Origin of the sequence: Halomonas sp. CnH100-B, from assembly GCF_024124605.1 — a bacterium.
Taxonomy (GTDB): Bacteria; Pseudomonadota; Gammaproteobacteria; order Pseudomonadales; family Halomonadaceae; genus Vreelandella.
The window spans coordinates 228,888-286,283 of the sequence record NZ_JAMXRX010000005.1 but is presented as its reverse complement, the minus strand read 5'-3'; the positions used below and the strand labels follow the sequence as shown (position 1 = coordinate 286,283).

At 59.5% G+C, this 57,396-nt stretch carries 48 protein-coding genes (1 of these 48 cut by a window edge); 21 read left to right on the top strand and 27 right to left on the bottom strand.

Translation table 11 applies throughout. From position 1 onward, the window contains the following. Window positions 1-139: 139 nt before the first annotated feature. From NH398_RS13575 to NH398_RS13560, 4 genes are all read left to right on the top strand, one after another. The gene (locus NH398_RS13575) at window positions 140-991 is read left to right on the top strand and encodes a rhomboid family intramembrane serine protease (protein ID WP_253018966.1); all 852 of its coding nucleotides are present in this window, start codon (window positions 140-142) and stop codon (window positions 989-991) included. Between the two features lie 41 nt (window positions 992-1,032). Next, entirely contained in the window at window positions 1,033-1,317 is a 285-nt protein-coding gene (locus NH398_RS13570) for a DUF1315 family protein (protein WP_159341799.1), read from the top strand. A 46-nt stretch (window positions 1,318-1,363) separates the two neighbouring features. Further along, window positions 1,364-2,164: a DUF2797 domain-containing protein gene (locus NH398_RS13565; RefSeq protein WP_253019001.1), complete on the top strand. Its 801-nt coding sequence runs from the start codon at window positions 1,364-1,366 to the stop codon at window positions 2,162-2,164. A 92-nt stretch (window positions 2,165-2,256) separates the two neighbouring features. Next, complete coding sequence (locus NH398_RS13560; RefSeq protein ID WP_159341800.1) at window positions 2,257-2,682, top strand: CopD family protein; 426 nt, start codon at window positions 2,257-2,259, stop codon at window positions 2,680-2,682. A 46-nt stretch (window positions 2,683-2,728) separates the two neighbouring features. On the opposite strand, the gene NH398_RS13555 is transcribed toward NH398_RS13560, so the two are convergent. After that, window positions 2,729-3,190: a DUF2231 domain-containing protein gene (locus NH398_RS13555; RefSeq protein ID WP_159341801.1), complete on the bottom strand. Its 462-nt coding sequence runs from the start codon at window positions 3,188-3,190 to the stop codon at window positions 2,729-2,731. A 50-nt stretch (window positions 3,191-3,240) separates the two neighbouring features. Here NH398_RS13555 and coxB point away from each other — a divergent pair, with 50 nt between their 5' ends. From coxB to NH398_RS13535, 4 genes are read left to right on the top strand one after another with little or no spacing between them, the layout of a single operon-like run. Next, window positions 3,241-4,320 (top strand): cytochrome c oxidase subunit II, encoded by a 1,080-nt coding sequence (coxB, locus tag NH398_RS13550; protein ID WP_366070599.1) that lies wholly within the window; start codon window positions 3,241-3,243, stop codon window positions 4,318-4,320. Continuing rightward, on the top strand, window positions 4,317-6,842 hold the full coding sequence (ctaD, locus tag NH398_RS13545; RefSeq protein ID WP_253018964.1) for a cytochrome c oxidase subunit I: 2,526 nt from the start codon (window positions 4,317-4,319) through the stop codon (window positions 6,840-6,842). The genes coxB and ctaD overlap by 4 nt, the downstream gene beginning before the upstream one ends. 4 nt (window positions 6,843-6,846) lie before the next feature. After that, window positions 6,847-7,191, top strand: coding sequence for a hypothetical protein (locus NH398_RS13540; RefSeq protein ID WP_253018963.1), 345 nt, complete (start codon window positions 6,847-6,849; stop codon window positions 7,189-7,191). Further along, window positions 7,182-9,488, top strand: a complete 2,307-nt coding sequence (locus tag NH398_RS13535) for a cation-translocating P-type ATPase (protein ID WP_366070597.1) — start codon at window positions 7,182-7,184, stop codon at window positions 9,486-9,488. Before NH398_RS13540 ends, NH398_RS13535 begins: the two co-directional genes overlap by 10 nt. Here NH398_RS13535 and NH398_RS13530 read toward each other — a convergent pair. From NH398_RS13530 to ptsP, 7 genes are all read right to left on the bottom strand, one after another. Continuing rightward, entirely contained in the window at window positions 9,409-9,702 is a 294-nt protein-coding gene (locus NH398_RS13530) for a winged helix-turn-helix domain-containing protein (RefSeq protein WP_083026029.1), read from the bottom strand. The genes NH398_RS13535 and NH398_RS13530 overlap by 80 nt on opposite strands. A 38-nt stretch (window positions 9,703-9,740) precedes the next feature. Continuing rightward, window positions 9,741-10,820, bottom strand: a complete 1,080-nt coding sequence (locus NH398_RS13525) for a PA0069 family radical SAM protein (RefSeq protein ID WP_253018962.1) — start codon at window positions 10,818-10,820, stop codon at window positions 9,741-9,743. A gap of 307 nt (window positions 10,821-11,127) precedes the next feature. Beyond that, window positions 11,128-11,508, bottom strand: coding sequence for a gamma-glutamylcyclotransferase family protein (locus NH398_RS13520; RefSeq protein ID WP_253018961.1), 381 nt, complete (start codon window positions 11,506-11,508; stop codon window positions 11,128-11,130). Window positions 11,509-11,642: 134 nt separating this feature from the next. Continuing rightward, window positions 11,643-13,310, bottom strand: coding sequence for a glucose-6-phosphate isomerase (pgi, locus tag NH398_RS13515; protein ID WP_062374568.1), 1,668 nt, complete (start codon window positions 13,308-13,310; stop codon window positions 11,643-11,645). Window positions 13,311-13,545: 235 nt separating this feature from the next. Next, the gene (locus NH398_RS13510) at window positions 13,546-15,282 is read right to left on the bottom strand and encodes a PTS fructose-like transporter subunit IIB (RefSeq protein ID WP_253018960.1); all 1,737 of its coding nucleotides are present in this window, start codon (window positions 15,280-15,282) and stop codon (window positions 13,546-13,548) included. Continuing rightward, entirely contained in the window at window positions 15,279-16,250 is a 972-nt protein-coding gene (gene pfkB, locus NH398_RS13505) for a 1-phosphofructokinase (protein WP_253018959.1), read from the bottom strand. The genes NH398_RS13510 and pfkB overlap by 4 nt, the downstream gene beginning before the upstream one ends. Next, window positions 16,250-19,120, bottom strand: coding sequence for a phosphoenolpyruvate--protein phosphotransferase (gene ptsP / locus NH398_RS13500; RefSeq protein WP_253018958.1), 2,871 nt, complete (start codon window positions 19,118-19,120; stop codon window positions 16,250-16,252). Before ptsP ends, pfkB begins: the two co-directional genes overlap by 1 nt. A gap of 237 nt (window positions 19,121-19,357) precedes the next feature. Here ptsP and cra point away from each other — a divergent pair, with 237 nt between their 5' ends. Next, entirely contained in the window at window positions 19,358-20,332 is a 975-nt protein-coding gene (gene cra, locus NH398_RS13495) for a catabolite repressor/activator (RefSeq protein ID WP_253018957.1), read from the top strand. 18 nt (window positions 20,333-20,350) lie between these two features. Here the strand turns inward: cra and NH398_RS13490 are convergent, their stop codons facing one another. Together NH398_RS13490 and pyk are read right to left on the bottom strand one after the other, a co-directional pair. Beyond that, window positions 20,351-20,827, bottom strand: a complete 477-nt coding sequence (locus NH398_RS13490; protein ID WP_044629387.1) for a methylglyoxal synthase — start codon at window positions 20,825-20,827, stop codon at window positions 20,351-20,353. 54 nt (window positions 20,828-20,881) lie between these two features. Next, window positions 20,882-22,348 (bottom strand): pyruvate kinase, encoded by a 1,467-nt coding sequence (pyk, locus tag NH398_RS13485; RefSeq protein ID WP_159341811.1) that lies wholly within the window; start codon window positions 22,346-22,348, stop codon window positions 20,882-20,884. Window positions 22,349-22,590: 242 nt separating this feature from the next. On the opposite strand from pyk, the gene gap reads away from it, so the two are divergent. Next, window positions 22,591-23,595 carry a type I glyceraldehyde-3-phosphate dehydrogenase gene (gene gap, locus NH398_RS13480; protein WP_159341812.1) on the top strand — a complete coding sequence of 335 codons (1,005 nt, stop codon included), beginning with the start codon at window positions 22,591-22,593 and terminating at the stop codon, window positions 23,593-23,595. A 24-nt stretch (window positions 23,596-23,619) separates the two neighbouring features. On the opposite strand, the gene NH398_RS13475 is transcribed toward gap, so the two are convergent. From NH398_RS13475 to NH398_RS13450, 6 genes are all read right to left on the bottom strand, one after another. Beyond that, a complete protein-coding gene (locus NH398_RS13475; RefSeq protein WP_253018956.1) occupies window positions 23,620-24,669 on the bottom strand; it encodes a LacI family DNA-binding transcriptional regulator in 1,050 nt (349 codons plus the stop codon). 178 nt (window positions 24,670-24,847) lie between these two features. Next, the gene (ugpC, locus tag NH398_RS13470) at window positions 24,848-25,954 is read right to left on the bottom strand and encodes a sn-glycerol-3-phosphate ABC transporter ATP-binding protein UgpC (RefSeq protein WP_253018955.1); all 1,107 of its coding nucleotides are present in this window, start codon (window positions 25,952-25,954) and stop codon (window positions 24,848-24,850) included. A gap of 65 nt (window positions 25,955-26,019) precedes the next feature. Then, window positions 26,020-27,636, bottom strand: a complete 1,617-nt coding sequence (locus NH398_RS13465) for an alpha-glucosidase family protein (protein ID WP_159341813.1) — start codon at window positions 27,634-27,636, stop codon at window positions 26,020-26,022. 66 nt (window positions 27,637-27,702) lie between these two features. After that, window positions 27,703-28,545, bottom strand: a complete 843-nt coding sequence (locus NH398_RS13460; RefSeq protein ID WP_159341814.1) for a carbohydrate ABC transporter permease — start codon at window positions 28,543-28,545, stop codon at window positions 27,703-27,705. Beyond that, a complete protein-coding gene (locus NH398_RS13455) occupies window positions 28,545-29,537 on the bottom strand; it encodes a sugar ABC transporter permease (RefSeq protein WP_159341815.1) in 993 nt (330 codons plus the stop codon). Before NH398_RS13455 ends, NH398_RS13460 begins: the two co-directional genes overlap by 1 nt. 14 nt (window positions 29,538-29,551) lie before the next feature. Beyond that, the gene (locus NH398_RS13450) at window positions 29,552-30,823 is read right to left on the bottom strand and encodes an ABC transporter substrate-binding protein (protein WP_159341816.1); all 1,272 of its coding nucleotides are present in this window, start codon (window positions 30,821-30,823) and stop codon (window positions 29,552-29,554) included. A gap of 469 nt (window positions 30,824-31,292) precedes the next feature. On the opposite strand from NH398_RS13450, the gene NH398_RS13445 reads away from it, so the two are divergent. The 7 genes from NH398_RS13445 (at window position 31,293) to NH398_RS13415 (ending at window position 40,745) form a co-directional block, all read left to right on the top strand. Beyond that, window positions 31,293-32,828 (top strand): carbohydrate porin, encoded by a 1,536-nt coding sequence (locus NH398_RS13445; protein WP_159341817.1) that lies wholly within the window; start codon window positions 31,293-31,295, stop codon window positions 32,826-32,828. Window positions 32,829-32,986: 158 nt separating this feature from the next. After that, a complete protein-coding gene (malT, locus tag NH398_RS13440; RefSeq protein ID WP_253018954.1) occupies window positions 32,987-35,692 on the top strand; it encodes an HTH-type transcriptional regulator MalT in 2,706 nt (901 codons plus the stop codon). Window positions 35,693-35,839: 147 nt separating this feature from the next. After that, window positions 35,840-37,519, top strand: coding sequence for an alpha-amylase family glycosyl hydrolase (locus NH398_RS13435; RefSeq protein ID WP_253018953.1), 1,680 nt, complete (start codon window positions 35,840-35,842; stop codon window positions 37,517-37,519). Further along, window positions 37,507-38,622: a sn-glycerol-3-phosphate ABC transporter ATP-binding protein UgpC gene (gene ugpC / locus NH398_RS13430; protein WP_253018952.1), complete on the top strand. Its 1,116-nt coding sequence runs from the start codon at window positions 37,507-37,509 to the stop codon at window positions 38,620-38,622. The genes NH398_RS13435 and ugpC (NH398_RS13430) overlap by 13 nt, the downstream gene beginning before the upstream one ends. Window positions 38,623-38,737: 115 nt before the next feature. After that, window positions 38,738-39,262 carry a DUF3455 domain-containing protein gene (locus NH398_RS13425; protein ID WP_253018951.1) on the top strand — a complete coding sequence of 175 codons (525 nt, stop codon included), beginning with the start codon at window positions 38,738-38,740 and terminating at the stop codon, window positions 39,260-39,262. 125 nt (window positions 39,263-39,387) lie between these two features. Beyond that, the gene (locus NH398_RS13420) at window positions 39,388-40,011 is read left to right on the top strand and encodes a sigma-70 family RNA polymerase sigma factor (protein WP_253018950.1); all 624 of its coding nucleotides are present in this window, start codon (window positions 39,388-39,390) and stop codon (window positions 40,009-40,011) included. Beyond that, window positions 40,008-40,745 (top strand): anti-sigma factor, encoded by a 738-nt coding sequence (locus tag NH398_RS13415; protein WP_253018949.1) that lies wholly within the window; start codon window positions 40,008-40,010, stop codon window positions 40,743-40,745. The genes NH398_RS13420 and NH398_RS13415 overlap by 4 nt, the downstream gene beginning before the upstream one ends. Before the next feature lie 40 nt (window positions 40,746-40,785). Here the strand turns inward: NH398_RS13415 and trkA are convergent, their stop codons facing one another. The 7 genes from trkA to malE form a co-directional block, all read right to left on the bottom strand. Beyond that, a complete protein-coding gene (gene trkA, locus NH398_RS13410) occupies window positions 40,786-42,159 on the bottom strand; it encodes a Trk system potassium transporter TrkA (RefSeq protein ID WP_159341823.1) in 1,374 nt (457 codons plus the stop codon). Then, window positions 42,156-42,881 carry a response regulator transcription factor gene (locus NH398_RS13405; protein WP_253018948.1) on the bottom strand — a complete coding sequence of 242 codons (726 nt, stop codon included), beginning with the start codon at window positions 42,879-42,881 and terminating at the stop codon, window positions 42,156-42,158. Before NH398_RS13405 ends, trkA begins: the two co-directional genes overlap by 4 nt. Further along, complete coding sequence (locus tag NH398_RS13400) at window positions 42,871-43,962, bottom strand: ATP-binding protein (protein WP_253018947.1); 1,092 nt, start codon at window positions 43,960-43,962, stop codon at window positions 42,871-42,873. Before NH398_RS13400 ends, NH398_RS13405 begins: the two co-directional genes overlap by 11 nt. An 11-nt stretch (window positions 43,963-43,973) precedes the next feature. After that, window positions 43,974-45,461: a TrkH family potassium uptake protein gene (locus NH398_RS13395; RefSeq protein ID WP_253018946.1), complete on the bottom strand. Its 1,488-nt coding sequence runs from the start codon at window positions 45,459-45,461 to the stop codon at window positions 43,974-43,976. A gap of 183 nt (window positions 45,462-45,644) precedes the next feature. After that, a complete protein-coding gene (gene malG / locus NH398_RS13390) occupies window positions 45,645-46,535 on the bottom strand; it encodes a maltose ABC transporter permease MalG (protein WP_253018945.1) in 891 nt (296 codons plus the stop codon). A 10-nt stretch (window positions 46,536-46,545) separates the two neighbouring features. Next, window positions 46,546-48,105, bottom strand: a complete 1,560-nt coding sequence (malF, locus tag NH398_RS13385; protein ID WP_253018944.1) for a maltose ABC transporter permease MalF — start codon at window positions 48,103-48,105, stop codon at window positions 46,546-46,548. A 62-nt stretch (window positions 48,106-48,167) separates the two neighbouring features. Further along, on the bottom strand, window positions 48,168-49,355 hold the full coding sequence (gene malE, locus NH398_RS13380; RefSeq protein ID WP_159341829.1) for a maltose/maltodextrin ABC transporter substrate-binding protein MalE: 1,188 nt from the start codon (window positions 49,353-49,355) through the stop codon (window positions 48,168-48,170). Between the two features lie 324 nt (window positions 49,356-49,679). Here malE and zwf point away from each other — a divergent pair, with 324 nt between their 5' ends. The 4 genes from zwf to NH398_RS13360 all read left to right on the top strand — a co-directional run bounded on the left by zwf (window position 49,680) and on the right by NH398_RS13360 (window position 54,374). Beyond that, complete coding sequence (gene zwf, locus NH398_RS13375) at window positions 49,680-51,173, top strand: glucose-6-phosphate dehydrogenase (RefSeq protein WP_253018943.1); 1,494 nt, start codon at window positions 49,680-49,682, stop codon at window positions 51,171-51,173. Window position 51,174: 1 nt separating this feature from the next. Further along, complete coding sequence (gene pgl, locus NH398_RS13370; protein ID WP_159341831.1) at window positions 51,175-51,840, top strand: 6-phosphogluconolactonase; 666 nt, start codon at window positions 51,175-51,177, stop codon at window positions 51,838-51,840. A gap of 42 nt (window positions 51,841-51,882) precedes the next feature. Beyond that, a complete protein-coding gene (locus NH398_RS13365) occupies window positions 51,883-52,545 on the top strand; it encodes a bifunctional 4-hydroxy-2-oxoglutarate aldolase/2-dehydro-3-deoxy-phosphogluconate aldolase (protein ID WP_159341832.1) in 663 nt (220 codons plus the stop codon). Between the two features lie 233 nt (window positions 52,546-52,778). Continuing rightward, window positions 52,779-54,374: a solute:sodium symporter family transporter gene (locus tag NH398_RS13360; RefSeq protein WP_253018942.1), complete on the top strand. Its 1,596-nt coding sequence runs from the start codon at window positions 52,779-52,781 to the stop codon at window positions 54,372-54,374. Window positions 54,375-54,458: 84 nt separating this feature from the next. On the opposite strand, the gene NH398_RS13355 is transcribed toward NH398_RS13360, so the two are convergent. The 4 genes in view from NH398_RS13355 to NH398_RS13340 are tightly spaced (at most 27 nt apart) and all read right to left on the bottom strand, a layout consistent with a single transcriptional unit that may run on beyond the window. After that, entirely contained in the window at window positions 54,459-55,355 is an 897-nt protein-coding gene (locus NH398_RS13355) for an SMP-30/gluconolactonase/LRE family protein (RefSeq protein WP_253018941.1), read from the bottom strand. Next, a complete protein-coding gene (locus tag NH398_RS13350) occupies window positions 55,355-55,975 on the bottom strand; it encodes a 2-dehydro-3-deoxy-6-phosphogalactonate aldolase (RefSeq protein ID WP_290441503.1) in 621 nt (206 codons plus the stop codon). Before NH398_RS13350 ends, NH398_RS13355 begins: the two co-directional genes overlap by 1 nt. A 27-nt stretch (window positions 55,976-56,002) precedes the next feature. Next, complete coding sequence (locus NH398_RS13345; RefSeq protein WP_253018940.1) at window positions 56,003-56,974, bottom strand: 2-dehydro-3-deoxygalactonokinase; 972 nt, start codon at window positions 56,972-56,974, stop codon at window positions 56,003-56,005. Then, window positions 56,971-57,396 carry the 3' portion of an SDR family oxidoreductase gene (locus tag NH398_RS13340; RefSeq protein WP_253018939.1) on the bottom strand. It continues 345 nt past the right edge of the window, so the window shows 426 of its 771 coding nt (coding positions 346-771); its start codon lies beyond the right edge, outside the window; it ends in the stop codon at window positions 56,971-56,973. Before NH398_RS13340 ends, NH398_RS13345 begins: the two co-directional genes overlap by 4 nt.

Sequence of the window (57,396 nt, the reverse complement as noted above, 5' to 3'; positions counted from 1 at the left end):
CGTTGCCGGATATCAGAGTAAGTGTTCCCTTGAATGATCCCTTGCTTTTATCCGGCGGCCCCCTCCGCCGGATTTTTTTGTTTATCCGTTGGCCCTCTGGCGCTCAGGCGCACGACCACTTGGATAGTAGGGAGATGCCATGCATCCCGTCATGCTCTTACCCACGGGCGCAGACACACAGGCACTGCGCAAAGCGTTATGGCACTACCGTATTGGCCATCGCATTACGGACGAAGCCGAGGGCCAGCTGCTTTGGGTGGCCGACCCTCGTCAACGTGACGAGCTCCAGGCCGTCGTCGGGCGGTGGGAGCGGGGTGAACCGCTGATTCTCGACGGGGCTCAACCGCGGCGAGCCGCCAACGTCCAGCATCTCACCACGACGCTGCGCCATGTCCCGGTGACGGCTCTCATGATCGGTGTCAGCCTGCTGGTATTCGCCTTGAGCGGAGTGTTTGGCGATTTGCTGGTCGTGGCCCTGACCATCGTGCCGGTGGGTATTTCCGGCGGTCAGCTGGTGTACGGCTCGTTAGCGGACACCGTGATGGGAGGGCAGGTGTGGCGTTTGCTATCCCCCGCGTTTTTGCACTTCGGTTGGATGCACCTGATTTTCAACCTGATGTGGGTATGGTATTTCGGCCGACAGATCGAACAGCGCCAGGGCAGTAAAATGATGCTATTACTGCTTCTCGTCGCCGGTATTGGTGCCAACTTGGCGCAATACGTGACTGGGACGGTGCTGTTTGGTGGCATGTCTGGTGTGGTGTATGCGTTGCTGGCCCATGTGTGGCTTATGTCCCGCCGTGCCCCGCAAAGCGGTTTCTTCGTGCCGCAAATGCTGGTGGTCTTCATGCTCGGCTGGATGGTGTTCACCATGACCGACATCGCCAGTACCGTCGGCTTTGGCAACGTGGCCAATGAAGCTCACTTGGGCGGGCTGCTCGTGGGGCTCGCCTCGGGCTGGTATTATTCCTCCCAACGTAGAAAAGCCTAACGCCGCCAATTTGAACGCAGCCAACACGTGAGGTGCTGACCGTGAGCGATATGACCTTCGATAAAATGATTAACCAAATGACACCTGCGATTTATGAAAGCCTGAAGCAGGCGGTCTCGCTACGTAAATGGCCCGATGGCCGCCGGTTGACGCCTGAGCAAACCGAGCTGTGCTTGGAAGCGGTCATGCGCTATGAAGCCGAAAATAACGTACCGGAAGAGAACCGCGTAGGATACCTAGAACGTCGCACCTGTGGGGCAGGTGCAACGGGCGCCGGTGTGAGTCCCGAAATGGCGGGCCTGGGCCGGGATGCCACGCGTGACTGATTTGTTAATCCCAGAGGTCTCTCCCGTTAAAGGGTGTTTGCAAAAAATGGCGGCGGCGCTGCCTCGTCGCCAAGACGAACAGGTGGTTTACCACCTGCGCGCAGGTGAGCATCGGGTGGCATTGAATGAGCGTATTGGTTCCCCCATGCGTCTTTCATGGAGCGGGGCCATTGCCTGTACCCACTGCGGTCGGGCAACCAAAAAAAGTTTTGCACAAGGCTACTGCTACCCGTGTTTCAAACGGTTGGCACAGTGCGACACCTGCATCATGAAGCCGGAGACCTGCCACTACTACCAAGGCACCTGCCGCGAGCCGGAGTGGGGTGAGGCGCACTGCTTTCAGCCCCACATCGTCTATCTGGCTAACTCTTCCGGCTTGAAGGTGGGCATTACCCGCAAAACCCAAATGCCCACCCGCTGGTTGGATCAAGGCGCTATTCAGGCACTGCCGATTCTCGAAGTGAATACCCGCCAGCAGTCCGGGTTCGTCGAGATGCTCTTCAAAGAGCAGGTAGCCGACCGCACCAACTGGCGTGCCATGCTCAAAGGTGAGGTAGAACTACTCGATTTGCGCGCTGAACGTGACCGATTGTTGAACACTCTGGCAGACGGCTTAAGCCAGCTACGCAGTGTTCACGGCGAAGACGCCATTCGCACGCTGGATGAAGCGCCTCTGCAGTTCGACTATCCGGTTGCAGCGTTTCCGCGCAAAGTGGTCTCTCACAATTTCGACAAGCAGCCGCTGGTTGAAGGCACCCTTCAGGGTGTTAAAGGGCAATACCTCATGTTCGATACGGGGGTGATTAATCTACGTAAATTCACGGGTTACGAAATTTCGGTAGCGTGAAAAATAGGCATTTTGCCTAGCCAGAGTGGCATCGGTTGACTAGGGTTATTAGGGTCATCACAGACACTGCCTAGTTACGCAAGGAAGCCTCGATGCCATGGCTAAAACTGCTGCACATCGCCGCGCTGGTCATTTGGTGCGGTGCACTTCTTTATCTTCCAGCACTGTTACTGCAATCGCTGCAGCTGCGTAAAGACGCGGGATTTGCCCAAGGCACACCTCCAATGCCGCGTTTTTTTTACAACTCTATCGCCACGCCGGCCGCTCTCGCTGCGATTGCTTCGGGCACGTTGCTGTTTCTTCTGCATGGCCTGTTGGGCGGTTGGTTGATCCTCAAATTAGGCGCCGTGGTGCTGATGGTGGCGGCCCACGGCTGCTTTGGCTGGCTCATATTGCGTCTGGAGATGGGAATTTTTAAAGGGGTGAAGGCAGCCAGCCTGTGTGCGTTGCTGCTGGCGCTGGTCGGCATTGTTGGCGTGCTTGGGTTTGTGCTTTCCAAGCCGCTGGAGTGGAGCTAGCGCCATGGCCAACGTTCTGTCATGGGGGGCCATTGTGCCGTCCGGGTCACTGCTCCACTTCAACGCCCACCGCGTGCTCGTACACCAGCTGGCCACCGAGCCACCCGGCCAGCGCAATCAAACCGGCCGTTACCAGCGAGATGGCCAACCCCCACGGCAGCACCGCATCGGGCTCAGTGAAACGCAGCAGCCAGTTCAGCGACGCCAGAGAGAGCATGACGACAGCGACTATCGCGTGACTCCAGCCCGTGATCAAACGGCGGATGCGGGCCACCGATACCAGGTCGATAATGCCGGCCACCGACGCAATCCAGCCGCCAAACGCGCCAACCCCCGCCAGCCAGAGCCCGCCGCGCAGCCAGAACATATCCTGGGTATACCAGTAGGCCAAGTCGCAGGCGACCAACGCCATCAGGGCCGCCACCGGGAAGTGAATCATCACTGGGTGAAGCGGGTGCCCTGCCAGCGATGCGCGGCTTTTGATCGAGCGTTGGGGAGTCTGTGTCATGGTCACTTCCTGTGGTTAGACAAATCAAAACAGTTAGATAGATCAACTGTATGTCAGGGAAAACGCTAATGAGGGAACGCCATAGCGCCACATGCATCTTGTCGTATCGAACAGCGCTCCGAGCCCGTCGACTGGCCTATTGGCTAGGGGGTGGCTTGCTGTTAGGTGTCGCGGGTTGCAGCGGCGACAGCTCTATCTTAGACCCTGCTGGGCCCGCCGCAAGAGACGTGCGGTTAATTTGGTGGGTGATGCTGGGGTTTGCCACCATCGTGCTGATCGGTGTCACCGTGGTTTGGCTCTACGCCTTCAAGCCGCGCAACGTGGAGCGCACGCCTACCCAAGAACGACGTATTGCCCGGCGTTGGATCATTGGCGGTGGCCTCATTTTGCCCATTGCCAGTATTACGGCGCTGCTAATGTTTGGGGTGCCCGCCGGGCAGCGCATGCTGCCGCTCCCGCTAGGCGAGCCGCCTGAAGTGATTGAAGTGATCGGCCACCAATGGTGGTGGGAGGTGCGCTACCCAGGCGCCGAAGGCGGCGAAGTCGTCACCGCTAACCAGCTCGTCATGCCCGCCGGGGAGCCGGTGGATTTTCACGTGAGCGGCGCGGATGTCATTCACGCGTTTTGGGTGCCGCGCCTGGGCGGCAAAATCGACATGCTGCCAGGAAGGGTGAATAAAATCCGTTTGGAAGCCGATGAGCCCGCCGTGTTTGGCGCCCAGTGTGCCGAGCTGTGCGGGGTGGGGCATGCCCATATGCATTTGTATGTCGAAGCCGTGCCTCGTGAAGCATTCGATACATGGCTGGCGGCTCGGCAAGACGCAGAACTAAGCGAATTAGCGACGCAAGATACCACTCATGATGTTGCAAGAGAGGCCTTTGCGACCCACTGCGCGAGCTGCCATCAAGTGGCTGGCGTCAGCCAGGGCGGTGTAGGGCCTAACCTCTCGGATGTCGGTAGCCGCACGATGCTGGGTGCCGGTGTGATGGCCATGGAAGAGGGCGCGGTGAGCCAGTGGCTGCAGCAGCACCAAACGCTGAAGCCGGGTAATAAAATGCCCGCCCACGACGATATTGATATGGACACCTTGGATGCCCTGGGTGCTTGGCTGGAGACCTTGACCCCATGAAGAGCGTGAATCAAGAGGCGGTAGAGCAAGACCCGCAGCAGTTACACGAAGACCTACATGACATTTGGGGTAACCCGAAAGGGCTAAAGGCCCTCACCATCGTGAACCATACAACGCTAGGTCTGCGTTTTATGATCACCGGGATGGTGTTTTTCCTGATTGGCGGCATTCTTGCCATGCTGGTGCGTACCCAGCTAGCGATGCCCGACCAGGACTTTATGTCGCCGGAGATCTATAACCAAGTCACCACCATGCACGGCACGGTGATGATGTTTCTGTTCGCCATTCCCATGCTGGAGGGGCTGGCGATTTACCTGATCCCTAAAATGATTGGTGCCCGTGACTTGGTGTGTCCACGGCTAACGTCGCTGGGTTATTTCTGCTACCTGTTTGGCGGGATTATTCTCACCTCCAGCCTAATTATTGAGATGGCGCCTTCAAGCGGTTGGTTTATGTACACGCCGCTGAGCAGTAAAGAGTTTGCTCCGGATTTGGGCTCCGATTTTTGGCTGCTGGGCATCACCTTTGTGGAGATATCAGCGCTTTCGGCGGGGGTGGAGCTGGTGGTGTCTATCTTACGCACCCGCACCCAGGGCATGGCGCTGCATAAGATGCCGCTGTTTGCGTGGTATATCCTCGCCATGGCGCTAATGATCGTGGTGGGCTTCCCGCCGCTGATACTCGGCAGCGTGCTGCTGGAGCTTGAGCGAGCAGTCGGCATGCCGTTTTTCCAAATTGCGGGCGGCGGCGACCCGGTACTCTGGCAGCACCTGTTCTGGCTGTTTGGGCACCCCGAGGTGTACATCATCTTCCTGCCTGCCGCTGGTATTGTCTCCACCTTGATTCCGGTGTTTGCCGGGCGGCCCATTGTGGGGTACGGCTGGGTAGTGGCAGCGATCACCATCATGGGCTTTATCAGCTTTGGGCTATGGGTTCACCACATGTTCACCATTGGCATTCCGCAGCTGGCCCAGGCGTTTTTCTCGGCGGCCAGTATGCTAGTGGCCGTGCCCACGGCGATTCAGGTGTTTGTCTGGATAGCCACGCTCTGGCTTGGCAAACCCAAAATGAAGCTGCCCATGCTGTGGGTGATGGGCTTTTTAATTATCTTTGTGTGTGGTGGGTTAACCGGCGTCATGCTGGCGCTGGTGCCGTTTAACTGGCAGGTGCACGACACCCACTTTGTGGTGGCGCACATGCACTACGTGCTGGTGGGGGGCATGTTCTTCCCGCTAATCGCTGGGCTTTACTACTGGCTGCCGCTCTTTTCTGGGCGAATGCCCTCCGAAAACCTGGGGCGCTGGGGGTTTTGGCTTACCTTCCTGGGCTTTAACGGCACCTTCTTAATCATGCACTGGACCGGGCTGCTTGGCATGCCCCGGCGGATTTACACCTATGAAGCAGGGTCGGGCTGGGAGATTTTCAACCTGCTCTCATCCATCAGTAGCTTTGTGCTCTCGGCAGGGATTGCCATGGTGCTGCTGGATATCGCGCTGCACTTCCGGTTTGGCAAGCCCGCCAAGCATAACCCCTGGAATGCCGATACGCTGGAGTGGGCCAACACCATGCCGCCCAGCGCCTATAACTTTGTCAGCCTTCCCAATGTGGAAACCCGCCACCCGCTGTGGGATGACCCGAACCTGCCGCATACCATGGCCGAGGGTAAGCACTCGTTGGCGGTGGCTTCCCACGGCAGAAGGGAGATGTGGGGCACCGACCCGATTACGGGCAAGGTGCGCGAGATTATCCACCTGCCCGGTAACTCCTGGTGGCCGCTGTTTGCCGCTGCCGCGCTGGCGGTGGTGTGCCTGAGCCTGCTGACCAAGGTGTACGTGTTGGCAGGCGTGTTCGTGATGATTGCCGGTATCTTCCTGCTGCGCTGGTCCTGGGAGAATGGCGCGCATCCTAAAGCGGCACCGGATGCGGGCGTAAAACCGGGCGACCCACCGCTCCATTCGCGCACGATGGATGGTCCTGGTCTTTGGGCGATGGGTGTTTTTCTGATCGCTAACGGATCGTTTTATCTCTCTTATCTGTTTGGCTGGTTCTACCTCTGGACCGTTTCACCGCAATGGCAGATGCCAGAGACGCCGCCGCTATCACTCATATTAATGGGTGCAGCTGGCGTAGCGGTTTTAGCCGGTTGTGGTGTGATGGAAAAGCTGGTGCGTGGGCTGCGCCAGCAGCGTGACGCCGGGCTAGGTGCAGGCTTCTATTTAGCCGCTGCGTTAGGTGCACTGCAAGTGGGGCTAACGGGCTGGGCGCTGTGGCAAGCCGAACTTGCTCCCACACAAACCTCCCACGATGCGGTGATGCTGGTCGGCCTTGTCTACGCCCTGTTCCACGGCGGTTTAGCGGTCATCTTGACCGTGCTTCAAGGCCTGCGTGTGGGCTATGGCTATGTGGGCGCTCATGCTCCCTTCGAGCCGGGCGTAGTAGCCCTACTATGGCGCTATAACGTGGTCACCTTTGGACTATTAATTGCGGCGCTAGCGGTGCTGCCCCGCGTGTTAGGAGGGTAGGGCGATGGAACGAATGAACTTTACCCACCCTATCCATTTGATAGTGGGGCTAACGCTTTGGAGCGTTTGGTTTGTGGCCGTGTATAGCGGCCTATCGGTGGCCTGTGCGGTGGCTCCGCCGCCGCCAGAGGCAAGATCACTCACGCTGCTCAACGCAGGTCTGGGCGGTTTTACTCTTCTCTGTGCTGCTGGGCTTGTGCTGTTGGCGTGGGGGTGCTGCCGCACAGCCAAGCAGCATCAGGGGCGTCAGCGCTTTCATGCCGTGGTATCCGGTTGGCTCTACTTGTTTTCTGCCTTTGGCGTGGCGTTTGCGGGGCTACCCATCATTGGCGTGCCGCCTTGTCTGTAACCGTGAACAGTGACTCGCCTGCTAATGACGACGCACCGCTCTATACGCTTCATGGCATGTGGTGCACCAGCTGTGCGCTGGCGGTAGAGGGCGCGCTAGCCCGCGTGCCGGGAGTCGCTGAGGCCAGCGTTCATTACCCTACTGCAACGGTATGGGTAAACGGCTCTCCCTCAGCAACCCAGTTGGCGGCGTTAGCCCCCGTGGTGAAACGGCTGGGCTATCGGCTGAGCGAGTTAGAGCCAGTGCAAGATGCCCAGCAGCGCTTAGCCCAAGAGAGCCGCTACCTCACGCTGCGCCTAATTGTAGGCGCAGTGTTGGGTATGTGGACCATGCTGGCGTCGCTGCTGATCTACGTGGGCGCGCTGCCCAATGCCACCATAGAGCTGGTCGTTGCGTGGGTGGCCGGTGCCTTTTCACTGCCCGTCGTACTCTATTCCGGCCTTCCGTTTTACCGAGCGGGGTGGCGCACACTACTGGCCCGACGCCCCGGCATGGATGTATTGGTAAGCCTGGGTGTGCTTGGCGCCATGGCGGTATCGGTAGGACTGCTGCTGTGCGGCTCTTCTGAGGTCTATTTCGATACTGCGGTGATGCTGATTGTGCTGCTTCTGGTGGGCCGGCTGGTCGAAACCCTGTGCAGGCAACGGGGGCTTAAAGCCTTTGATGCACTAAGGCTGCCGGAAGCTGATGTGGTGGTTTGCCAAGGCGGGCAGCGCGACACGCAGCCCGTCGAGGAAGTCTCCATGAGAGCCGTGATTGAAGTGCCTCCTGGTGAGCAGGTGCCCTTGGATGGCCTGCTGGAAACGCCCGGCTGGCTGGATACCGCCACGCTAACCGGGGAGAGCGTGCCGCGCTACCTGCATGCTGGGCAGCGTGTATACGCTGGCTGCCGCTATGCGGCGGGGCTAAACGCAGCGTCTTTGAAGGTGACTGTGACTGCCACCGTCGGCCAGCGGCGGGTGGATAAGCTGTGCGAGCAAATGCGCCGCGCCCAGGTAAAAAAGGGCGAATTGCACAAGCTGGCCGACCGCTTTGCCTCATGGCTAAGCCCCGTAGCGCTGCTGCTGGCTGCGCTGACACTTCCACTCGGGCTGCTATTGGGCCTTGGTCTAGAAGACGCTGCTGTGCGTGCGCTGTCTGTTTTGGTGGTGGCTTGCCCCTGCGCGGTGGGGCTGGCGGTGCCGCTGGCAAGCCTTGCCGGTAGCAGTCAAACATTACAACAGGGCATTGCGCTTCGCGACCCTGCTGCTTTTGAAACCCTGGCGAACGTACGCGGTATTGCCTTCGATAAAACCGGTACGCTCACCCGGGGGCAGCATCAGGTAGTGCACGCCGCGCTGCGCCAAGGCGAAGACCTCGCGATTTTTCAGGCGATGCTACGCAGCGCCGTCAGCCAAAGCGAACACCCGCTAGCCAGCGGTTTGTTGGATTGGGTGAACCAGGCTGAAACAGCAACGCCGCCCAAGGCACTTCATAAAGTACTTCATCTTGAGGAGCATCCCGGCAAAGGCCAGCAAGCAACGTTTCAAAACGGAGAGCAGTGGTGGTTAGGTAGCGCCGTATGGATAGAGCAGCAGCTTGGCGCGCCTTTGCCAGATAACGCCCAACACCCTGACTACGCCTTTGCTTCACAGGTGGTAGTGGCCAACAGCCGCGGTTGGCTCGCCACGCTCTACTGTGCCGACCAGCCGGTGAGCGATGCGAAAGCGAGCCTTGCCGAACTACAGCGCTCAGGGTACATCGTGGCGCTGATCAGCGGCGACCGCCAGGGGCCGGTGGGCTGGCTTGGCCTGCAGGTGGGGCTAGCAAAAAACGCGTGCTACGCCCAGCGTTCGCCAGAAGCTAAAGCGGCGCTGCTCAAAGGGCTGCCATCGCCCACGCTCTATGTGGGCGACGGGGTGAACGATACCTTAAGCCTTGCCGAAGCCGGGGTAGGCGTCGCCCCCATGCAAGCCAGCGAAGCCGCCCGCGAAGGAGCCGCCGCACAGCTGCTTTGGCCTGGGGTGAGCGGTATCGTAAGGCTATTGGCACTGGCTAAGCGCACCCGCCGAGTCATGGTGCAAAATCTAGTGTTTTCGGCACTCTATAACACGCTGGCGCTTGGGCTGGTGATCATGATGGCGGTACCGCCCTTGGCCGCCGTACTGGCGATGGCAGCAAGCTCGCTCAGCGTGACGTTAAATACAGCGCGCCTTGCGTGGGCAGAGCCTGACGAGGCTAGCGATAGCCCAGTACCTGCCCTAAGCGCTCAGCGTTCGATGCCACCCACTGAGGGTCAATCGCGCCCCACTGCTTAATGGTGTAGTGGCCAATGTTGTGGCGCTCGCCGTCGCCTTTTTCAAATACGCACTCAATATCCAATTCCCCCAAGGACGTAATGGTGTCTTGGGCGGTGCGCCTCGGCATGCCGGTGGCTTCCATCAGCGCGGGTACGCTGGCCACGCCTTGCTCAATCAAGTGGGCCACGTAAAGGCGGCGGTAAAAGCTGGATTTTGTTTTGCTGAGCGACATGGAGAGGGCGTCTTCTTAGTGATGGGTATTCCTGCAGTCTAATCAAATAAATCCCCCTGTGCCCGGGGCGGGCGAAAATCACGGGTATTCAGCCCCTGCTCGGTGCGTGGCTGCATGTTCCATTGGCGGCTAGCACGCTGAAACCGCTGGGCGATTAAGTCAGCAAATACCCCTTCTCCGCGAAAGCGCTTACCAAAGGCCGCATCGTAGGTTTTACCGCCCCGACACTGACGCATCAAGCTCATCACTTTGGCAGCGCGCTCGGGGTAGTGAGCCTCTAGCCACGCGTCAAACAGTGGCGCGACCTCGTGGGGCAGCCGCAGCAGCATCCAGGTGGCGGTGCGCGCCCCGGCGCGGCTGGCGGCTTCCAGAATGCGCTCAATTTCGTGGTCGGTCAGGCCGGGAATAATCGGTGATACTAGCGTGCCCACCGGTATTCCCGCCGTGTTTAGCTCGCGGATCACTTTCAGGCGTGCCTGCGGCGATGCCGCACGGGGTTCCAGCGTGCGCTTTAGGTTAGCGTCTAGGCTGGTCAAGCTCACGAACACCCGCACCAAGCGATGCTCCGCCATTTCTGCTAGTAGATCGATATCCCGCAAAATCAGCGTGCTTTTCGTCACTAGCGTCACCGGGTGGCGGCAAGCCAACAGCAATTCCAGTAAGCGGCGAGTGGTTTGGTAGGTGGCCTCTAGCGGCTGGTAACAGTCGGTATTACCGGAGAGGTTAATGGGGCGGCAAACATAGTGGGGGTGGCAAAGCTCCTCTTTTAAATGCTCCACCAGCCCGTGGCGGGCGATCAATTTGGTTTCAAAATCCAGCCCCGGTGATAAATCCCAATAGGCGTGGGAGGGACGCGCATAGCAGTAGACACAGCCATGCTCACAGCCGCGATACGGGTTAAGCGAACGATCAAAAGGTAAATCTGGCGATTTGTTCCAAGAGAGTGCGCTTTTACTGGCTTCCTCGCGCACTTCTGTTGCCAGCGAAATAGAGGCTTCTTCCTGCCACCAGCCGTCATCCTCTGCCACGCTGCGGGTAGGGGCAAAGCGGTTATGTGGGTCGTAGGTTGCACCGCGCCCTTTATGCACGGTAGCTCGAGAGGGATCCAGTGATGTCATCTGCCACCTCATACGTAGTATCAATATATGTTTATAAATACAGTATATGGGGTTTGCGCAGCACCGCAACCAAGCGGGCAGTACAGCCACGACAGCGCTAATGGTATTTTGGGAAAAGAGGGACGACTTACTTGGATGATGTCAGGGGAGGGCAGGCATTTCTGCGAGGACTAAACGTCGAGCATATCGTCGATAAAAACGTGCCCGATGCGTTCACACACTCTGGGTTAGAGCACTGGCGAATTTAGCAGGGGAGTATGCGGAGATTGTGAGTACGGAAGAGGCGTTGGCCTTTCTGTAAATCGTTTTACCACTCTCCGCTCCTGATCTGCGACGTTGTCTCAACCGGTGGATTGTAGATATAGCACCAGGCATCGCCATACTGTGTTGCCAGCACCGTCCGGTCGTACATCCCTTCTGCGGGAGAGTGATGCAAGTAATCTTCTAGCTCATCCAGTCGTGCTAGCTGTTCGGCGTTAATGGCATACACTTCCACCTTAACGCCTGTGGATGGCGTGAGCTTAGCGCCTGGGTAGGGGCCAAGGTCGTAAAGTGTGATTCCCGTTAAACGGTCTTGGCCCAGCATGTCAGCGCCGTTTAAACAATGATGATTGCGATGGCCGTGCTTTAACGTGCCGTATACCGCTACTCGCGGGCAGCGCTGAATAGACCGGTGAAGATGCTGCATGGGTTCACCTTTTCACAATGTTCAATAAGCCACGGCTACACGCCGATTGTCGACGGTTGAGAGCCACTCAATAGGCGTTGACCCAAAAGCGCCCTGGCAGTCTGCCAAGGCGCTGTGCTTACCTACCTTTTAACCTAACGCTTCTTCCGCACCGGTTTTTTATCACTGCTTGCTGGCTCAGCGCTATCGGCTTTGCGTGCACTGCTGGGAAAGTGCGCTCGTACTAACTCCAAAAGGCCCTGCGTAGAAGCGTCGAAGTCGGCGGCGTTGGCGTCGATGCGCTCGCTGATCTCTCCGGCGATGCGCTTGCCTAGCTGTACACCCCACTGGTCGAACGAGTTGATGTTCCAAATCACGCCCTGCACGAACACTTTGTGTTCGTAGAGCGCAATCAGCGCGCCCAGGTTTTTCGGCGTTAGCTCGTCGAGCAGCAGGGTGCTGGAGGGGCGGTTGCCGGGGCAGCTATAGGGGTCGAGCTGGCTAAGCTCTTTGCTGTCGCCTTGGCTGCCTTCCATAAAGGCGTTGGCTTGGGCCAGCATGTTGGTCAGCAGGGCGAAGTGGTGGTCTTCCACGCCCGGTTCCGGCTTGAGCGAGGCGATAAAATCGATGGGCACATAGCGCGTGCCCTGGTGCAGCAGCTGGAAGAAGGCGTGCTGGCCGTTGGAGCCGGTTTGGCCCCACACAATTGGGCCGGTTTTGTAGTTCACCGGGTGGCCGAAAATATCCACCGACTTGCCGTTAGACTCCATATCCAACTGCTGCAGGAAGGAGGGCAGCTGGTTGAGCGCTTGGTCGTAGGGCACGATGGCTTGGGTTTCCGCGCCGATAAAGTTGATGTACCAGATGCCGATTAGCGCCATAAGGACCGGCATGTTTTGAGCGAAAGGCGCTTCGATAAAGTGCCGGTCCATCTCATGGGCGCCTTCCAGCAGCTCGATAAAGCCTTCAAAGCCAATCGAGAGCGCAATGGGCAAGCCGATGGAAGACCACATGGAGTAGCGGCCGCCCACCCAGGCCCAAAACTCGAACACGTTCTCTTCGCGAATACCGAACTCCATGGCCGCTTTGCGGTTGGTGGACGCGGCAATAAAGTGCGCGCCCACGTCCGCGTCTTCGCCAGCGTTCTCCAGGAACCAGCGCCGCGCCGTCTTGGCGTTGAGCAGGGTTTCCTGGGTGGAGAAGGTTTTGGTAGAGACGATAAACAGCGTGGTGGCGGGGTCTAGCCGCGACAGCACTTTCTGTATATGGGTGCCGTCCACGTTGGAAACGAAGTGGAAGTGCAGCTCTGGGTGGCGATACTTCAACAGCGCACGCACTGCCATGTTGGGGCCAAGGTCCGAGCCGCCGATGCCGATATTGACCACATCTTTAATACGCTGGCCGTTATAGCCTTTCCACTCGCCGCTACGCACCGCTTCCGAGAACAGCTTGATCTGCTCGCGGGTGCGGGTGATTTCTGGCATCACGTCTTCGCCGTCCACATACACCGGTTCATCACCAAGATGGCGTAGGGCGGTGTGGAGTACCGGACGGTTCTCGGTCACGTTGATAATGTCGCCAGAAAACATTTGGGCGCGGCGCTGTACCAGGGCGGAATGGTCGGCTAGCTCGATTAGTTTAGCCAGCACTTCATCCGATACCTGATGCTTGGAGTAATCTAGAAAAAGGCCGCCGACGCGGAGGCTCATTTTTTCAAAGCGCTGCGGATCATTCGTAAAGTAGTCACGAATGCGGTCATTGGCGGTTTTATCGCGCAGGCGCTCTAGGGCCTGCCAAGTAACGCTGCGAGTGAGTTGAAACATAACGGGCGGTCCTGTTGTTTTTACATCTGTTTTACATCGTTATCGCTAACGGGGCGTGTCCGACCCTTGGCGTCGCTGTTATTTATGTAAAAATACTACATGTTGCGCGCTTGAGAACAACAGTTAGCGATCAATGGTAAGAAAAATGGTTAATAAAACAGCGGGGTGGTGGTCGTCTTGAATGTCTGACTGAAAAACAAAAGGGCGAGATTGCCTCGCCCTTAGTGTGCCGCTTTTAGCTGGCAACGGCTACTTGGGCAGCGCCACGTTTGATAAACGCGTAGCCCAGGCCGGTGATCAATGAGCCCACCACAATCGCGCCCAGGTAAAGCAGAGCGGGAGTAATGGCGTTAGGAATCAGCAGCACGAAGATACCGCCATGGGGGGCCATCAGTTTGGCACCCACCAGCATGGAGAGCGCACCCGTGACCGCACCACCGGCGATACAGGCGGGAATCACGCGCAGCGGGTCTTTCGCCGCAAAGGGAATCGCGCCTTCACTGATAAAGCACAGGCCCAGCACGAACGAGGCTTTACCCGCTTCTCGCTCGGGGGCAGAGAACTTGTTACGCGCCACGAAGCTGGCAATACCCATACCAATCGCGGGCACCATGCCGGCGGCCATGATCGCGGCCATTGGACCGTAGGTTTCAGAGGCCAACAGGCCGACGCCAAAGGTGTAGGCCGCTTTGTTGACCGGGCCACCCAGGTCGAAGCACATCATGGCTCCGAGCAGAATGCCCAGCAGCACGGCATTGGTCGAGCCCATGGACTCCAAGAAGCTGGTGAGCGCGCTCAGCACGGCAGCCACTGGCTCGCCAATCACGTAGATCATCGTCAGGCCGGTGACCAAGCTGGCAATCAGCGGGATGATCAGAATCGGTTTGAGCGACTCAACGCTGGAGGGCAGTTTTACGTAGCGCGTGACGGCGAGGGCCACGTAGCCCGCCAGGAAACCGGCCAAAATACCGCCGATAAACCCGGAGCCAATCTCGGCGGCCAACATACCGCCAATCATGCCGGGGGCAATACCGGGGCGGTCGGCGATGGAGTAGGCGATGTAACCCGCCAGAACGGGAATCATCAGCGCGAAGGCCGTGCCGCCACCAATCTGCATCAGCGCAGCGGCCAGGGTGCCTTCTTCCTGGAACGCTTCGATACCGAACACGAACGAGAGGGCTATTAACAAGCCACCCGCCACCACCATGGGCAGCATAAAGGACACACCGGTCAGCAGGTGTTTATAGACGCCTTTCTCTTTCATGCCTTTCTTGGCCGATGCGCCACTGGCGGCGCTGGTGCCATCTTCCACAACGGCGTCGGTGAAGGCAGCCTCCAGGGTCGGGCGCGGCTTTTTCAGCGCATTGCCGGTAGAGGTGCGATAAACCCGTTTGCCTGCAAAGCGTGAAGGATCCACTTCGATATCGCAGGCCAACACGACCACATCAGCGTCGGCGATTTCCGCTTCCGTGAGTTTGTTTTGCGCGCCCACCGAGCCTTGGGTTTCCACACGAATCTGGTGGCCCATGGCCTTACCCGCTTCGGCCAGCGCTTCGGCGGCCATAAAGGTGTGGGCAACGCCGGTGGGGCAGGCGGTGACAGCAACGATTTTTTTGCCGCCTGCGCTGCTAGTCGGGGCAGCCGCTGTGGCTGCCGGTGCACTGTAGATCGGCGCTTCCCGCTTAGCTTGGCTTAAAAAGGCGCTGGGGTCGGGCAGGGCGCTGGCAATAGGAGCCTGGAATAGCCGTTTGCCTTCGAAGCGCTCCGGGGCGGGCACGTGGTCGGCGGCCACGACGATCAAATCGGCGTTAGCAATCTGCTCGGCGCTGGCGGCTTGCAGCGGCGCAATCTCACCGTGCATCTCTACATGAACGTTCCAGCCCAGCCGCGTGGCGGCTTGCTCTAGGCGCTTGGCGGCCAGAAAAGTGGTCGCCATGCCGCTGGGGCAGGCGGTAATCAGGATTAGGTTCATCGCGTGGCTCCCTCGGTGTGGGTGTCGTCAAGACGCCGTACCCGGGTCTGTTGTTGGAGTGAGTCAAAATCATCGGCGTGGGAAGTGCCCACACCGACATGGCGTACCGCTTCGGCAGAAAGCGCCGTGGCGAAACGAAGCGTATCGTCGGGTGAGTGCTGGCTTAGCAGCCCGTGAAGCATACCGGCCACAAAGGAGTCGCCCGCGCAAACGGTATTGGTGGCGGTAACGGTCGGCGGCGTGGATTGCCAAGTACCGTGCTGGCTCACCCATAAAACGCCTTCTGCACCCGCTGAAATCAGCGCGTGCTCGATTCCACTGGCGTGCAGCCGCTCGGCGGCGGCTTGGCGCTGTTGGTCGCTATCAAGGGCGCTACCGGCCCAGTCGGCCAGCTCGGTTTCGTTAGGCTTGACTGCGGCAGGCCGCGCGGCAATCGCCGTGAGCAGCGCCGGTCCGCTGGTATCCACCCACAGCGGCACCCCGAAACCTTTCAGGAAGGCAAGCAGCTCGCCAAACGCGGGCTGGTCGATGCCGGGAGGCAGGCTGCCTGCGACCACCACGGCTTCAGGCGGCGCACTACTTTCAAACAGGCCGTTTAGTTTGGTGCGTAAAGCCTCCAGGTGGGCGGCTTCGATGGGCATGCCGGGGCCGTTGATGTCGGTTACACGGCCGCTCTGCTCAGCGAGTTTGGCGTTGATGCGCGTGTTGCCCGGCACTCGCACAAAGGCATCTTCGACGCCGTAACGGGGGAAGGCGAGGCTGAAAGGAGCGTCGTTCTCTTCGCCCAAGAAGCCGCTGACGATCACCTCGTGGCCCAGGCTTGCCAATACCCGCGCGACGTTCACCCCTTTACCTGCGGCTTCCAGCTGCGCGCCGGTGGGGCGGTTGACGTGCCCCAGCGTCAGCGCATCCAGATTGAAGGCAAGGTCCAGCGCTGGGTTGAGCGTAATACAGACAACTCTTGCCATTAGCTGGCCTCCAAGGCGTCGCGGACGTCGTCGCTGGTGGCTTTGCTCAGCGCTAACTGGGCGCTGGCCTGGGCTTGGGCAAGATCAAACTCGCGCAGGCGGGCTTTGACCAGCGGGATTTGGCGTGCGCTCACCGAGAGTTCATCGACACCTAAGCCCACCAGAACCGGCACGGCCATGGCATCAGAAGCCAGTTCGCCACACACGCCGACCCATTTGCCGTGAGCGTGGGCGGCCTCAACGGTCATTTGGATCAACCGCAGTACCGCTGGGTGCAGGCCATCGGCTTGAGCGGATAGCTCTGGGTGGCCACGGTCAATCGCGAGGGTGTACTGCGTTAAGTCGTTGGTACCCACTGAGAAGAAGTCGACTTCGGCGGCCAACGTGGGCGCTAACAAGGCGCTGGAAGGCACCTCAATCATCACGCCAAGCTGTACGTCGGTGGCGCGCTGCTGCGGGGAGATCTCTTTGAGCAGGCGGTCGTAAATCGCCTTCGCCGCGCGGAATTCGGCTACGTCTTTAACCATCGGCAGCATGATGCGTAGCGGTTTGCCCACGGCGGCCATCAGCAGCGCGCGAATCTGGGTTTCCAGCACTTCTGGTTGGGTCAGCGCTAAGCGAATACCGCGCAGGCCGAGGAAGGGGTTGTCTTCCTGGGGCACCGGCCAGTAGGGCAGCGGCTTGTCGCCGCCGACGTCCAGGGTCCGGGCGACGAGCGGGCGGCCATTGAGGGCATCGGTGGCTTCACGGTATTCGGCGATTTGCGTAGCGAGATCCGGCGCGCTGGAGTAGGCCATAAACAGGAACTCGGTGCGCAGCAGGCCGACCCCTTCCGCGCCGCGCTCTACCGCATCGGCGGCGTGGGCAGTGTTGCCGAGGTTGGCAGCCACTTCCACCTTATGACCGTCGCGGGTTTGCGCCTGCTCGAAGCGCAGCTCCCAGGCATCCGCCTCACGCTGCTGCTGGTCAAGCAGTTGCTGCTCGGCGCGGCGCAGGCGCTCCTCGGAAGGTTGCGAGGTCACGCGGCCGCGCTCGCCATCCAGAATCATCATACCGCCGTTGTGCAGCGCCATGACCGCTTCACCGGCACCTACTACTGCAGGAATGCCAAGGGCGCGAGCCAGAATAGCGCTGTGCGCCGTGGCGCCGCCGCGAACGGTGAGCAGGCCACGCACGCGGGATGTGTCCAAGCGGGCCACATCGGAGGGGCCGATATCGTCCATCACCAGAATATAGGGGTGGTCGGGCGGCTCGGGCAGAGTAACGTCGCAAAGCACGCCGAGCACGCGGCGGCCGACATCGCGCAGGTCGGCGGCGCGTTCGGCCAGCAGCCGGTCGGCCAGCATCTCTTGGGCGTGGGCGGCGGTGTCGATAGCTTCCCACCAGCCCGCTTCCGCCGAGCGGCCTTCGCGGATGGCGTCAATGGCCGCCTGGTGCAGTTCGGGGTCGTCGAGCATCTCTTCGTGCATAGAGAGAATGTCGGCCACTTCGCCGCCGGGGGCTTTATGTACCAGCGCCTGCAGTTGGGCGGCGCCCTCTTTTAGAGCCTCTTCCAAGCGAGCGATTTCTTCGTCGGGCTGACCGGCGTACTCTGGGTAGTCGAACTGCATCGGACGAATGACGAACACCGGCGCAATCGCCAAGCCTGGCGAGGCTGCTACACCGGTGTGCGGCGTGTCAGCGGCCAGCGGTTCAACGGCGGGCTTGCTGGCGTTGGCGGCGGGCGTGGCATCACGGCCCCCGTCGAGCGGCGTCACTTTTTCACCCAAGCCCTCTTCGACAGCGGCGGCAATGGCATCTAGCGCGGCGCTTGCCTGTTCGCCCTCGGCAGAGAAGATCAGCCATTGGCCACGGCGCGCACCCAGGCCAATCACTTTGGTCAAGCTGGCAGCAGATACCGTGGTGGCGCTGCCTTCTTCCAGGCGCACGTTGATGGGCATAGGCTGGGCGCGGGCGATCTGTACCAGCTGTTTAGCCGGGCGAGCGTGCAAGCCGTGGGGATTCAGAACCCGCACGCGGCGGGTTTGGGTGCTGGCGGTTTCACCGGCCAGTGCCGCCAGTAGCTGAGCGCTGTTTTTGCCCACAAAGCTGTCGCTTTCGCCGTTTTCCAGTACCGCCATCAGCTGCTCGAGCAGCGGCCGGTGGGCATCGCCGCTGGCGGCCAGGCAGAACAGCGCATGAACCGGATGACCGCTATGCTCTAGCGTGGTGTCGGCGGGGGTGGCTACGCCCAGCGCCGGCTGGTTCACCCCTTGGGCGTGGCTGGAAAGCCATAGGCCTTTGCCCAACCACTGGGGCTGGGCGCTCGCCACGGCACTAATAAAACCGTTATCCACACAGCCGCTTTGGCGTAGCCGCGCTGCGGCGGCCAGAGCCAGCTCCTGCGGGTCGCGGGCGGGGAAGTTAACACATAGCGTATCGGCATCCAGACGCGGCGCTAGTGATGGCTTCGACAGTAGCCGTGCGACATCGGCGGCGGAGCTGGCGCGGGCCAGTTCATTAGCCACCCCGTCGCGGTCGAGTACGTGGGTTAGCTGGCGCAGAATATCCAAGTGTTCGTCGTTTTGTGCCGCAATGGTGACCAGCACATGTACGGTGTTGCCGTCGTGCCACTGTACACCCTGAGGGAACTGCAGCACCCGCACGCCGGTACGTTTGACGTGATGGCGGCTTTCCGGAGTGCCGTGGGGAATCGCAATCGCGTTGCCTAGGTACGTTGAGGACTGCGCTTCGCGGGCGTGGAGGCCATCGCGGTACTCGGCCGCAACCAAGCCAGCCTCTGCCAGGGCGTTGGCGGCGCTGTCGAGCGCAGCTTGCCAGTTGTCCGCGTGGCGGTCGAGCAAGATGTCATCGGGGCCGAGTGTCAACATAGGAGTCTCCTGTAAACGCGGTCAGGCAACGGCAACGTCTGCGATTGGCGGCGAAAGTGCGCGCATAAAACGTTAGTCGTAGATCGTTGTGGTTAGCTGGATGAATCGTGTCACCTGTGTATAGTTGGCTATGCTGAATCGATTCACTTTTGGACACAAGGGTTGTCTTTTTAGACTTTGGTCTGAAGAGGGTAAAACGGCTGCTAAACTGCCGTCTTCATTTAGGGGGAAACCAGCATGACACTTGCCGATATTGCCCGGCTCGCCGGGGTTTCGCGCACCACGGCAAGCTATGTAATCAACGGCCAGGCCGAGCAGCGGCGCATTAGCCCGGCCACTATCGATAAAGTGATGGCCGTTGTGCGTCAGCACCGCTATCACATTGACCCTCAGGCCGCCGCGCTGCGCCGTGGCGCTAGCCGGTTGATCGGTTTGATCGTGCCGGATTTGGAAAACATCAGCTACGCACGCCTTGCCAAACGCCTCGAGCGAGGTGCTCGCGAGCGCGGCTACCAACTGTTGGTGGTGAGTTCCGATGACTGCGCGGACAGTGAGCGCACGCTGGCTTTGGCCCTGCGCGCCCAGCGCTGTGAGGTGCTGATTACCGCCAGCTGCCTGCCGGAAAACGACACTTTTTATACGGATTTGGCCGACGAAGGATGGAGCGTTGTTGGGATGGACCGGGGCCTGACGCCCGAGCGCTTTGCCAGCGTGGTGAGCAATGACCAAGAAGCCGCTTATGCGCTGACGCGCTCGGTGATGGGCAGTGCAACTCGGCGAATCGCGTGGTTGGATGCGATGCCTGAACTCTCGGTAAGCCGGGAGCGCCGTGCAGGATTTTTTGCCGCACTGGAAGGGAAGGGCGTTGAAGCCGTTACCTTTAGCGGTGGGCGCTACGAGCGGGATGTGGGCGTTGAACTGGCGCAACAGCTCTTTGCTGCAGGCGAGGTAGATGCGCTGGTCACGGCCTCCTACGCGCTGATGGAAGGTGTGTTTGATGAGTTGCTTGCCCAGGGCGGGCTGCCGGAGACGCTGCGGTTAGCCACATTTGGTGACCACCGCCTGTTAGATTTTCTGCCTCAGCCGGTTAATTCGGCGTTGCAGGATTATGACCGCATCGCCGAGCTGACGCTTCAGTGCGCGCTGGGCGCGATGAATGGAAGCTACCAATGCGGGCAGCAGGTGGTCGCGCGCCGCCTGCGTACCCGCTGAGCGCAAGGCGCGCCCGGTTTATACCGTGCGTGCCTGTGCCCAGGCGTTCGCGTCTGGAATCGACATATCATAGCGTTCGCTAAGATAGGGCGAGGAGAGCAGAAAGTCGGCGCTAGCCGCATTACACGCCACCGGCACGTTCCACAGCGCGGCAAGGCGCAGCAGTGCTTTCACGTCCGGGTCGTGGGGCTGCGGTGCAAAGGGGTCCCAGAAGAAGATCAGCACGTCGAGCTGCTGCTCGGCGATGCGCGCCCCAATCTGCTGGTCGCCGCCTAGCGGCCCGCTCATTAAGCCTTCCACTTCTAGCCCCAGGGCGGTTTTCAGCCGCCCTGCGGTGGTGCCTGTGCCAATCAGCGTGTGCTGGCTGAGTGTGTCTTGCCAGCGCGTCGCCCACTCCAGCATCTCGGTTTTTTTGCCATCGTGGGCAATCAGCGCAATACGCTTGCGCGGTTGCAGCGTGCGCACGGCTTGGCGGGGTGGGCGGGCATCGTTCATGGCATGGCTCTCCTGGTCGTTCGCTTATTATTGATAGTGCGGCGAGGCAGTTAGTTACTCGGCATCAACGGCCAGTACTTTCATGGTGTTGGTGCCACCGTGGGCATTCATATGATCGCCGCGAGTAAGAATGACATGCTCACCTGGGCGTGCCAATCCATGGGCCTTCAGCAGTTTGATGGCTTCATGGTTCACCTCGGTGGCCTCCATGTGCGTCGTATCGAATGGAATCGAGACTACGCCACGGTAGAGCGCCATGCGCCGTTGGGCGATGGGGCTGTGGGCCAAGCCGACAATCGGCAAGCCAGAGCGGATGCGCGAGGCAATCAGCGGCGTGTAGCCGGTGGAGGTCATGCAGGCAATGGCGCGTACACCGGTTAGGTGGTTGGCAGCGTACATAGCAGAAAGCGCGATGGTTTCATCGATCCGCTCGAAGCCTTCATGAATACGGTGGCCGGAGGCTTGGGCAATGCGCTCGCGCTCGGCACCCAGGCAGACGCGGTCCATGGCTTCGATGGTTTCCACCGGGTAGTCGCCTGCCGCCGTTTCCGCCGAAAGCATGACCGCATCGGTGGCGTCGAGCACGGCGTTGGCCACGTCGAAGACTTCCGCACGGGTGGGGAGCGGCGATTCGATCATCGACTCCATCATTTGGGTGGCCGTGATCACCGCGCGATTCAGTGAGCGGGCATGCTTGATGATGCGCTTTTGCGTGCCGATCAGCGCTTCATCGCCAATCTCTACGCCCAGGTCGCCACGGGCGACCATCACCGCCTCTGACGCTTCGATGATGGCGTCTAGGGTTTCGTCGTTGGCAACGGCCTCGGCACGCTCCAGTTTAGCGACCAGCCCGATCTCTTTGCCCTCGTCACCCAGCAGAGCGCGCGCTTCCTGCATGTCGGCGGCGCTGCGTGGGAACGAGACGGCGAGATAGTCTACGCCAATCTCGATGGCGGTTTTGAGATCTTCTTTATCCTTATCGGTCAGCGCCGGGGCAGAAAGACCGCCGCCTTGTTTGTTGATGCCTTTATTGTTGGACAGTTTGCCGCCCACGTGAACTCGGGTGTGAACTTCTTGCCCAACGATAGAAGTGACGTCCAGTACGACGCGGCCATCGTCCAGCAGCAGACGGTCACCGGGGGCGACGTCATCGATTAGCGCTTTGTAGTCACAGCCGACGCGCTCGTTACTGCCGCTATTGGCATCCAGCGCCATGTCCAGCACGAAAGGCTGGCCAACTTCGAGGTGAACGGCACCGTCGGCAAAGCGCGAAATGCGAATTTTGGGGCCTTGTAAGTCGCCTAGTGCAGCCACGCTGCGGCCCAGGCGCTGGGCGATCTCGCGGACAGCGCTTAGCCGACGGCGATGATCTTCGGCAGACCCATGGGAGAAATTCAGTCGCACCACGTCAACGCCCGCTTTTAGCATGGCTTCCAACACCCCAGGGCGGTCACTGGCTGGGCCAAGCGTGGCGACGATTTTGGTACGGCGTAGGGGAGTCGGGGACGTTGCACGTGTCATATGGTACTCCTGATGAGCAGCGTTGGCTGAACGAGGCCCGAAAAAAGGGCGGGTGAATCGTTGATTAAGTATTGGACTACGATAGCCTTTATATAGTAATTTTACTACATATTGGATAGTTATTAGCCTTTAGGGGCGGTTATGGCAGGTTTTAATCGGCCTATAGGTGATTAAATACGTATTTTTAGTAATTTTTTTACTGGATACGCCATCTACGACCACTGCTTGATTGAGGTGCTACCATGACAATAAGAGTTGCCATTAACGGATTTGGACGGATTGGCCGTAACGTACTGCGTGCGCTGTATGAAAACGGCTACCGTGATCGCGTTCAGGTAGTTGCGATCAACGATCTGGGTGACCCTTCCCTAAACTCCCATCTCCTGCGCCATGACACGGTGCACGGTCACTTCCCGTTCAGCGTCGAGCATGATGCCGAGAGCATCAGCGTGGATGGTGATCGCATCGCGATCTCCTCCGAGCGCGACCCGGCCAACCTGCCCTGGGCGTCCATGGATATCGACCTCGTCATGGAGTGTACTGGCTTGTTCACCAAACGCGAGGCGGCCGCTAAGCACATCGCTGCCGGTGCCAAGCGCGTTCTTATTTCAGCCCCAAGCCCGGATGCGGATGCCACCATCGTTTACGGTGTGAATGACGACATTCTGACCGCTGAGCACACGGTGGTATCGAATGCGTCTTGCACCACCAACTGCTTGGCACCAGTCGCTAAAGCGCTGAATGACGCCGTTGGTATCGAAAACGGCCTAATGACCACCGTTCACGCCTACACCAATGACCAGAATCTGTCGGATGTGTATCACTCCGACCCGTACCGTGCCCGTAGCGCCACCCACTCCATGATTCCGACCAAAACCGGCGCTGCGGCAGCCGTGGGTTTGGTACTGCCGGAGCTGGCGGGCAAGTTCGATGGCTTGGCGGTGCGTGTACCGGTGATCAACGTCTCTCTGGTGGACCTGACTTTCACGGCGGGCCGTGAGACCACCAAGGAAGAGATCAACGAAATCGTCGAAAAAGCCGCTGCGAACTCGCCGGTCTTGGCGGTCAACGCCCAGCCGCTGGTTTCCATCGACTTCAACCACGATGCGCACTCGTCTACCTTTGACGCTAACCATACTCGCGTTAATGGTCGTCTGGTGAAGATCATGGCGTGGTACGACAACGAGTGGGGCTTCTCCAACCGTATGTTGGATACCGCCATCGCGATGCAGAAAACCGCGCAATAATCCCGCCGTTTTAGGGGGAGTCCGCTAAGGACAAGTATCGCCCAGCAGCAGCTCAGTTTTGAGCAGCTGCTGTGTTTTTGGTATCCGCCCCAAAATCATTTTGGCGGCGACTCGTCCTTTGCCTGCGCTGTCCTGGCGCACGGTCGTCAAACGAGGGGCACGGTACTGGCCTTCGGCAATGCCATCGAACCCCGTAATGCGTAACGCCTCCGGTACGTGAATGCCCCGCTGCTCGGCCAGCGTCAGCGCGGTGAGCGCAATGCGGTCTGACATGCACAGCAGCAGGTCGGGGCGCTGCTCGTCGGGCAAATCAATAATCTCGGTAATCACCGGTGAGCACACGTCGAACACGTTCTCCTCGATGTTCCATAGCGGAATCTGTTCGGTATCAAAACCATGCTCGCTGAGCGCGGCGTGAAACCCGGCTAGACGTGCCCGGCTGATCGTACTGCTGTCGGGCAGCATCGTATGCGCCTTCGTCACTCGGCCATTGCAGTGCTCTTTGGTCAAGCGCAGGTTGATGATGGCAGGACGGGCAGGGCGCTCTTTGAGGGCATGCATGGCCATGGCGTAGCTGGCATCGCGGTCATCGATGTGCACGGTGGGACAGCCGTCGATATCGAAGTCGACCGATACCAGGGGGCGCTGGGAGGGCAGTTCATTCAGCAGTTTATTGTTGGGCATCAAACCGTACACGATGAAGCCATCGGCGATATTAGCCGAGCCGGGCGGCTGCGATGCGTGGCCTCGGCCCGGTAATAGCAGCATGGTATGGCCGTGGGCATCCAGCACTTCAGCCACACCAGAGAGAAACTCACTGGCGACGGCATCGTTCAAGCTGTAGGTCAGGCTTTCGGCTAGAATCACCGCCACGATGCTGGAGCGTCCGGTGCGAAGGCTGCGCGCTTTGGCATCGGGGCCGCTATACCCTAAGCGCTTGGCTTCTTTGAGAATACGATCGCGCAGCAGCGGAGAGAGCTGATCGGGGCGGTTGAAGGCGTTGGAAATCGTCGCGGTAGAGACGCCGAGTTCGAGCGCAAGGTCCTTTAGGGTCATTCGGCGAGGGGCGGTCACGGTGCTTCCTAAACAGGTGAAGAACGTTGGTGGAGAGAGTGCGTGCCGGACGCATTTATAGCGCAGGCTAATTATTTAATTGTCGCGCACAAGAATAACGGCCTTGATGGTGTGTCGACTACCCTCTTCGAAAGGTGTCTCACCCAGCCAAGGCCGTGATGGGTCTGTCAATCAGTGTTTAAGCTGCCGAGCGCGCGTTGCCAAGTGTCAACGCGGCGCCGCTTTCATCGAATAGGTGTACGTGTTCGGTATCTGGTACCAGCGACACCTGCTGGCCCTCTTGCCACTGGCTGGGTGCTTCGCTGCGATGGATCAGCAGGGTCGACCCCGCTTTCGGCTCCAGATACACGTAGACCTCGTTACCCAGGTACTCGACGTTGACGATATCGAAGCAGTTATCGCCTTGGGGCGCTTCCAAACGAAGGTGCTCGGGGCGCACTCCGAGCGTGAGCGAGGTGCCTTGTGAGTAAGCGTCGCCCGCTTGGGGAAGCGATACGTCGCCGATGCCGGCTGCTTTGACGCGGCAGCCGTCGGCGGTACCGCTGATCAGCTCGGCGGGCATGAAGTTCATGGTGGGCGAGCCAATGAAGCCGGCGACGAATTTGGTGGCCGGACGCTGGTACAGTTCATGGGGACTGCCCACTTGTTCCACATGGCCCCGGTTGAGCACTACGATTTTATCCGCCAGGGTCATGGCTTCGACCTGATCGTGGGTCACGTAGATCATGGTAGAGCCAAGACGGTTATGAAGGCGGGCGATTTCGTTACGCATCTGCACCCGCAGCGAGGCATCCAGGTTGGAGAGTGGCTCATCGAACAGCAGGATGCGCGGCTCCCGCGCCATGGCGCGTCCCATCGCCACGCGCTGGCGCTGGCCGCCAGAGAGGGCTTTGGGTTTGCGGTGCAGAAGCTCTTCCAGCTGCAGGATTTTGGCCGTGCTCATCACTCGTTCGTGAACGGTCTCTTTGGCGGTGTTGGCCAGTTTCAGGCCAAAAGCCATGTTGTCGTAGACGGTCATGTGCGGGTAGAGCGCGTAAGACTGAAACACCATGCCCACGCCGCGCTCGCGGGGGGGCAGGTCGTTCACCACGGTGCCGCCAATGTTTAGGTCGCCATCGGTGATCGATTCAAGCCCGGCAATCAGGCGCAGAAGGGTGGATTTACCGCAGCCGGAGGGGCCCACGAACACGACAAACTCACCGTCGCCAATGGAAAGATCAACGTCTTTGATGATGTGATCGCGGCCAAATACCTTATTGACCTTTTCAAGCGTAACACTTGCCATGGTAACTCCTTGCCGACCTCGACCGGAGCGGGTCGGCTATCGTTATTAACTGTTATGGGCGGCGTTTAGGCAACCTGCATAAAGGCGGCTTGGTACGCGGGCAGCGTGAGCGTGCTGCCGTCTCGCGTGGCGGTAAAGTGGACGACCGGCAAGTCGCTTGCGACCTCCACAGGCAGGGTAGTTTGCTGCTCTTGTCCGGTCAGGTTGAACACGCACAGCAGGGTCTCGTCGCCTTTTTGACGGGTAAAGCCGAGCAGGTCGTCACCGACATCGACCAAGGACAAATTGCCATCAAACAGCGCCGGGTGGCTGCGGCGGAACGCCAGCAGGGCCCGTACGGTGTTGAGTGTGGCGTTGGGGTCATCCTGCTGGCGGCTTACTGCCAACTCCAAATGGCGAGCTTCCATGGGCAGCCACGGTTCCACCGAAGAGAAGCCGCCCTGTTCGCCGTCGGTCCAGGGCATGGGCGTGCGGCAGCCGTCGCGGCCTTTAAACTCAGGCCACAACACTTTGCCGTAGGGGTCTTGAATGCGCTCGAAGGGCACGTCCGCTTCCGGCAGGCCCAGCTCTTCGCCTTGGTACAGGCACACGCTGCCACGCAGCGAGAAAAGCATCGCCAGCATCACTTTCGGGTAGGCGTGGGGATCTTCGTCAGCGCCCCAGCGTGTCGCGCTACGCACCACATCGTGGTTGGAAGTTGCCCAGCAGGGCCAGGCGTCACCTGCCAAGCGTTGGAAACGCTCGATCACTTCGCGCAGGTAGCTCGCGGAGTGGGGCATGTTGAGCAGGTCGAAAGTGTACGCCATGTGCAGCTTATCGCCACCGGCGGTGTACTCGGCCATGCGCTCTAGCGGGTTATCGTCGCCAATCTCACCCACGGTGGTAGTGCCGGGGTACTCATCCATCAGCGCGCGTAGGTCTTTGAGGAAGTCCAGGTTTTCCGGGCGGCTGAGGTCGTAGACATGGCGTTGCCAGGTATAGGGGTTCGCTTCCGGTGCACCCAGGGTTTTGGCTTCGCCTTTCGGTACCGGCGGGTTGTCCCGCAGCTCGGCATCGTGGAAGTAGAAGTTGACCGTATCCAAGCGAAAACCGTCGACGCCCAAATCCAGCCAGAAACGCATGTTGTCGAGCTGTGCCTGACGCGCTTCCGGGTTGTGGAAGTTCACGTCCGGCTGGCTGGTCAGGAAGTTGTGCAGATAGTACTGCTGGCGGCGGGAATCGAAGGTCCACGCCGAGCCGCCAAAAATCGACAGCCAGTTGTTGGGCGGTGTGCCGTCGGGTTTCGGGTCGGCCCACACAAACCAGTCGGCTTTAGGATTGGTGCGATCTTGGCGGCTTTCCTGGAACCAGGGGTGCTGATCGGAGGTATGGCTGATCACCTGGTCGATCATCACTTTCAAGCCCAGCGAGTGAGCTTTTTCCAGCAGCGCCTTGAAGTCTTCCAGCGTGCCGAACATCGGATCCACGTCGCGGTAGTCGCTCACGTCATAGCCGAAGTCGAGCATCGGAGAAGTAAAGAAGGGCGATAGCCAGATGCCGTCCACGTTGAGGGAGGCCACGTAATCCAGCTTTTCGGTGATGCCGTTCAGATCGCCTACGCCGTCGCCGCGGCTGTCTAAGAAGCTACGCGGATAGATTTGATAAATAACGCCGCCGCGCCACCACATCATGTTGTCTTGCATTGCTGTGTTCCTTAAAAAAGTGGCTGACGGATAAACATCAGCCCATCAATATATTCGTTGCGTGGGTTAGCCTTTGACGGCACCCGCGGTCAGGCCCGATACGATGCGGCGCTGGAAAATAATGACCAAAATCACCAGCGGTACGGTGACCACGACGGAGGCTGCCATGATCGGCCCCCAGGGCAGTTCGTAGGCACTACCGCCTGACAGAAGGGCAATCGCAACCGGCACCGTGCGCTGCGCATCGGTCAGTGTGAAGGTCAGTGCGAATAGAAACTCGTTCCAGGCGGCGATGAATGCCAGCAGGCCCGTGGTCGCCATGGCCGGCCACATCAGCGGCAAAAACACCTTGGTGATGGTCACCCAGGGCGTCGCCCCATCCATGATGGCCGCCTCTTCCAGCTCCATGGGGAGCTGCTTCATAAAGGTGGTGAGCACCCACACTGTGAAGGGCAGGGTAAAGATGGTGTAGCTGAGGATGAGGCCTGCCGGGTTGTTGTAGAGATTCAGCGCGCGAATCACCTCGAACAGCCCAGAGAGCACTGCCACTTGAGGGAACATCGAAACCCCTAGAATGACCAGCAGTACGGTGGAGCGGCCCCGAAAGCGTACCCGACCCAGCGCATAAGAAGCGGTGATGCCTAGCAGAAGCGCGATGAATACCACGCTGAACGCGACGATGATTGAGTTGAAAATCGCCCGCACGAAGCTCGATTGGCTAAAGATTTGTGCGTAGTTATCCAGGTTCCAGGTCGATGGCCATAGCTCCACGCGGAACAGGTCGCTGGAAGGTTTCACCGAGGTAATCACCGCGTAATAAAACGGGAACACCGCATACACCATGATGACGGCAATCAGTGCCCAGAACCCGACGCGTTTCGCTACTTTGGTTAACTGACGGCTGTTCATCAGTCACCTCCCAATTGAATCTGTTTGCGGCCCAGGTAAAGATAAGCCACGGTGGCCAGCGCGATGATCAAGAACAGCAGCGTTGATGCGGCGCTGCCGTAGCCGACATCCTGAAACTCGACGAGCTGCTGGCGCGCGTAGACCGACATCGACATCGTGCTGGTGGAGTTGGAGGTCAATACATAGATCACGTCGAAGACCCGCAGGGCATCCAGCAGGCGGAAGATGACCGCCACCATCAGCGCCGGAGTGATCAGCGGTAGCGTGACCTTGAAGAACACGCGCACGGGGTGAATACCATCCACCTCGGCGGCTTCGTAACAATCTTTGGGCAGCATCTGCAGCGCGGCCAGGACCAACAGAGCTACGAAGGGAATCGTTTTCCAAACGTCGACCATGATCACCGCCCACATGGAGTAGGTTGCGCTGGCCGTCCAGGCGATCGGATCATCGATGATGCCGATCATCATCAGCAGGTGGTTGATGATGCCGAACTGGTCGTTGAGCATCCACGCCCACATCTGAGCCGACACGATGGTAGGAATGGCCCAGGGAATCAGCACGGCCGCCCGAACGATCACGCGGCCTTTGAATTCTGCGTTCAAAATCAGTGCGACGATGACGCCGAAAACGACTTCCAGCGATACCGACACCACCGAGAAGTAAACCGTGTTCCACACGGACTGCCACCACACCGGGTCCGCCAGCACGCCAAACCAGCGACCGTTGTCGTAGACCAGGTAGTTTTCGAAACCGATCAGATTCGCCGAGCCCAAATCGGAGAGCGACGCATCGGTAAAACTCAGGAAAAACGTACGTAGTAACGGCCAGCCCGCCACCAGCGTGAGGGCAATCAGCATGGGGGCTAAGAACAGCCACGCCGCCTTGACGCGTTGGCGGCGGACCTTGGTACCCCGTTGCCGCCGCGCTGGCGTGGCGGAACGCGCCCCGAGGGGCGCGTTTTGGTGAGAGTGGTGAGAAGAGCTCGACATAGGTGTCTCCGCGTTTACCAGTTGCGACGCTTCAGGCGCAGCAATTCGCCTTCAAGGTCGGCGACGGCTTGAGCGCCATCTTTGGTGCCGGATAGCACGTCATGAGAGGTGCTGAAGAACGCGTTGCTGACACGGCCATAGGCATCGCCCGTGGGGGCAGAGGGGCGGGCCACCGCGTTGGTGAACGTATCGTAAAGCGTGCCGAAGAAGGGCACGGCATCCAGCACTTCCTGGTCTTGGTAGAGCGAATCGATCGTCGGGTTGTAAGAAGCCTGAATGGCGCGGCGCTTCTGCTCTTCTTCACCGGTCAGGTAAGCAACCAGGTCCGCCGCGATGTCAGGATGCTCGCTGTAGCGCGACACGGCCAGGTTCCAGCCGCCCAGGCCCGCGGCGCTCTGGCCCTCTTCACCGCCGGCAGGCAGCTGCACGACGCCTACTTTGCCGCGCACGTCGCTATCGTCACTCTGGGCCAGTGACCACGCGTAGGGCCAGTTGCGCATGAAGACGGCATTGCCGCCCTGGAAAACACCCCGTGCTTCCTCTTCGGTGTAGTTCAGCACGCCTTCAGGGGAGATGTCGCCAATCCAAGAGGCGGCCAGATCCAGCGCTTGGGCAGCGCGCTCGTTGTTGATGGTCACTTCGCCTTCGTTATCGACCACGGTGCCGCCGCCAAAACTGGCAACCCACTCGAGAGCGTTGACGGTCAGGCCTTCGTAGGCGCGGCCTTGGAACACGAAGCCTTGCATACGGTCGTTGCCCGCTTCACGCTCGGCGTTTTGGATATCGCGCGCGATCTCCGTCAGCTCTTGCCACGTGGTGGGCACCTCGTGGCCATGCTTTTCCAGCAGGTCTTCGCGGTAGTAAAGAACACCCGCATCGGTAAACCAGGGCATGGCGACCAGGCGGTCATCGATGGTGTTATTGGTCACGATGGTGTCGAAGTGACCGGCAGCGGCGTCTTCACCCAGCACTTCGCGTAGATCAAGCAGGTGGTTGGCCAGCAGGCCCGGCCACACCACGTCAATCTGCATCACGTCGATATCGCTGGAGTTAGCGGAGAGAATTTGTTGATAGAGCGACAGGCGCTCAGTAGACGAGTTGGGCGTTGAAACCACATCGACGCTGTGGCCGGTTTTCTCTTCCCAAGCGCGTACGCCTTCTTGGCAAAGGGTCAACTCTGCGCCAACCGCACCACAGGAGATCGTCAGTTCGGCCGCCTGGGCAGACCCGGTGGCACTGGCAAGACTGGCCAAAGCAATAGCTGAAGTGAGTAGTGTCTTTTTCATTACGGCGTTCCTCGGCGTTTATTGTTGTGGGTGATGGGGTATCAATGCGCTCATAGCGCCTACTTAAACGATTAAGTACGCTGCCAGTTAGCCGTCTGTCGTCGTGAAGTTCAATAGCGACTTTTGTCTAATCTATGTCAATTCAATTTCTCTAAGATAAATAACCTTTTAGACATTGGTCGATAATTAGTAAAAGCTTGTTGGTTTACGTGCTCTTAATCGATTAAGTTTCAACTGTCACTCTATCTTCACACAACACGAAAGTTGCTTTGCAACACGTTGGGTCAATCACCTTGTCGCGTTGTTGGGCACAGGCTTCGGCGAGTCGAAGTAATGACACGGGTGGCAGCACTGAAACGCTGGCTTTTTTACACCGGTTTTGGGGCCGGTGATCAAAAAGTAGGGAGCCAAACGGGTTCGGGCGTTCGGGATAAAAAACAATAGGATTTAACACTAGGGTTGAAAAACAATGCATAAAATGACGTTCAAAACACCTTTAGCCATTGCCGTCGCCGCTGCCAGCTTCGGTCTTTGCGGTGCCGCCAATGCTGACATGACCTTGGAAGAGCGCTTTGCCGAGCTGGAAGCACGCATTGCAGCTGCTGAGCAGCGGGCTGAAGCGGCCGAGCGCCGCGCCGAGCTAGCCGAGCAAGGTCGTGGAACCGCGCCTGCATCCAGCGCCCCGGCTGCGGCGACTACCAATGCCGATATCGAAGAGCGCCTGGCCCGCGTCGAACGCCAGGCTAGCGGCGAAGAGGGCTTCTCGTTCAACGTGTATGCTCGCTCTGGCCTACTGATCGGTGAAGATGGCAAAAGCGCACCGGGCGGCCCGTACCTAACGCCCGCCGGTGGTAATGGCGGCGCGGTGGGGCGTTTGGGTAACGAGCCGGACACCTACTCTGAAGCCATCCTGAACTACCGCATGCAGTTCGATAACGGCGCCAAAGCCCGTTACACCACCATGCTGGCCCATGGCACCAATTCCAGCAACGACTGGGTGGGCGATGACACCAACCTGAACGTGCGTCAGGTGTACGCAGAATTCAGCGACCTGCCGAGCTTCACCGGTGCCTTCGAGAACGCCTCGATTTGGGCCGGTAAACGGTTTGATCGTAATAACTTCGACATTCACTGGCTCGACAGCGATGTGGTCTTCCTCGCCGGTACCGGTGGCGGTGTGTACGACGTGCAGCTGGCGGAGAACTGGAAAACCAACTTCTCGCTCTATGGTCGCAGCTTCAGCGACTACCCGGTCATCAACCGTGAAAACCCCGGCTTGGATGGCGAAAACAGCGATACCGACAACCTGGTCCTGACCTCCAATAACTACTTCGGTAACTGGCAGGTGATGGTCAACGGCATGTCCGCTGCCGATAACGACGAGCGCGATATTGGCGTGGGTCAAACCGCTGCCGATACCGGTTGGCACACCATGGTGGCCTACCACGGTGATAGCTTCTTCGGTATGGGCGACGGTAACTTCAAGGCCGCCGTACTGCACGGCCAAGGCCTGGGTGCCGAGGTGAAAGGCTTGGGTAGCAACGGCGACTTGACCGATGATGCTAGCGCAACGCGTCTGGCACTCTACGGTACGACCTACCTCGCTCCGCAGTGGCGTATTGCGCCGGCCATTCTGGCAGAAACCAGCGACGACCGTTTTGCTAGCGGCGACAGCTACGACTGGGCCACTCTGAACGTTCGCCTGGCGAATGAGATTAACCAGAACTTCGAAATGCAGTACGAAGCCAGCTACCAGTGGATGGACTTCGAGCCGCAGGGCTACAGCGGTCGCAATGCGGTGGACGGCGACTACATGAAGTTCACCATCGCCCCGACCTTCAAGCCGGAAGTTGGCGGGTTCTGGAAGCGTCCTGAAATTCGTCTGTTCACCACTTACAGCGACTGGGATGAGAGCCTGAACAGCTACGGTGCCAGCTCTCTGGGCAGCGACGGTTTCACAGGTGGTGAGTTTACCTTCGGTGTCCAGACCGAAGTATGGTTCTAAGGGCGAACCGCTCGCTAGCAAGACTGTTTTGAGCTCATGGAGACATGAGCGACGTTTGCCAATGCTGATTGCCCGCGACTCGTCGCGGGCTTTTTATTGTCCAAATGAGTAGCCTAAGTCATGAGACGAGGACGTTGGTAGACACACAGGAGAGGGCCATGCCGCTGCTACAAGAAAAGCTTACCGCACCGACGTTGCCACTGGGCGTCGTGGCAAGGCCACGCCTCAATGATGCCTTTGCATTGAACGAGCGCGTGCGCCTGCTTCTCGTTCAAGCCCCGTCGGGCTATGGAAAGACCACGCTACTGGCAGAACGCCTACCCGCCCTAGAGCAAGACGCCGCCTGGCTGCGCCTGGACCAGCGCGATAATCAGCCCGAACGCTTTTTGCGCTACTGGCAAGCCGCCATCGATACGCTGTTACGGGAGGATGCGCTGCTGTCGCCTTTGTCCGAGGCGGCGGACTGCGTGGAGCAGCTAGAGCGCTGGCTGGGCGAGCTGCCAAAGCAGCGAGCCGCTTGTCGGCTGGTATTGGATGAGTTCGAACACCTGACGCATCCTGACATTTTGGCCGGACTGGCCCACTGGCTGCGCCATCAACCGCCCTGGCTGACTCTGACCCTGGCAAGTCGCTCTCGGCCTGCGCTGGGCCTTGCCAGTCTGCGGCTGCGCGGCGAACTCGAAGAGATCGATCTAGGCGCCTTGGCCTTCGATAGCGAAGAGGCGCAAACCCTCTGCGCCGAGCAGCTCAGTTTTCCGCCTACTCGGGTGAGCCTGGAGCGGGCGCTGCGCCGAAGCGGCGGCTGGGTGATGGCCCTGAACTGGCTGGTGGAGCGTACGACGACCCGCGCCGGATTCGATGCGCTGGTCGAGCGGCTAAACGGCGGTCATCCCGATTTTGTGGCCTGGTTCGATGAACGGCTGGCCGAGGCGCTGCCCCCTGAAGAGCGTGAACTCCTGCTGCAGCTTGGAGTGCTGGAGCGTTTCTCCCCCGAATTGATGGCGCGCCTGCTAGAGGGCGAGCGGCTTACCCAGCGGCTCGATGCCTTCGAGCAAGCGGGTCTGTTCATCGAGCGGCCCGACCCCCACGCCCAGTGGTACCGCTTTCAACGGCTGTTCGGGGAGTACCTGCGCCACCGTCGCCACGAGCTTAGCCTTGCCACCCAGCGCACCCTGCATCAGCGGGCCAGCCAGGCCTGGTTGGCACTCAACGACCCGATCATGGCACTGCGCCAAGCCATTTTGGCGGAATCGCCCGAGGAGGTGGCTAGTCTACTGGTCGCGCAAGGGCCAGCGCTGTTGGCCAGCGGGGCCTACGCGCTGCTGGCTCAAGGGCTTGGGCTGCTGGGGGAGCCGAAAATCTCGACACGCCCAGAGCTGGCGCTGCTCTACGGCTGGGTCTCCCATGCGCAGTTCCAGTTCGATATCACCGCACGAGTCATCCAATGGATCGAAGCGCAGCTGGAGGCCCCAGAGTGGCAGCGGCTGACTGCCGAGTTTGCCACCCTGCGCGCCCAATTAGCGATCAATCAGGGCAACGCCGAGCGCGCTGCGCCGCTCGCTGAACAGGCGCTGGCCGTGCCCGCCCGCTATTTAGCCTCCACCCCGCTGACCGCGACCGCCATCTTGAGCGAGGCGCGTTTCGTGCTGGGCTATCTGGACGAGTCTCTGCAACGGGTGCGCGAGGTGGAGCGTCTGGCACGCCAGCGAGAGGATCACCAGTTACTGCTGTGGTCATTCTGCCATCAGTCGGAAACGCTGGTGGCCCAGGGGCGCTTGCAGGCCGCTTACGATATTCAAGAGCGCGCTTTTGCCCATCTGGAGCGGGCAGAGCTCGAGCACCTGCCCGTGGCGGAGTTTCTCTACCGGATTCGCAGCCAAGTGCTCTGGGAGTGGCATCGCCTGGATGAAGCCGAGCAGGCCGCACTGAAAGGCATTGCCGTGCTGGATAACCAGGGCGAGCGCTGGACGCTGCAGTGCCACATTCAACTGGCCAAAATTGCCCAGAGCCGTGGCGATCAGGCTCAGTGCGCTGACCATATTCGGCGGCTGCGTAAAATCCTGGCCGAAGGCGATTACCATATCGACTGGGTGGCCAATGCCCACGCCACGCTGCTGGCCTGGTGGCACTCCACGCAAGATCTCGACGCAGTGGAGCGCTGGCGTCAGGAAGCGCCCGCGCCCATCACCGAAGGGGCCACCAACCACTTTGCCCAATGCAACGTACGCAATCACGCTCGGGCGCTTACGCTGCTGGGCCGCTTTGATGAGGCCCGCGCGCTGTTGGAAGCACTCGAAGTCCATACTCAAAGACTTGGGCTGGTCACCGATGCCAACCGCAACCAGCTCTGCCTCGCGGCCGCTGCGTGGGCGGCTGGCCAGGAGGAGCAAGCCCGCCGCCACATGCATCAAGCGCTCAGTTTGGCGTCTCGCACGGCGTTGATAGGCAGCTTTTTGCGCATGGGCAAACCGCTGGGAGATCTGCTGTCGGGCTTATTGACGGACGGCACGCTATCAGCGCTGGAGCAGGCGAGGGCAGAGCGGCTGCTGGCGCTGGCGGGTCAGCAGAAAGACTTTGGAAGCGCTAGGCGCTTGATGTTGGACGAAACGGTGATCGCGGATATCGTCGCAAGACCTGACGTGCCGGAGCTGATTCGCACGTCGCCGTTGACCCGCCGCGAATGGCAAATCCTGGGGTTGATCCACGCCGGGCTCTCCAATGAACAGATTGCCGAACAGCTCTCGGTGGCACCGACTACCATCAAGACCCATATCCGCAGCCTCTACCAAAAGCAGAACATACGCCGCCGAGACGAAGCCATTGCGCTGGCAGGGCAGCTCTTGGCGCATATTCAGGGGGAGTGAGGCGCCGTGTGACCACTCCTCCCCACGCCTACGCCTGATGCGCCCAGTGGGGGAGGATTCTATCAAGCGGCGTAGCCTGCATCATGCCGACCATGGGTGATGACTCAACGATTTGAGACACCGTCGGCAATAACAAGGATAAGGACCATGATGCAGACACCTTCTACTTCTCACTACGTTGGCAACCAAGGAGCCGACTGGTGGCGCGGCGCGGTGATTTACCAAATCTACCCGCGCAGCTTTATGGACAGTCACGGCGACGGCATTGGCGATTTGAAAGGGGTGATCGACAAGCTCGACTACATCGCTTCATTAAACGTCGATGCGATTTGGCTGTCGCCGTTTTTTACCTCGCCGATGAAAGATTTCGGCTACGACATCAGCAACTACCGCGATGTCGACCCCATGTTCGGCACGCTGGAAGACTTCGACCGCCTGGTCGAAGCGGCCCACGCGCGGGGGCTGAAAGTGACGATCGATCAGGTGATGTCCCACACCTCCGACCAGCACGCGTGGTTCGAAGAGAGCCGCCAAAGCCGCGACAACCCCAAAGCCGACTGGTACGTATGGGCCGACCCCAAACCCGACGGCGCGCCGCCCACCAACTGGCAGTCGGTATTCGGCGGCAGCGCCTGGCAGTGGGATACCCGCCGCTGCCAGTACTACCTGCATAACTTCCTGGCCAGCCAGCCGGATCTTAACTTCCGCACCCCTGCAGTGGTCGACGCCATGCTGGAAGAGGTGCGCTTCTGGTTGGAGCGTGGCGTGGATGGCTTCCGGCTGGATGCGGTGAACTTCTGCACCCACGGCGAGTTAAAAGACAACCCGCCGCGCCAGGAAATTACCGAGAGCTTCCTGGGCGTTCGCCCCGACAACCCCTACGGCTATCAGCTCCACCAATACGACAAAACCCAGCCGGAAAATCTGGTGTTTCTGGAGCGGCTGCGGGCGCTGCTGGATGAGTACCCCGGCACCACAAGCGTAGGTGAAGTGGGCGACGACGATGCGCTCGGCGTGATGGCGGAGTACTCCCAGGGCGGCAAGCGCCTGCACATGTGCTACTCGTTCAACCTGCTGACCGATAAAGCCGACCCTGGCTACTTGCACGAAACGCTCACCGAAATGGAAGCGCGCATTGGCGATGGCTGGCCCTGCTGGGCGCTGGGAAACCACGACGTAACGCGGCTGGCAACCCGCTGGCAGGCGGAAGGGCAGCTCGATAAGCTGCGCCTCTATTTGGTGTTCCTGTTCAGCCAGCGGGGCAGCGTATGCCTCTATCAGGGCGAAGAGCTGGGCCTGCCCGAGGCGGAGCTGACCTTCGAGCAGCTCGTCGATCCGGCGGGCATCACCTTCTGGCCTGCTTATAAAGGTCGCGATGGCTGCCGCACCCCGCACCCCTGGCAGGCGGACGCCCGCCATGCGGGCTTTAGCAGCGCTACTCCCTGGCTGCCGGTGCCCGATTCCCACGCAAGTTTGGCGGTGGACCAGCAAGAGCAGGATGCCGATTCGCTGCTCAATGCCTACCGAGCTTTTTTAGCCTTCCGCCGCACGCAGCCTGCGCTGGTTAAAGGCGACGTGCGCTATCACCCGGTACGCGACGAGGTGCTTTGCTTGGAGCGCACCTATCAGCAAACACGCCTGCTGGTGGCCCTGAACTTTAGCGATCAAACCGTGACCCGCCCGGCTCCCGAGGGTGCTGAAGCATTGGAGGATGCGCCTAAGTGGCTAAACGGCGAGTGGCAGGCAGGTACGCTGACGCTGCCGCCGTTTGGGGTGGCGATTGCCCGCTGCCCGCAAGCACAGGAGGATGCGCCATGGGACGTTTAACCCTCAGCGGCATCGGTAAATCCTTCGATGGTGTCGAAATCTCACGGGATATCGACCTCACCATCGAAGACGGCGAGTTCGTCGTTTTCGTGGGCCCCTCCGGGTGCGGTAAATCCACGCTGCTACGCATGATCGCGGGCTTGGAGGACATCACCACTGGGGATATGCAGCTCGATGGTCAGCGGATCAACGAGATTCCGCCCCAGGAGCGGGACATCGGCATGGTGTTCCAATCCTACGCGCTCTATCCGCACATGAGCGTTGCCGAGAACATGGCCTTTGGCCTGAAGCTGGCGCGCACCGACAAAGCGGAAATTCGCCGCCGCGTGGAGCACGCCGCCGAGATGCTGCACCTCACCGAGCTTCTGGAGCGCAAGCCCAAAGACCTCTCCGGCGGCCAGCGCCAGCGGGTCGCTATTGGCCGCACCCTGGTCAAAGAGCCTGCAGTGTTTCTGTTCGACGAGCCGCTTTCCAACTTGGATGCCGCGCTGCGCGTGGATATGCGGGTACAGATCGCCGCGCTGCACAAGCGCTTAAACGCCACCATGATCTACGTCACCCATGATCAGGTGGAGGCGATGACCCTGGCGGATCGTATCGTGCTGCTCTCGAAAGGGCGTATTGCCCAGGTGGGCGCGCCGCTATCGCTGTATCACTTTCCCAATACCCTTGAGGTGGCGGAGTTTATCGGTTCGCCGCGTATCAATACGCTGCCGGTGACGGTGGTCGACCCCGGCGAGCGCCAAACCGTGGTGCGCCTGCACAGCGGTGAAACGCTGGCGGTGGCGGTAAATGGCCAGCAGCTTCAGGCCGGTGAACACGCCACGTTGGGGCTGCGGGCCGAAGACTTCGTGGCGGCTGAGCAAGCGGATGCAACGCTGAGCGCGACCCTGATGGTGGCCGAAAAACTGGGCTATGAAACCCTCGCTCACTGGCAGGTGGCGGGTATCGATACCCCTTTGACCCAGCGCCTGGATGGCCTGACACGGCTGGAAGAGGGGCAGGTCTCGCGTTTGGGAATCGCTGGTCAGCGCTGCCACCTGTTTGATGCCAACGGCAATGCCTGCCCGCGCCAAGTCACGGTGGATGGGGTGAGCCGATAATTTTTTAAATAATTAAACTTTTTTTAAAAAAGAGTGCATCCAATCGGTCTCCTTGTGTGTATCCCCTATACAGCCGCTATTTAAAGCGGTTGATACAAAACCCAAGGAGACTGAAATGACCATCCAACATATGACGCGTGCTACTCTCGCCGCTACCTTGATTGCATCCTTCAGTCACGTCGCGCTGGCTGACATGACGCCCGCCGAAGTCCAAGTACCGGACGGCAACACCGTCGCTCTCGAAACCGTGGGCGTTGGCGCTATTACCTACATGTGTGAAGCCAAAGAAGACGGCACCATGGGCTGGGTATTTAAAGGCCCGCACGCTGCGCTGAACGATAGCGAAGGCACCCAGGTAGGCAGCTACTACGGCCCGCCCGCCACTTGGGAAGCCCTGGATGGTTCTAAAATTACCGGCACCCAGCTAGCCGTGGCGCCGAATGGCGATGGCAACATTCCGCTGCAGCTTGTTGAAGCCAACCCAGCTGAAGGCGAAGGCGCCATGAGCGGTGTTAGCTACATCCAGCGCCTGAACACCCAAGGCGGCGTTGCCCCTGACGTTGCCTGTGATGAGGGCCACGAGGGCGCCACTGCCGTCGTGACGTATCAAGCCGACTACATCTTCTGGACCGCTAACTAAGCGCTCAAACACTGACTAAACTTTATTAAGTTCAGTAAGGCTAGGGACTCGTATCCAGGCTCCCTAGCCGCTATGCTTCTGGCAGTGCGACGACCGATGCCGGCGCGTTACCAGGGAGCGAAGATGTGTCTGAACGTGATATGTCTGAAACAGGTAAGGCTAACACCATTAGTACCGAGAACGGCCACGTAAGGCCCGCTCAAGAATTCGATTACGCTGATGCGCTCGCCCGCTGTGCCCGGGGAGAGCACGCAGCGCTACAACAGCTTTATCAACAGGAAGGTGCCAAGCTGCTGGGCGTTGTTTTGCGCATAGTGAAAGACCGAGGCATGGCGGAAGATATCGTACACGATGCCTGCCTGAACATTTGGCAGCGCGCGAACAGCTTCGACCCGCAAAAAGGCGCGGCCCGTACCTGGATCTTCAGCATTGCCCGTCACTTGGCGCTGAATGCCATTCGTGGCCGTGACCGCGAAGTGAGTGTCGACCTGGATGACCCCCACGAACTCGATGACGACGACACCTTTCAGCAGGCGTCGCGGGTGACGGACGCCTTCGATTGGCAAACCGGCCAACGGATGGACGAGTGCCTGCAGCAGTTGGAAACCGAACGCCGTAACTGCGTGCTGCATGCCTATGTGGATGGTTTGTCCCATGCAGAGATTGCGGCGCACACGGGCGCGCCGCTGGGTACGGTCAAAGCCTGGATCAAGCGCAGCCTGCTTCGCTTACGGGAGTGTATGGCATGAGCCCTTCGAACGAACCCGATGACCTTCATGCCCTGGCCGGGGAGTACGTGCTGGGCACGCTGCCCATGGCCGAGCGTGAAGCCTTTGAGGCGCGTTTAGCCAACGACCCTGAATTGCAAAAAGCAGTGACGGCTTGGGAAGAGCGTTTCTTTCCCTATACCGCGATGGTGAACCCGGTCACGCCCTCCGATTATCTCTGGCCGCGTATCGAGCGCAGCCTAAACGCATCGGCCACCCGAGCACCACAGACGGTCTCCCGGCGTGCGCCGCACGCTCATATGCCGCGTAGCCGTTGGTGGCACAGCCTGCCGGTTTGGCGCGGAATCGCTGGGGCGGGATTAGCGGCTGCGCTGGCCATGGGGGTGTTGCTGACCAACGTCACGACCGCTCCCGCAACGCCAGAGTACATGGTGGTGCTGCTCGCGCCGCAAACTCAGTCGGCGGGGTGGGTGGTGCAGGCCGCGAATCGCCAGGAGATTCAGTTGATTCCTTTGGGCACGTTTGAGGTGCCCGAGGGCAAAGCGCTCGAGTTCTGGACCAAGGCCGATGATTGGCAAGCGCCTGTCTCGCTGGGGCTCGTCGAGCCAGGGCAACCGTTGCGCCTGCGTTTGGATCAACTGCCGCCGCTTGAGGATAACCAGCTATTCGAGCTGACGCTGGAAGATGATTCTGGCTCGCCCTCTGGGCTGCCCACCGGCCCGATTGAGTTTATTGGCCGCGCGGTCGAAATCTAACATCGCCACCCTTGGTGGCGATGTTTATTGAAAGCTTCTGTTAAAAGAAGCTCAACCCGACCTGGAACAGGCGCTCCACGTCACGAATGCGCCGTTTGTCGATCACGAACAGAATCACATGGTCGCCGCTCTCCACACGCACGTCACCATGGGCGATGAGCACTTCTTTACCGCGTACGATGGCACCAATGGTGGTGCCATCGGGTAGGTCGATCTCGCGGATCGTGCGGCCCACCACTTTCGACGACTGCTTATCGCCGTGGGCGATGGCCTCGATGGCCTCCGCCGCGCCCCGGCGCAGGGAGTGAACATTGACGATATCTCCCCGGCGCACGTGGGTCAGCAAGCTGCCAATGGTGGCCTGCTGGGGGGAAATGGCGATGTCGATATCGCCGCCCTGCACCAAATCCACGTAGGCGGCGTTGTTGATCAGTGTGAGCACCTTCTTAGCCCCCAGCCGCTTGGCCAGCAGTGATGACATGATGTTCACTTCGTCGTCGTTGGTCAGCGCGCAGAAGATATCGCAGTCTTCGATGTTCTCCTCTTCCAACAGCCGCTTGCTGGTGGCGCTGCCGTGGAGCACCACGGTGCGATCCAGCCGCTCGGAGAGCGTGGTGCAGCGCTCCAGGCTATGCTCAATGATCTTGACCTGATGGCTGTGCTCCAAGTGCTCCGCCAGCCGTTCGCCGATATTGCCGCCCCCGGCAATCACCACGCGGCGGAAGTCCCGCTCCACCTTACGCAGCTCGCTCATTACGGCGCGAATATCCCGGCGGGCGGCCAAAAAGAACACCTCGTCGTCGGCTTCGATGACGGTATCGCCCCGGGGAATGATCGGCCGGTTGCGGCGATAAATCGCCGCCACACGGGTTTCCACGTTGGGCATGTGCTTGCCCAAAAACGCCAGATCCTGGCCCACCAGCGGGCCGCCGTAGAAGGCCTTCACCGCCACCAGCTGCACTAAGCCACCGGCAAACTCCAGCACCTGCAGCGCGCCGGGGTGTTCGATCAAGCGGCGCACGTGGTCGGTGACCACCTGCTCGGGGCTGATCAGCACGTCGATGGGAATCGCTTCGTGGGCGAACAGCCCTTTACGAGTGAGGTAGGCGGTGGAGCGCACCCGGGCAATTTTGGTGGGCGTGCGAAACAGCGTGTGGGCCACCTGACAGGCGATCATATTGATTTCGTCGGTGTTGGTCACCGCGATCAGCATGTCGGCGTCTTCGCAGCCCGCTTGGCGCAGCACGATGGGGTAGGAGCCCGCGCCGGTCACCGTGCGGATATCCAGTTTGGTGTGCAGTTCGCGCAGTTTTGCGCCGTCGGTATCGACGACGGTGATGTCGTTCTCCTCGCGGGCGAGGTGCTCCGCAAGGGTCGCGCCCACTTGGCCTGCGCCTAGAATGATGATCTTCATTGGTTGGACTCCTCACGGTCGAACTCGACACAGAAGCGGTAACCGATACCAGGCTCCGTCTGTAACAAGCTAGGGGCCTGCGGATCATCCCCTAGCTTTTGGCGTAACTTGCTGACTACGATGCGTAAATAGTGGGTGTCTTCCTGATGCGTAGGGCCCCAAATGGCTTTCAGCAGGTGGGTTTGCGTCACGATGCGGCCTGCCCGACTGATCAGTAGTGCCAGCACGGCAAACTCTTTGGGCGTCAAATGTATTGTCTCGCCGCTCAAGGTCACCAAGTGGGCGTCGATGTCCAGCGTCAGGGCACCATACTGGTAGCGAGATGGCTCAGTTGCAGTGGGATAGTGGCGCAGCACGGCCCGAATACGGGCCAACAGCTCCTGAATGCCAAAGGGCTTGGTGACATAGTCATTGGCGCCGCTATCCAGCGCGGTGACTTTATCGGACTCCTGGCCACGCACCGACACGATAATGATCGGTAGCGCGCTTTGCTGGCGCAGAGCACGAAGCACTTGCTGACCATCCATGTCGGGCAAGCCCAAATCCAGTAGAACGACATCGATCGCTTCGGCGCCTACCGCTTCGTCCACCGTCCGAATCGCCTGTTGCCCGGTGCTGGCCTCACTAATCAGAAATCCTTGTGAGACAAGGCTAATGCGCAAGAACTGACGGATAGCGGGCTCATCGTCGACGATGAGAATGCGAGCAGGCTTAGTCCTCATGGTGAGGCTCCTGCGACGTCGTCGGCAAGGGCAGCGTCATGATGATACTCGTGCCGTGGCCGTCAAGGCCATCGGTGGCCGTTACGGTTCCGCCGTGAGCGCCCAGCATTCCGCGGCAAATGGCGAGACCCAGGCCAGTGCCGTGCAAACTGCGGTCGCCGTCGTTGCCGGAGAAGAACATTTCAAATACCTGCTCACGTAAGTGGTTTGGAATGCCTGGGCCCTCATCGCTCACGGTGAGCGTCATCCTGGAGGCCGTCTCATCAATGGCTGCCGCAATGGTGATCTGGCCGCCAGCCGGAGAGAAGCGGGCAGCATTTTCCAAGACATTGACCAAAGCTTGCTCAATCAGTGCCGGGTGCACATGAAGCAACGGCAGCTCGCTGTCCCATACCTGCTGCACAGTGAATGGGGACAGCGAACCTGCCAAACGTTTGCGCGCAGAGGCCACCAAGTCGTCGACGCTGATCCAGTCTCGTTCGATGGCAAGCTCACCGTGCCCCAGCCGCGTCATGTCCAACAGGTTTTGAATGTAGCGATTCAGGCGCTCGCTCTCGTTCAAGATACCGTCTAGCAGCTCGAAACGATCCTGTGAGGTCAGTTGAGGATCCAAGGCGCGCAGTGAGCTGGCGGAGCCTATGATCGACGCCAGCGGCGTGCGTAGATCATGAGAAACGGACGCGAGCAGCGCAGAGCGCAGGCGCTCCTGCTCCTCTGCCATCCGCGATGCGTTGAGAGCCAGCATACGTTCGCGGCTTACCCCAGTAATGTTGCCGACCACCAGCGCCACGATCAAAAAGAACAGCAGCGTGACTAGCTGTTCGCGCTCGGCAACCGCTAAGGAGAAGTAGGGCTCGGTAAAGCCCACGTTGAAAATGACGAAGTTCAACAGCGCGCTGATAAAAGCGGCATAGCTGCCGGCCAAGACGGCGCAGGCCAGCACTGCCGTCAAGAAAATCAGCGATAGGTTGGCTAGCGCGAGCCAGGCGAATAGCCACCAAGCGGCCAGCAGTGCCGCGAGGCTGGTGCCCACCACCAGCGCCCACTCTTGTCGGGTAGGCAGGCGTCGTGATGCCGTCATGATCGAGCCCCTCAACGCCGCCAGAACATCGGCGTCATCAATACGACCACGGTCAAAATCTCCAAGCGACCCATCAACATGCCGATGCACAGCAGCCACTTGGCGGCATCCGGCAGCGGGGCGAAGTTGCCGGCGGGGCCAATGATGTCGCCGAGGCCCGGGCCCACGTTGGCCACTGCCGTGGCGGCCCCTGTGAGCGCCGTGACAAGATCTAGACCCAACGCGGCGAGCCCTAACGCCAGCACCGCAATGGTGATGAAAAAGAAGAAGGAGAATGCGACCACGCTGCGCGAAATGTCGCTGGTCACCGGCTGTTGATTGAAGCGGTTGGTGAACACGCCGTTGGCGTGAATCAAATAGCGCAGCTGGTTACGCAGCATCAGCATGGCAATCTGGAAGCGAAAGATCTTCATGCCGCCACTGGTGGAGCCGCTACAGCCGCCCACGAACGTCAGGTAAAAGAAGGCGGCAATGGGCAGCGAGCCCCACAGGGTGTAATCATCGGAGGCGTACCCGGTGGTGGTGACCACAGAAATGACGTTGAAGGTCACATGGGTCAGCGAGACGAACCAGTCGTCGCCTTGTACGATTCGCCACGCGCTCAGTATTACGATGGCAGCCAGCAGCAGTTTGAGAAGCCCGCGCACCTGCTGATCTTTCCAAAGCGCGCTCTTGGAAGAGCGAATGAAGCGAATGTACAGCACGAAGGGGAGCGCGCCGCTGAGCATGAAAAAGCTCGCCATCCAGAGTAGCCAGGGCTGCTCGGCATACGCTCCAAACGACGCGTCGGAGTTGGCAAAGCCGCCTGTCGCCAGGGACGTCATGCCGTGAACGATGGCATCCAGCGGGAGCATGCCTCCCAGCCAATAGCTCAGCATGGCCGCGAGCGTCAAAATCACGTAAACGGCGAGGGTGGCTTTGGCAATGCCGCCCGTGCGTGGCATGACCTTATCGGACCAGTCGGACGACTCGGTGTGGAACAGCCGCATCCCACCCACTTTCAGAAACGGCAAAATGGCGATGCCCATGACGATGATGCCGATCCCGCCCATCCACTGCATCAAGCCGCGCCACAGTTTCAAGCCGTCCGAGAGGTTTTCGATGCCCACCAAGACGGTAGATCCGGTGGTGGTGATCGCCGATACCGATTCGAACACGGCGTTGGTAAAGCTGAGCTGGGGAGCGCCTAGAATCAGCGGCAGGCTGGCAAAGCAGCTAATGCTGGTCCAACTACCGGCGGTCAAAATGAACATCTGCCAGGGTTTGAGCTCTAGCGGCACGCCGCGGGTGAGCGCCCAGGTAAGGAAGGTCGCGCTGAGAATGATCATCAGCGAGACGGCAAACGCCGGGGCGTCGGGATCGTTTTCGATGACCAGTACGATCAGGGGCAGTGTCATGAACATGGCCAGCACGAGCCATAGTACCGACATGATCTTGAAAATGGGCGCCCAGTTTCGGTAAGTCGTTTGGTAGTAACGCGCGCTAGGGAACGTGGCCATAAGTCCGCTCTGTGTGGGTCCGCTCTAGAATGCCCTAAGGCTAATAAGGCTATCTCATCATGCCGATAAAAAAATGTCCGTAAAATTTCCCTAAAAATTACCCAGGCAATAAAAGACCAGCGCTGTGGGGCGCCGGTCACGAGCAACATGCTCAAGCGAGGAAACAGCCTAGTAAGTACCTGCTTATCCCTTCACGCCTCCGGCGGTTAAACCACCGATGATCCAACGTTGGCAGATCAGAAACGCGACGGTGATGGGCAGGCCGGAGAGCACGGCGGCAGCGGCGAAGTTACCCCAGCGTTGGTTGTGATCGGCGAGGTATTGTTGAGCACCCACGGCGAGTGTCAGCTTGTGCTCGTCCACCAACAGTACCGAGGCCATGGGGTACTCCATAATGCTCATCACAAACGCCAGGATGAATACCACCATCAAGATCGGCACGGAAAGTGGCAGCAAAATATAGCGAAACGCCTGCCAAGTGCTGGCGCCATCGACCATGGCGGCCTCTTCCAGCGAACCGTCGATGGATTCGAAATAGCCTTTGATCGTCCAGATATGTAGCGCTACCGCGCCCAGCGAAGCCACGATCAGTGCGCCGTGGGTATTGATGCCTAGCCAGCCGACGAACTGCCCCAGCCGGTCAAAGAGCGCATAGAGCGCCACCAGCGACAGCACTGCGGGGAACATCTGAAAAATCAGCATGCCTTTTAACAGCGGCTCCTTGCCTTTGAAGCGCATGCGGGCAAACGCGTAGGCGCTGGTGGTGGCGAGCATCAGAATCAACACCGACGACACCACGGCCACCTTGATGGAGTTCCACAGCCACAGCAGCACGGGGAAGGGGGGCTGGACCACGGTACCGTCGGCGCGCTCCCAGGGAATCCCCAGCGCCAGCGACCAGTGTTCCAGCGAGAAGTTTTCAGGAATCAGGCTGCCGGTGGCAAAGTTGCCTTCCCGAAACGAGATCGAGATCACCAGTAGCAGCGGAAAGACGATCAGCGATACGAAGCAGATCAGCGCCAAGTGGGCACCTAAACGGCGAGCGCCAACGGAGCGGGGTTGAACCATGGGCATCAGTAACCTCCTAAACCTTCACTTTGGAAAGGCGCAAATTGAGCAGCGACATGCCTGCCACCAGCAGGAAAATCAGCGTGGCAATGGCCGCCGCGAGGCCAAAGTTTTGCCCCGCATCCTGGAAGGCGATGCGGTAGGTGTAGCTCACTAGCAGGTCAGTGGTGCCCGCCGGAGTGCTGGCCCCCAAAATATCCGGGCTGCCGCCGGTGAGCAGCGCGATCAGCACGAAGTTATTGAAGTTGAACGCAAAGGCGGCAATCAGCAGCGGTGTGAGCGGTTTGATGATCAGCGGCAGGGTGATTTTGAACAGGTTGGTGAGCGGTCCTCCGCCGTCTACCGCCGAGGCTTCGTATAAATCCTGGGGAATGGCCTGAATCAAACCCATGCAGAGCAGCAGCATATAGGGGTAGCCAAGCCAGGTGTTGACGATCAGCAGCATGCTACGTGCCATCCACGGGTCGGTGAACCACTCCGGACGTACCCCAAACAGGGTATCCAGGATCATGTTGATCTCACCGAAATGCTGGTTGAACATGCCTTTGAAAATCAGAATCGAAATAAACGCTGGCACCGCATAGGGCAAAATCAGCAGCGTGCGATAAACGGCCTTGCCCTTGAGCTGGTCCCACTGCAGCAGCGAGGCCAGTACGAACCCGACGGCCAGGGTAAACACCACGGTGAGGGCGGCAAACACGAAGGTCCATACGAAGATCTGCATGAACGGGCCGCGAATGTCCGGGTCCGTGAAAATCTGAGTGTAGTTGGCCATGCCGACGTTGACCGGCCAGCCGGGGGTAATTTGCTCGCCGTCGTCAGCCACGAAAAAGCCAATGCTGGGGTCGGGGGTAAGCAGTCGCTCATCGCGGCGATCATACAGCGCGCCATCCTCGCGGGCCTCGTAGCGGTTCACCATCGGCGCAAACTGGCGCAAGCCCGCCATACGCAGTTCGCTGCCATCGGGCGTGACTAGCCGCAAACCTTGCAGAGCATCCCGCGCTTGAATGATGTCGCGCATCCCTAGCGCTGCCTGTGCAGGCGGGGCATTGGTGGCCTGCACGCCAATTTGGCGATTTTCCTGATTCGAAAAATTGAGCGGTGACGACACGAACCGCTGGCCCTGAGGGCTTTCCAAATAGAGCCGTACCAAATCACCTTCGGGATAAAGCGCCAGATCAAAGGCGTTGCCTTCCGCTTGATAGGTTTGGCTCATGAGCTGGTCGCGTACCCGCTCTTCTGAGAGCAGGTTGGTAGAGCTGTAGTTACTAAAACTGATCCCTATGGTGTACAACAGAGGGAAAATGACGAACACGCCAAGTCCGGCAATCGCAGGAAAGATATAGCGATGGCTCATCAGCGTGCGTTTGGTGAAGACCACGCCCAGCGAGCCGCCAAGTACCAAGAACAGCAGGGCAAACATCCACTGGCCGTTGAGATGAAACGCCAGCACCAGCCACAGTAGCGCGACGACCAGCACGGCAATGACGCCGCGCATGGCCCAGCGGGTATAGCGTTCGGTAAGATGGCGAGAGCGGTGGCGGGGCAGGCCACGAGACGCGTTGGTGGTGTACATGATGGAGTCCTGAAAGCTGCCCGGCAGCAGGTGCTACCGGGCAGTAGAGGCTAAAACGGAGGCTACTGACGCATACGGCGCGCAGCGGCATCCAGCGCTTCTTGGGGCGATTGGCGACCGCTGCCAATGTTCTGCAGCGCAGGCTCCATGGCGGCCCAGAAGGCACCCATTTCAGGAATGTTGGGCATTGGCATGCCCACTTCGGCGTTCTCAAGTGTGGCGGCAATGTTAGGGTTGCCCGCCAGCTCGGCTTGATAGTCGATATGGGCAACGGCCCCCAGCGAACCGTCGTTGTTGAACGTCCGCATTCCCTCTTCGCTGAGCAGGTAGTTCTCCAGGAACTCCACCGCTAGGAAGTCGTTGGGTGTGGCAGAGTTGATCATCGCGGTCATTACGCCGAACATCGGCTTGGCTCGCTCGTCACCCACTTTGGGCAGTAGGGCGACACCATAATCGATACCGCTGCGCTCCAGGTTAGGCCATGCCCAAGGGCCGCTGATCATGGTGGCTACTTCGCCTTGGTTAAAGCGCGTATCCATCAGGTTGTAGTCCGTGCCACGGGGGAGTACATCGCTTTCGATCAGTTCGACCAGTAGCTCCGCCCCTTGCAAGGCACCCTCGTTATTGACGCCGATGTCGCTGACGTCATAACCGCTGTCGGTCTGTTTGAACGGGTAGCCGCCGTTGGCTGCCAGCAGCGTCCAGCCGTAGTAGGGTTCGCTGTAGTCGAACAGGATGGCTTTCTTGCCTTCTTGAGAGAGCGTGGCGTCCAGCTCCATGAGCTCGGCAAAGCTCTCGGGCGGCGTTTCCACCAGCGCTTTGTTGTAAATCAGCCCCAGCGATTCCACCGAGATGGGGTAACCGTAGGTCTCGCCATTCCACAGCGCCGCTTCCCAGGTGAAGTCGTAAAACGCGTCGCGGAAGCTGTCGCTGGGAGCGATCGGTTTGAGCAGGCCGCTTTGTGCCCACTCACCCATGCGGTCATGGGCCCAGATGACGATATCCGGCCCTTGGCCGCTGCCTGCCGCCTGCTGGAAACGGTCGGTCAGGTTGTCGGGAAACACGACTTCCACTTCGATGCCGGTATCTTCCAGGAACTGGTCAGCGACAGCGCGGATGCCCTCCTGGCCTTTGTTATCGCCCATCCAGATGGTCAAGCGGTCATCCTCAAAGGCGAAGGCGGGGAGTGTGGCGGTGGCCGCTAGCGTCGCGGCGAGCAGCGGCGTGAAAAATGGACGAACCATTGCCATGATGTGCATACCTCATTGTGACGTTGTTGTTGTCGTGCGCGTTCTCATATGACGCGCTTTGTTCACGGTCAGCGTCGCTAATTACGCACAAGGCCACCTCCTCCTTGGGGGGAGGAGGGGTGGCGTATCCGAGGGGCGTAGAGTAAAGGTAGAAGCTTAGGCGGTCAGGGCGCGACATCGTCGCTGTAAAACGCACCGGAAAGGGCAGCAGGCGACAATATTTTGTAGTAAAATTACACGAATTATTGCGTATAATGCCTCACATCAGATAGATTTTAGGTAATCTAACTACATTAGATGACCTAATTATAAATAGGAGCTGAGATGAGCCAGTCACATGCCCCGCTGGGCGATCCGAATCACGCTATTGATTTAGCGCTTTTTGGGGCGCTTGGCGACCTTGCCATGCGCAAGCTGTTTTCTGCGCTGTATCATCTTGACCGCGAAGGCTTGATGCCCGAAAGCACGCGGATCATGGGGCTGGCGCGTCAGGAGCACGACACTGCCGCGTTCCGTCAGCTAGTCAGCGGCGCGCTGCAAAAGCGCCTGAAAAAAGACGAGCAGGATAAAGAGAGCCTGGAGCGGTTCCTGAACCGCTTAGAGTATCTCAAGCTCGACTTTGCCAACGCTGAGGGCTATGACGCCATTCGCCAGTGGCGCGAGGGCAGCAAGCGCCCGATGGTGGTCTATCTCTCCGTGGCGGCACGCATCTACGGCGACATTTGCCGCAATCTGCAGGCCAGCAACAGTCTCGATGACGATACCCGCGTCGTAGTAGAAAAGCCGATTGGCTATGACCTAGCCTCTTCCGAGGAGATCAACGACGCCATTGGTGCCGTGTTCCCCGAGTCGCGTATCTACCGCATCGACCACTACCTGGGCAAAGAGACGGTTCAAAACCTGATCGCCCTGCGCTTTGCCAACCCGCTGTTCGGTACCCAGTGGAACCAGAACCATATCTCCCACGTTGAGATCACCGTTGCCGAAAAAGTCGGTATCGAAGGGCGCTGGGGCTACTTTGACGATGCGGGGCAGCTGCGGGATATGGTGCAGAACCACCTTCTACAGCTGCTGTGCCTGATCGCCATGGACCCGCCCTCGAACCTGGATGCCGATGCTATCCGCGATGAGAAGGTGAAGGTGCTCAAGGCATTGAAACCGTTTACCGGCGAATCGCTGGGACGCGACGTTGTGCGCGGCCAGTACATTGCGGGCACCAGCGACGGCCAATCCGTGCCGGGCTACCTGGAAGAAGAGGGTGCCAATACCCAGAGCCAGACCGAAACCTTCGTGGCCATGAAAACCGAAGTGGCCAACTGGCGCTGGGCGGGCGTGCCGTTCTACCTGCGCACCGGTAAACGGATGCCGGAGAAACTCTCGCAGATCGTCATTCACTTCCGCCAGCAGCCGCACTACATCTTCGACCCGGACCAGCGTGGCATTGCCTCCAACAAGCTGATTATCCGCCTGCAGCCGGAAGAGGGCATTGCCCTTCAGGTGCTCACCAAGGATAGCGGCCTGGATAAAGGCATGCGCCTACGCCCTGGCCCGCTGCACCTGGATTTCAACAGCGCCTTCCCGAAATCGCGTATTCCCGATGCCTACGAGCGCCTGTTGCTGGAAGTCATGAAAGGCCAGCAGTACTTGTTTGTGCGCCGGGATGAAGTGGAGCACGCGTGGCGCTGGTGCGACCAGCTCATCAATGGCTGGAAATCACGCGAAACCCCGCCGCGCCGCTACCCAGCTGGCTCTTGGGGGCCGGTCGCCTCTATTGCCATGATTACCCAGGATGGCCGCAGCTGGTACGAGGATTATTAACATGAGCGAAGCACGTCAAGCGCTAGCCGAGCAGCTAGCAGAAGCCGTCTATCAGGCGCTAGCCGACGATCTTTCTCACCAGAAGCGTGCGCTGCTGGTGGTCTCCGGTGGCTCAACGCCCGTGCCTTTTTTCAAAGCGCTGGCGCAAAAGCCGCTGGAGTGGGCGCGGGTCGATATCACCCTGGCCGACGAGCGCTGGGTCGACGAGCAGAGCAGCGACAGCAATGCCAAACTGGTGCGCGACAACCTGCTGCAAGGCCCAGCGGCGGCGGCTAACTTCGTGCCGCTCACCTCGGACGCTGGCACCCCGGAAGAGGGCGTGGCAGCGGTGGCAGAAGCGACCGCCGGGCTTGCTTGGCCCGCGAGCGTGGTGATTTTAGGCATGGGCGGCGATGGCCATACGGCGTCGCTGTTCCCCGATAGCCAAGAGCTGGACCTAGCGCTTTCTACTGATGAGCCGCTAGTGGCCGTGCGTACTCCCAGCCAGCCGCAGCCGCGCATTACCTTCTCGGCGGACCGCCTGCATCAGGCGAAGCGCCACATTCTGCATATTACCGGCGACGATAAGCGTGCCGTATTGGCGAACGCCATGAGTGGTGACGATGTTCGTACATTACCCATCCGCGCGTTCTTATCTTGCCCGCTGGCGATCTACTGGGCGCCCTAACGCTACACTTTCGCCAATAACAATTTGCTTGGAGACTCACTCATGACCATCGATAAACAGCTACCCTCAACGCGCACCGCCGAGCTGGACAGCATTTGCCTGAAAGCCGAAGTGATCCCGGTGATCACCATCGAGCGCCTGGAAGACGCCGTACCGCTGGGTCGCGCCTTGGTTGAGGGTGGCCTCACCGTGCTGGAAATTACCCTGCGTACCGACTGTGCCCTGGAAGCCATCAAGCGCATGAAAGAGGCGCTACCGGGCGCCAGCATTGGGGTCGGCACCGTACTCACGCCTGCCCAGTACCGCCAAGCCGAGCAGGTCGGGGCTGATTTCGTCGTTACGCCGGGTGCCACCGAAGCGCTTTACCGCTATGGCGTAGAGAGCCCCGTACCGATGCTGCCGGGCGTGTCTACCATTTCTGAGCTGATGACCGGCTGGCAGTACGGCTACCGCCGTTTCAAGTTCTTCCCCGCGGAATCCAGCGGCGGTGCCAAAGCGATCAAAGCGTTCGGCGCACCGATCCCCGAAGCGCGTTTCTGCCCCACAGGTGGTATCACCGTTGATAACGCCGAATCTTACCTGTCACTACCCAACGTGATGTGTGTAGGCGGCTCTTGGCTGACGCCGAAAGCAATGGTCGATGCCGAAGATTGGGACGGCATCCGCGAACTCGCCCGCCAAGCGGCGGAGCGTTTCCATCACTAATAGGTAACACCTTACCGAGCACTCTCGTTACTTGCCTCACTGATGTCGGGTCGTGTGAGCAAGACGTTTGCCCGAGCATGTCGCCATGCTCGGGCTTTTTTGTGTTCCTTTAGTACAACTAAAGACGAATAACGTCGATATATTCGCGTCAACTAAGATGAGGTTTCGATATGTCAGACATTTCGCGCGCGTCTCGAAAATGACGCGTTCTTTCTACAAAGAGGAAAGCGAGCATGCATATGTTGACCCTGGCGTCGTTCCTGTTTTTCACAGGGCTTGTCGCCTTCATTACGTGGCGCATCACTCGGCGCGACGACCACTCCAGCACTAGCGGCTATTTCCTAGCAGGGCGGACGCTCACCTTTCCGCTCATCGCGGGTTCACTGTTAATGACCAACCTTTCTACGGAGCAGATGGTGGGGCTTAACGGTGCGGCGTTTGCCGATGGGTTAAGCGTCATGGCCTGGGAAGTCGTGGCGGTGATTGCTCTGGTCGCCCTGGCGTTATTTTTCCTTCCGCGCTTTTTGAAAAGTGGTATTGCGACGCTGCCTCAGCTACTCGAAATTCGTTTCGATAAAACGACGCAGCTAATCACCAATATCATTTTTCTAATTGCGTACGCGGTGATTCTGCTACCCATCATTCTCTATTCAGGCGCCATCGGCCTGCAGGGAATGCTCGACCTTCAAGGGCTAACAGGCATCGAGTCGACCAACACGCTGCTTTGGCTGACGGTATGGATTGTTGGCATTATTGGGGCCATCTATGCCCTGTTTGGCGGGCTGCGCACGGTCGCCGTATCCGACACGCTGAATGGCGTGGGGCTATTGATTGGCGGTTTCGTCATCGTCTATTTCGGCCTGCAGGCGGTCAGTGACGGCAGCGGCGTGATGGAAGGTTGGAATATTCTCAAAGAGAGTGACCCAGATAAGCTGAATTCGATTGGTGGCCCTGAACAGCAGGTGCCGTTCTTCACCCTGTTTACCGGCGTCTTCCTGATCAACCTCTTCTACTGGAGCACCAACCAGCAGATCATCCAGCGAACCTTTGCCGCCAAGAACCTAGCCGAAGGGCAGAAAGGCGTACTGCTGACCGGTCTCTTCAAACTGCTGGGGCCGCTGTATCTAGTGCTGCCGGGTATCATCGCTTATCACTTGTATGCCGATCAGGGCGTACGTGCTGACGAAGCGTATGGTCATCTGGTATTTAACGTATTGCCTCCTTACCTGACCGGCTTCTTTGCCGCCGTAATGGTGGGTGCCATTCTGTCGTCGTTTAACTCGGCACTGAACAGTACCACGACGATTTTCAGTCTGGGGATTTATAAGGGCGTATTAAATAAAGACGCGAGTGAAGCGCAGGTGGTGAAGTCCGGTAAGGTGTTTGGCTGGATCATGGCCGTCACTACCATGATTATCGCGCCGCTGCTGGCGGGTCAGGAGAGCCTGTTCGGCTATCTGCAGAAGATGAACGCAATCTACTTCATCCCCATTCTGGCGGTCGTACTGGTGGGGCTGTTAACCAAGCGAGTACCGCCCATGGCGGCCAAGATAGCGTTGGTCGGTGGCTGCTTGCTGATTGCGGCAGGCTATTTCGTGCCGCCGTTCACGCTGCTGCCGCAGGTAATGCACGAGTTCCACTTCGTGGCGCTGGTGTTTGTGCTGCTGGTGGCTGTGATGCTGATTATCGGCAAACTGCGCCCCCGCGAGACCGACTGGATTCAGGAGCATAGCGGCGATGTGGATCTAACGCCTTGGAAAGGCGCCGTGCCTGCCGGGGTTGTGTTGGTGGTGCTGGTCATTGTGATGTATATCAGCTTTGCCGGTTAAAATCTGACATTGGCAACGCTGAACGCTAAAGCGAACAGGCCCCGCTTAGGTTAGCGGGGCCTTCTGTTTTAGGCTGTTGGCTTGTTAAGTCAGGCGTAGAGGCAGCTCTGCAAGACCCGCAATACCGGTGTCTACCACGTAAAGCGAGCCAGCGGTGGGCTCTTTGGCCAACTGCTCAGCACTAAATCCTTCTTGCGCGGTGGTGATATAGAGCGTCGTCAGTCCCGAGCCAGCAAAGGCAGGGCACGAGGGTTGGCTCACAGGCAGCTCAACGCGACCAATGATGTCGCCATCAGGGTTTAAGCGCACGACCTGCCCAGCTCCCCACAGCGCTAGCCACAGGTAGCCTTCGCTATCGACGACTGCGCCATCGGGATTGCCCAAGGTAGAGGAGAAGTCTGCCCAAGGCTCTGGGTTGCCCTGGGGCCAGCCTTCACTGTCTAGCCTCCAGCGCATCACGACGCTTGTGGCCGTATCGGTAAACCATGCAAAGTGGCCGTCTGCCGAGAAGCAGAGGGCATTGGGGATGGTGAGCCCGGTGCGTAAGCGTGTGAGTTCGCCGCGATGCAAGCGATACAGTGCCCCGGCCCCCGGTTCGGCAGCCTTACCCATGCTGGAAAGCCACAGACTGCCGTGGCGGTCCACGCGGGCGTCATTGCTGCGAGTAACCGGATTGTCGGTCTCGAAATCTCCCCACCGCGTGAGGGTTCCACCGTGCGGGTCGAAGTGGCTCAAGCGGTCTTCGCCCACCAGCAGCAGGCCGCCGGTGTTGAGCGGAGTAGCCAACGAGATTTTGTGATCGAGCGCATACTGGCCGCTCTTCCCGCTGGCAGGGGCTAGCCAGTGCAGCTGCTGCTCAAGAATGTCGCACCAATAGAGCCGCTCGTTCGCTGCGTCCCACTGTGGGCCTTCACCTAGCGTGCAACGGCAATCAAGGGCCAGCTCCGCTTGCCAGGTTGGGGTATGCTCGTTTGGACTCATCACTGCCTCGCTGCCTGCCAGGCGTCGACCAGCGCCTGTGCCTGTTGTCCCACTTGAGCGGCGCTTTGGCCGGGTTTATACAGCGCGCTGCCAAGGCCCGCTCCGTCCACGCCAGCAGTGCGCCACTCGGCAAAGTTATCTACCCCTACGCCGCCCACGGCGTATAGCAGCGTCCCTTTGGGCAGTACCGCGCGGACTGCTTTCATGCCTTCTAGACCCACCTGGACTGCTGGAAATAGTTTTAACCCTGTAGCGCCGGCGTCCAGCGCATCGAACGCTTCAGAAGGGGTGACGATGCCCGGCCAACTGGCCATGCCAAGCCGATGGGTTTCTTCGATGACAGCCGGACGGCAGTTGGGCGATACGATCAAACGGCCTCCAGCGGCGTGAACATCCCGCACTTGAGCGGTGGTTAAGACCGTTCCGGCACCAATTACGGCGCGTTCGCCAAAGGCATCCACCAGTAAACGGATGCTGTCTAACGGTTCGGGGGAGTTCAACGGCACTTCAATCTGAGTAATACCGGCGGCAAGCACCGCGTCTGCAATCTCAACAACGTCGGTGGGGGTGACCCCACGCAGAATACCGATTAAGGGCAGTGACATAGGCGATTTCTCCATGTGTCGGTTCGGCAAGCAAGGGCGGCGTTAAGCCGTTTCCTTAAGCGCATGGTGGGCGAGGCTTAGGCCTGCCAGTACGGCGGTGCTGCCGTCCAGATGCTGAGTAGGGCGGCCGATGGTGTCTAATGCCAACGTGTAGCGCTGGCAAAGGGCGTGATTGCCAATCAGCGTAATGGGGGCATCTGACGCATACTGGCGGGATGCACCGGATAGTTCTAATCCAATCACCAAGCCCGAAAGCCTCGCCGCTAGGAGATTGTGTCGTGGGGCATCGCTGGGCAGTTTGGGGTCCAGCAAGTCCTGTGCGCGTAGGCCAAACAGGCGGCTGCTAAAGGCGTCTGGTGCCTCATAGCTCTCACGCACCGCTGCCACGAAGGCGTCACGACCCATCTCATCATCCAGGTCATCGCTGCCGATGGAGTGCCGTAACACCGATTGACGCGCCAGCAACTGGTAAAGCTCCCCTGTTAGGTAGGTACTAAAACCGCTCACGATTCCCGCTTCCAGGTGTGCCCATTTGGAGTGGGTGCCGGGCAGGCAGGCGAGGCCTGAAAAGTGGGGGTGATCAGCCAGCAAGCCTGCCAGTTGGGTCTCTTCGCCGCGCATGACATCGAAATGGGTAGCGTTGGCGCGGGTTTGGCTCAAGCCGGGGAGTAAATAAACGCGCAGTTGCTGGCTATCCAGTCGAGGCGTCACCGCTCCCATGCCCAACTGATGAAGGGGCGTGGGCACTGCTAGGTAGGCGGCTTCCAGCCAGCCTTGGCGCGCCCCCGCCATACCGCACACCACCACATCCACCTGGCGGTTCGCGGGCAGCCAGTCGGTGATCAGGCGCAGTAATTCAGCCTCATACTGAGTTGGCGTTAACGCGAGCATTCCCTTATCGCTACTGGCCTGAGCAATGACTTGATCGTGCTGGTCCAGCCCCCAGACGCGAAGATTGCTGGACCCCCAATCTGCGGCAACCCAGGCTAGGCGTTGATCGAGGGCGCTGCTCATACGCGCCCTCCGTCCACGATGAGCTCTTGCCCGGTCATCATGCGCGATGCGTTAGAGGCCAAAAACAGGCAGGGCCCGATCATGTCATAGACGGGAATCGCCTCTTTCAAACACTGTTGATCCAGGCACTCATGAAGGTCGGCATCGTTTACCCAGAGTTCTTTCTGGCGCTCGGTCATCACCCAACCTGGAATCAGGCAGTTAACCCGGATGCTGTCGGGGCCAAGCTCTCGGGCAAGCGCTTTGGTGAGCCCCATGATGCCCGCTTTGGCAGTCACGTAGGTGGGGTAGCCGCTCAACCCGAGCAAATAGCTGTTAGAGGAGAGGTTGATAATGGCACCGCCGCCTAGCGCGCGCATATCCGGCGCCACCGCCTGGGCGGTGAAAAAGTGCGGGCGCAGATTGGTAGCAATGGATTCGTC

What these genes read in the sequence shown, in the direction of transcription:
- NH398_RS13510 (WP_253018960.1), bottom strand. Translation starts at nt 15,282, where the DNA reads ATGAACCTAATCCTGATTACCGCCTGCCCCAGCGGCATGGCGACCACT.
- NH398_RS13400 (WP_253018947.1), bottom strand. Translation starts at nt 43,962, where the DNA reads ATGACGGCATCACGACGCCTGCCTACCCGACAAGAGTGGGCGCTGGTG.
- NH398_RS13560 (WP_159341800.1), top strand. Translation starts at nt 2,257, where the DNA reads ATGCCATGGCTAAAACTGCTGCACATCGCCGCGCTGGTCATTTGGTGC.
- NH398_RS13355 (WP_253018941.1), bottom strand. Translation starts at nt 55,355, where the DNA reads ATGAGTCCAAACGAGCATACCCCAACCTGGCAAGCGGAGCTGGCCCTT.
- pgi (WP_062374568.1), bottom strand. Translation starts at nt 13,310, where the DNA reads ATGTTTCAACTCACTCGCAGCGTTACTTGGCAGGCCCTAGAGCGCCTG.
- NH398_RS13565 (WP_253019001.1), top strand. Translation starts at nt 1,364, where the DNA reads ATGGCGGCGGCGCTGCCTCGTCGCCAAGACGAACAGGTGGTTTACCAC.
- NH398_RS13525 (WP_253018962.1), bottom strand. Translation starts at nt 10,820, where the DNA reads ATGACATCACTGGATCCCTCTCGAGCTACCGTGCATAAAGGGCGCGGT.
- NH398_RS13490 (WP_044629387.1), bottom strand. Translation starts at nt 20,827, where the DNA reads ATGAACGATGCCCGCCCACCCCGCCAAGCCGTGCGCACGCTGCAACCG.
- zwf (WP_253018943.1), top strand. Translation starts at nt 49,680, where the DNA reads ATGAGCCAGTCACATGCCCCGCTGGGCGATCCGAATCACGCTATTGAT.
- malE (WP_159341829.1), bottom strand. Translation starts at nt 49,355, where the DNA reads ATGGCAATGGTTCGTCCATTTTTCACGCCGCTGCTCGCCGCGACGCTA.
- cra (WP_253018957.1), top strand. Translation starts at nt 19,358, where the DNA reads ATGACACTTGCCGATATTGCCCGGCTCGCCGGGGTTTCGCGCACCACG.
- NH398_RS13455 (WP_159341815.1), bottom strand. Translation starts at nt 29,537, where the DNA reads ATGTCGAGCTCTTCTCACCACTCTCACCAAAACGCGCCCCTCGGGGCG.
- NH398_RS13365 (WP_159341832.1), top strand. Translation starts at nt 51,883, where the DNA reads ATGACCATCGATAAACAGCTACCCTCAACGCGCACCGCCGAGCTGGAC.
- NH398_RS13395 (WP_253018946.1), bottom strand. Translation starts at nt 45,461, where the DNA reads ATGGCCACGTTCCCTAGCGCGCGTTACTACCAAACGACTTACCGAAAC.
- NH398_RS13520 (WP_253018961.1), bottom strand. Translation starts at nt 11,508, where the DNA reads ATGCAGCATCTTCACCGGTCTATTCAGCGCTGCCCGCGAGTAGCGGTA.
- NH398_RS13435 (WP_253018953.1), top strand. Translation starts at nt 35,840, where the DNA reads ATGATGCAGACACCTTCTACTTCTCACTACGTTGGCAACCAAGGAGCC.
- ugpC (WP_253018952.1), top strand. Translation starts at nt 37,507, where the DNA reads ATGGGACGTTTAACCCTCAGCGGCATCGGTAAATCCTTCGATGGTGTC.
- NH398_RS13415 (WP_253018949.1), top strand. Translation starts at nt 40,008, where the DNA reads ATGAGCCCTTCGAACGAACCCGATGACCTTCATGCCCTGGCCGGGGAG.
- NH398_RS13425 (WP_253018951.1), top strand. Translation starts at nt 38,738, where the DNA reads ATGACCATCCAACATATGACGCGTGCTACTCTCGCCGCTACCTTGATT.
- trkA (WP_159341823.1), bottom strand. Translation starts at nt 42,159, where the DNA reads ATGAAGATCATCATTCTAGGCGCAGGCCAAGTGGGCGCGACCCTTGCG.
- NH398_RS13350 (WP_290441503.1), bottom strand. Translation starts at nt 55,975, where the DNA reads ATGGAGAAATCGCCTATGTCACTGCCCTTAATCGGTATTCTGCGTGGG.
- NH398_RS13555 (WP_159341801.1), bottom strand. Translation starts at nt 3,190, where the DNA reads ATGACACAGACTCCCCAACGCTCGATCAAAAGCCGCGCATCGCTGGCA.
- coxB (WP_366070599.1), top strand. Translation starts at nt 3,241, where the DNA reads ATGTCAGGGAAAACGCTAATGAGGGAACGCCATAGCGCCACATGCATC.
- NH398_RS13345 (WP_253018940.1), bottom strand. Translation starts at nt 56,974, where the DNA reads ATGAGCAGCGCCCTCGATCAACGCCTAGCCTGGGTTGCCGCAGATTGG.
- NH398_RS13405 (WP_253018948.1), bottom strand. Translation starts at nt 42,881, where the DNA reads ATGAGGACTAAGCCTGCTCGCATTCTCATCGTCGACGATGAGCCCGCT.
- pgl (WP_159341831.1), top strand. Translation starts at nt 51,175, where the DNA reads ATGAGCGAAGCACGTCAAGCGCTAGCCGAGCAGCTAGCAGAAGCCGTC.
- NH398_RS13465 (WP_159341813.1), bottom strand. Translation starts at nt 27,636, where the DNA reads ATGCAAGACAACATGATGTGGTGGCGCGGCGGCGTTATTTATCAAATC.
- ctaD (WP_253018964.1), top strand. Translation starts at nt 4,317, where the DNA reads ATGAAGAGCGTGAATCAAGAGGCGGTAGAGCAAGACCCGCAGCAGTTA.
- NH398_RS13460 (WP_159341814.1), bottom strand. Translation starts at nt 28,545, where the DNA reads ATGAACAGCCGTCAGTTAACCAAAGTAGCGAAACGCGTCGGGTTCTGG.
- NH398_RS13575 (WP_253018966.1), top strand. Translation starts at nt 140, where the DNA reads ATGCATCCCGTCATGCTCTTACCCACGGGCGCAGACACACAGGCACTG.
- pfkB (WP_253018959.1), bottom strand. Translation starts at nt 16,250, where the DNA reads ATGGCAAGAGTTGTCTGTATTACGCTCAACCCAGCGCTGGACCTTGCC.
- ptsP (WP_253018958.1), bottom strand. Translation starts at nt 19,120, where the DNA reads ATGTTGACACTCGGCCCCGATGACATCTTGCTCGACCGCCACGCGGAC.
- NH398_RS13360 (WP_253018942.1), top strand. Translation starts at nt 52,779, where the DNA reads ATGCATATGTTGACCCTGGCGTCGTTCCTGTTTTTCACAGGGCTTGTC.
- ugpC (WP_253018955.1), bottom strand. Translation starts at nt 25,954, where the DNA reads ATGGCAAGTGTTACGCTTGAAAAGGTCAATAAGGTATTTGGCCGCGAT.
- pyk (WP_159341811.1), bottom strand. Translation starts at nt 22,348, where the DNA reads ATGACACGTGCAACGTCCCCGACTCCCCTACGCCGTACCAAAATCGTC.
- malF (WP_253018944.1), bottom strand. Translation starts at nt 48,105, where the DNA reads ATGTACACCACCAACGCGTCTCGTGGCCTGCCCCGCCACCGCTCTCGC.
- malG (WP_253018945.1), bottom strand. Translation starts at nt 46,535, where the DNA reads ATGCCCATGGTTCAACCCCGCTCCGTTGGCGCTCGCCGTTTAGGTGCC.
- NH398_RS13530 (WP_083026029.1), bottom strand. Translation starts at nt 9,702, where the DNA reads ATGTCGCTCAGCAAAACAAAATCCAGCTTTTACCGCCGCCTTTACGTG.
- malT (WP_253018954.1), top strand. Translation starts at nt 32,987, where the DNA reads ATGCCGCTGCTACAAGAAAAGCTTACCGCACCGACGTTGCCACTGGGC.
- NH398_RS13450 (WP_159341816.1), bottom strand. Translation starts at nt 30,823, where the DNA reads ATGAAAAAGACACTACTCACTTCAGCTATTGCTTTGGCCAGTCTTGCC.
- gap (WP_159341812.1), top strand. Translation starts at nt 22,591, where the DNA reads ATGACAATAAGAGTTGCCATTAACGGATTTGGACGGATTGGCCGTAAC.
- NH398_RS13445 (WP_159341817.1), top strand. Translation starts at nt 31,293, where the DNA reads ATGCATAAAATGACGTTCAAAACACCTTTAGCCATTGCCGTCGCCGCT.
- NH398_RS13540 (WP_253018963.1), top strand. Translation starts at nt 6,847, where the DNA reads ATGGAACGAATGAACTTTACCCACCCTATCCATTTGATAGTGGGGCTA.